We start from the raw sequence: 56,732 nt of genomic DNA on the forward strand, positions 1-56,732 counted from the left end.
GACAGCACCACCGCGTTGCGCGCGTGCGGCAACCGGTGGACCAGGTCGTCCAGCAAAAAACCCAGGTCGGATGAAGAACCGGTCTTCTGCGTCACTGACCTTCCTCGCCTTCCGCTGCTTGATTGCCGAGGGCCTCGGCCGCGTCCGACCGTCCCTGCCGGGTGCCGCGCTGGTAGGAGCCCATGATCCGCTGGATCTCCTCGGGCGAGCGGCCCGGGTCGTCCGGTTCGTCCTGCTCGTCGGCGACGAGCGGTTCGTCCGTGCGCAGCGGTTCGGCGAGGTTCGCCTGCGGCACGCGGACCGGCAGGCCGGACGGTGTGGTGGAGATGTCGGGCACGGGTGGCAGGTCCTCCGGCTGGGTCGGTTCGGGATGCCCGCCGCCGGCACCGGTGAGGCCGGATGAGGTGGACGGGGCGCCGTCGGGGGAGCTCGCCTCGTCCGCGGGGGGCTCGTCCTGCCGTCGGGGCAGGCCGTGTTCGGTGAAGCCGTCCGGGCCGGCCCCGGACGGCGGGACCGGCACGCCGGCCGGCTCGGGTGCGCTGGCCGGGTCGTTCGCGCCGGCGGGCTCGGCCGGTTCCGGCGCGGGCGGCGGCACCGCGACCAGCGCGGGCGCGGCCGGCGCCGGCTGCGGCCCGGTGCCGCCGGTGGTGAGCGCCGCGGCGCCGCCGGAACGGCCCGCGCCGACCGCGGTCGGCTGGCGCACCTCCAGGCCGTTCTGCGTGGTCGTGGTGGAGGTCGACGCCGCCCGGACCCGGTCGCCCTCCTCGACGACCAGTCCCTTGGGGATCACGACGACCGCGGTGGTGCCGCCGTAGGCGGACCGCTTCAGCTGGACGCGCAGCCCGTACCGCTCGGCGAGCTTGCTGACCACGAACAGGCCGAGCTGCACCGAGCTCTGCAGGTTGAAGTCCGGCGGGTCCTCGATCCGCTCGTTGATCTCGGCGAGCTTCTCGTCGGTCATGCCGAGCCCGCGGTCCTCGATGTCGATCGCGAAGCCGTTGGCGACCAGGTGCCCGCCGACCTGCACGACCGTGTCCGGCGGGGAGAACGACACCGCGTTCTCGATCAGCTCGGCGAGCAGGTGGGTGACGTCGCCGACCGCGCGTCCGGCCAGCTCGACCGGCCCGAACGGCAGCACGGTGACGCGGGTGTAGTCCTCGACCTCGCCGACCGCGGCGCGCACGACGTCGACCATCGGCACCGAGCTGCGCCAGCCGCGGGCGGGCAGCGCGCCCGACAGCACGATGAGGTTCTCGGCGTTGCGCCGCATCCGGGTGGCGAGGTGGTCGAGCCGGAACAGCTCCTCCAGCTCCTTGACCTCGATGTCGCGGCGGCGCTCCATCGTGTCCAGCATGGTCAGCTGCCGGTGCACGAGGGTCTGCGTGCGGCGGGCCAGGCTGAGCAGGACGTCGCGGATGCCGCGGCGCAGCTCCGCCTGCTCGACCGCGGTGCGGATCGCGGTCTCCTGGACGGCGTTGAACGCGCGTCCCACCTGCCCGATCTCGTCGGTGCCGAACTGCAGCGGCGGCGCCTCCACCGACACGTCGACCTTCTCGCCGTGCCCGAGCCGCTCGACGACGCCGGGCAGCCGCTGCTCGGCCAGCTCCCACGCGGCGACGCGCAGCCGTTCGAGCTGCCGCACGAGGGCGCGCGCCGTGGTGATCGACACGACGATGGACGCGATGACCGCGAGGAGCCCGAGCCCACCGGCGAGCACGAGCCGGACGACCACGCCGATCGCGATCGGCTTGGCGCGGTCGACGAGCCGGTCGCCGCCCGCCTGGATGCTCTCGCGCACCTGGCTCAGCGCGGGCGCCGCCGCGCCCGACCACTGGTCGAGCGTGACCGCGGGCCGGGTGACGGTGTGCGGCGGCTTCCCGGAGGTGATCCGCCGGTTCTGCATGATCTGGTCTTCGAGCGACTGGACCTGGGCGAGCTTGGCGTTCTTCGTCAGCGCGTCGTAAAGGGCGCCGTCCGAATCCTGAATGGCGATGAGCGCCGCGGAGATGTTGTGCCGGCGCGTGCCCACCGTCTGGGTGAAGGTGATGAGCTCGGACTGGCTGAACCGGCCGGCCGTGAGCGAGCCCGCGACCAACGCGTCCTCCTGCGAAAGCAGTTCCCACGTGCGGTTGAGCTCGACTTCGGTGCGGGTGTCGCTGGCGAAGTCCTTGTCGTCCAGGGTGGCCAGGGAATCGTAGACCCGGAAAATGGACTCGATGACCTCGGAATACCCGGCGGCGATTCGCGTCCGGTCCGCGCCGTGCGCGTCGACCGTGCGGCGGATCGCGTCCACCCCGCGCAACCTGCCGACCATCTCGTCGATGCGGTGCTCGAGCAGGTCGCCCGCGAACCATTTCACCTTTCCGTCCCGGGCCTTCTTGATCGCCTCGGCGCTCGCGTCGTCGGTGCGGGACCGCTGCGCGGCGAGCGCGCTGCGGACCGACGCGCTCGGCCGGGAGAACTCGATCATGGACAGCCGGCGCTCCTTCTGGAGTTCGGCCAGCAGCGGGTCGGTCGGCTGGGCGATCGCGCTGTCCAGGGTCGTGACGCCGAGCAGATTGACGCCTTCTCGCAGGGTCACCCAGGCCGCGAAAATCCAGAGTGCGGTCAGGGAGAGCAACAGCGCCGTGATCTTGGTTCGCAGGCGCGAGTTGCGGAAGCGCATTACAATCGCCCCAACAATATGTGAATTGGCTCGCAACCGCGTGGCACATCGTGTTTCGCGGAAGCGAGCCTGCTGGTGTCGTGGTCCGCAGGGGCGGCGGCTAGTCGCCGTTCCATACGGCGTAGAAGACTAGCAACAGGGCCATACCCCCTCAAGGTGAATCGTCAACACACACGGTTTTGTCGCATTTGAGGGCGGTGCGCGGCGGAACCGGTGTGGCGAAATTCACCTCACCGAAACACGCCGGACCCGCGGCCGAGATGAAGCGCCGCCACGACTGCGGCCATGACGATCGCGCCGGGCCTGTAGAGGTCCTTGTCATGCCACAGCGCCGGCTCCCCGTCCGCGTGATCATCCGCGCTGGTCAGCCCACGCAGCAGGTGCGGCCTGGCCCGCGCGGCGGCCTCGGCGGCGGCCGGATCGGCGCCGCGTCCCGTCAGCAGCAGCAGTTGGACCGCGTACGCCGTCTCCTCCGCCGTTCCCTCCCACCGGCCCCAGGAGCCGTCCGCGCGCTGCGTGCCGAGGACCCAGCGGCGCGCCGCCGCGACGGCCGCCGCGGACGCCTCGCCGCCGAACGCCGCCAGGGCGACGGCCGCGCACGCCGTCGCGTAGTAGGGGGAGGCGTGCCAGCGGTCCTCCCAGCTGCCGTCCTGCCGCTGCTGCCCGCACAGCCAGGACGCCGCCTTCGCCGCCGCGGCCGCGTACCGCTCCGCCGAGGCCGCGCCGACGCGGTCCCGCATGGTGGCGAGGTACTGGCCGAACGCCTCCAGGACGTGCGCGTTCGTCGTGATGGACGCCCCGTCCTCGCCCTGCCAGGTGCAGAAGTGCGTGTCCGTCTCGTAGGGGAGGAGGGAGTCGGGGCGGCAGGGCGCGTCGAGCAGGGCCAGCGCGTACAGCGCGCCGGCGGTGGTGTCGGCGTCCGACGGGAGCCCCGCCGCGGCGGCGGTCCCCGCCGGGCCGAGCGGCGCCGTCAGGCTGAGGACGAGCTCGGGCGGCACGGTGAACGGGACGCCCGCCCGCGCCAGCCACGCCAGCACCCAGCCGCGCTCGAACACGGTGAGCGGGATGCCGCACGGGACCGGGCCGCCGTGCCGCGCGACCACCGTCTCCAGGTACCAGCGGGCCGGATCGCCCGGCTCGGGCGGCGCCTCCGCGCCCAGCCAGGCGGCCGTGGCGGCGGGGGACGCGCCGATCGTCCCGGTCGGCTCGGGGCGGGTGTGCGGCAGTCCGGCGGCCGCCGGCCCGGCGACCTCCAGGGCGTGCATGAGCTTCTGCGGAGCGGGGGCACCGGAGCCGAGCAGCGAGCGCACGAGGCCGAGCTTGGCGACGTCCATGCCGTCCGGCGGGGTGAGTTCGCGCCCGGCCCATGCGCCGAGACCGGGGACGGGCGCCTCCCGCAGCCGATCCAGCGACGCGTTGATCCCCTCGAGGAGCGCCGGCGTGATCAGCTCGATGGCGGGCAGGTCGGGCAGCGCGAACGCGGGGGCGGACGGGCCGCACAGGCGGGCCGCGGCGGCGCCGAGCCCCAGGTCCGCGGAGCGGACGAGGCGGTCGCGGTCGGTTCCGGCGACCCCGCCCTCGCGGGTGAGCACCTTCAGCAGGGCCTCGATCGCGCTCAGCGTCGGGACGAGCGCATAGCCGGGTTCCGGGGCGCCCCACAGACCGTCCGGCCGCTGCTGCTCCAGCAGGTAGGAGACGCGCCGCGCGTGCCCGCTGAGCCAGGGCGCGAGCGTCACCAGCCGGCCCGTCTCGTAGACCGACGGCGACGTCCGGCCCCAGGGGTGCTCGGTCAGCCCGGCGATGAGCCGGGCGACCGCGCGGGGGAGGTCGGCGTCCGGCTCATGAGGGGGGTGGGCGGTTTCCTGCCGGGGTGAAGGGACGGTGGTCGCCGCTATAGGGCGGTCGTCGATGCTCACAGGGAACCCCAGAAGTCCGTGACCCCGTAGAAGCCGGCGCAGAAGTCCATCTGCCGTTCCATGTAGTCGGCGAGGCGGGGGGCGCCGTCTCGCGCGCGCGCAATGAGCACGCGTGCCTCGGCGGTCAGCGCCGAGATCCGTTCCTGGACCTCCGCGCGCGGGCGGCCGAGCAGGAGCGCGTTGAGGTCGCCCCATTCGAGGTCGCGCTCGTAGGTTCCGAGGTCGTTGAGCAGCCGGATGACCCGCTGCACGGCCCAGCCCGCCTCGCGGACGGCCGTCACGTCCCCGCCGCCGCCGGAGGCGATCCAATGCGAGACGAACACGAAGGCGAAGCCCAGATTGTCGGCGTTCGCGAGGTACTCGTCGAACGAGGGGGCGTCGCCTCCGGCGTCCCGCGCGGCCTTCCAGTCCCATTCGAGGGCCATGGCGTCGAGCATGCGCTGCAGCTCCTCCCGCCAGACGTCGCCGAGCCCGGGGAACGCCGGCTCGGCCCGCAGCTCGTCCCGGATGCCGGCGAGGAACCGCGAGAGCTCGTCCTCGGCGGGCGTCCCCGGCGCGGGCTCCTCGCCGTCGGCCACGGCGGCGCACCTGCGGACCAGGCCGGCGACCTCGTCCCGGGACGATGCGGCGTAGTCGATCAGCCAGTCCAGGCCGAAGCACCACAGGCAGACCTTGTTGGCGACCGCGAGACGGTCCGCACCGAGGTCCGGCCCGCTGAACGCGGCGGCGAGCGCGAGCGTGCTGAACAGGGCGGGGTCGAACGCCTTCGCGTCGTAGAGCGCGGGATGGTCGGCCGCCCACGCCCGCATCTGCCGCTGCGCCTGCCCGGCGACGGCGCAGATCGTCCCGGCCTGCAGAGCGGATGTTGGGGAGGTGAGGGCAGGCGTGGAGGACTGAAGGGCGGACGTGGGGGCAGGCGTGGAGGACTGAGGGGCGGCCGTGTCGCCGCCGATGCCGTCCATCAGCGCTGGACCGGGTGCAGCAGGAGGTGGAGCGGCTGGTTGGGGCGGAGCGTCGCGCCGATCCGCGCCTGTACCGGACCCTCCGTCGGCGCCATCTCCGGACGGTACCGGCTGAGGATGGCGGTGAGGATCAACTCGGCCTCCATGTTGAACACATGCCGTCCGATGCACTGGTGCGGGCCGCCGCCGAAGGGGAAGTAGGCGTAGCGGTGACGCGCGCGCGCACGCTCGGGCGTGAAGCGTTCAGGGTCGAACTCCAGCGGCCGCTCCCACACCGACTCGAGGCGGTGCGTGAGGAACGGGCTGATCAGAACCGTCTGCCCCGCCTCGACCGGCACACCGCCGATGACGGTGTCCTTCAGCGCGATGCGCGGGAAGATCCAGCCCACCGGGTACAGCCGCAGCAGCTCCTGGACGACCTGCTTCACGTAGGGGAGCCGGTGCAGGTGCTCGGGCCGCACCGCCTCGTCGCCCACCACCGCCTCGATCTCGGCGCGCAGCCGCGCGGTGACGTCCGGATGCGCGGCGAGCATCGGCCAGATCCAGGTCAGCGCGACCGTCGTCGTCTCGGTGCTGGTGGCCCACATGGCGAGCAGGTTGTCGCGGACCCAGTTGTCGTCGAGGCCGCTGCCCTCCGTCATGCGGGCCTTGCAGAGCGCCGTGAAGATGTCGTAGCCCTCGCCCGGGTCGTACCGGAACCGGTCGACGAGCTCGTAGAGCGTCTCGTCCATGACCCGGAGGCCCGCGGAGAACGCGCGGTCGCCCGGCAGCGGGATGGAGCGCGGGACGAACGGCAGCAGGAAACGGAACGCGATCGACGTGGCCAGGCGCTCCATCGCGGGGATCAGCCGGTCCGCCTCGGCCTTCCTTATCTTGTCCCCGAAGAGCACCTTGATGACGGTGTCGTGGACGATGCGGCCCATCTCCGGCAGCACCTCGATGGACCGTCCCTCACGCGCCGGTTCGTCGAGCTTCGCGACGGCCTCGTTGATGGCACGTGCCATATGGTCGCTCAGCGACCGGATCGTGCGGGTGGAGAAGACCGGCTGCAGGATCCGCTTGCTCAGCTCCCACTCGGCGTACTCGGACATGATGCTGTCGCCGAACAGGCTGTGCAGGGGGCGCCAGAACGTCCCGTCCCGGACGAAGTTCTCCGACTCCTTGCGCAGCACCTGCTGGACGTGGTCGGGGTGCGTCACCACGTAGGGGTGCGAGGCGCCGAGGTCCAGCCGCGCTATCTCACCTCCCGCCGCGGTACTGATCCGCTCGATCTCCCTCAGGGGGTCGCGGACGAAGCGGGAAACCGTGCGGTAAAGGGGGAAGTTTCTCGGTTTCCGGGACCGTGGCGGGCCGGCGGTGACGGTCATCGTGACGTGCCCCTCAGACTGGACGTCTCTCGCGCGAAGGACGGTGTTCGACGAATCGTGCGGGAAATCTTGCGGCGGAACGCCCCTCTCGCGGCAAAAAGGGCATCCCGGAAGGGTTGGTATAAGTTTGCCGAAACCTGGTCAATACCGTGGAAGTATCACATCGACCTAGATGTGGATCAAGATCGAATGTGTCCGATACATGCATCTGACGAGTGACATGAGTCACTCAGTCAAAGGACTTGCCATTCGTCGGTCTTGATGGCATATGTAGATGGATGTCTTGGTCGGTGTACTTCTCACGCACCGTTCGTGCGGGACACCGAATCCGTCACCAGAGTTGAGGCGCCGCCGCGCCTACAGGCCGTCACGCCTCCGAGCCGCTCGCGGCTACAGGCCGTCGCGGTTGCCCGGGAGCAGGGTCGGCCAGACGAGCCGCCCCGCCACGCGCACCTTCCCGGTCGCCGTGTGCGACCCGCAGTGCACCCGCACCGTGTACGTCCCGGGCTTCGCGTCGTCCTTGAGCACCGCTGTGCCGTTCTGGCCGTCCAGCCGGGCCCGCCCGTCGAACACGTCCGATGACGCCCAGTGCCGTCCCGGGCCGCACCCGGGGACCGACAGATCCACCTTCTCCCCGGCCCGGGTCGTGCCCGGCCGCACCGTCAGCCCGTCGTGCCCCGAGGTGGTCGCCTCGCCCGCCGCCGGTGCCATCAGACCCGCCGCGACGAGTGCGGACCCCAACACGGTGACGCTCAGCAAACGCAACAGGACTCCTCGGATGCGGCGTGTGACGTCCGGCACTTTAGTGGCTCGGCCGGGCGCCTTCAATGCGCCGTTTCCGGCACGGCATCCGTTTCCGGAACCCGCGTCCGCCGCCCGGCCCGCACCCCGTCCCAGGTCAGCGCCACCAGCGCGAGCCACACGAGCAGGAAACCGGCCCACCGGCTCGGCGGCATCTCCTCGCCCTGCACCAGCAGCCCGATGAGGAACTGCAGGACGGGCGCGAGATACTGCAGCATCCCGATCGCGCTCATCGGCAACCGGATCGCCGCCGCGTTGAACAGCATCAGCGGGATCGCCGTCACGATCCCCGCGCCGGCCAGCAGCGCGGCGTGGCCCGCTCCGTGATGCCCGAACGCCGCGTCGCCCCGTCCCGCCAGCACCAGCACGGACACCAGCGCCGGCACGAACATCACCGCCGTCTCCACGGCCAGGCTCTCCGCCGACGGCATGCTCGCGAACTTCTTCAGCAGCCCGTACGTCCCGAACGAGAAGGCCAGCACCAGCGCGATCCACGGCAGCCGCCCGTAGTCCGCCGTCAGCACCACGACCGCAGCCGCGCCCAGTCCCACCGCGGCCCACTGCCCCGCCCGCAGCCGCTCCCGGAAGATCACCACACCGAACACCACGCTGATCAGCGGATTGATGAAGTAGCCCAGCGCCGCCTCGATCGTGTGCCCGCTGTTGACCGCGTAGATGTAGGTGCCCCAGTTCGCGGTGATCACCAGCGCGGCCGCCGCCAGCAGCCCCGCCTTGCGGACCGTCAGCGCCCTGATCCAGCCCCAGTTCCGCGCCGCCGCGAGCACCACCGCGACCGCCACCAGCGACCACATGATCCGATGCGCGAGGATCTCCAGCGCCCCGGCCGGCTTCAGCAGCGGCCAGTACAGCGGGAACAGCCCCCACAGGACGTACGCCGCGACCCCGTACGCCATCCCGCGATTCACCACGCCCGCACCCTACCAACCCGTAATCACCCAACCCCACCCACACTAATGACCACCGCCGGCCACCGGGTCGGAGGTCAGGCGGGGCGGTCTGCGCGTTGGAGGATGAGGAGGGCGGCGTCGTCGGCCAGGTGGTCGACGGTATGGGCGAGCAGGTCGCGGTGGATGTGGTCCAGCAGCGTGGCGGGGTCGGTGGCGGGGAAGGTCGCGACGCGTTCGGCGAGCGGGTAGAAGTCCCCGGACGGCGAGCGGGCTTCGATGACGCCGTCGGTGTAGAGGACGAGCATGTCGCCGGGCGCGAAGGTGAAACGCTCGACGTTGAGCGGGACGGGGTTCGGCACGCCCAGCGGTGGTGCGGGGGCGTGCGGCTCGAGGGTTGTGGTGCGGCGGTCGTGCAGGAGCAGGGGAGGCGGGTGACCGCAGCTGATCATCTCGACTTCCTGGTGGTCGTCGGCGACGTCGAGGACGAGCGCGGTGATGAAGTGTTCGCCCAGGTCGTGCTCGGTGTCGGCGACTTCTTCGAGGTCGCGGTCGACGCTTTCCTGGAGGGCGGCGGTGAGGGCGGGCAGGGCGTAGCGGCGGGCGCCCTCCCGGAATGCGCCTAGGACCACCGATGCCTCGGCTATGGCGTCCAGGCCCTTGCCTCGGACGTCGCCTATCAGCACCCGGCTCGCGGGCCCGGACGCGCGTGTGACCGCGAACAGATCGCCGCCGATCTGGCTCTCGTCCTGGGCCGTCAGGTAGAGCCAGGCCACCCGCAGGGGCCCGATCCGCTCGGGCGGCGGCCTCAGCAGGGCGCGCTGCGCCGTCTCGGCCACGGATCGCGCCTGGCCCAGCGCGTGCTCGCGGCGCTCCCGGACCAGGCGCAGGAAGACGATCAGCAGGGAGAGCAGGGTCAGCGCGATGATCTGCGCCAGGTGGTTCGTCGTGGTCAGCCCGCCGTGGAAGATCGCGATGATCACCTGGTCCGCCACCGCCAGGGCGGCGACGACGGCGGTCAGCCGCACCGTCGCCATGGAGGCGGCGAGCGCGGGCGCGATGACCAGGAACGGTCCAAGGTGGACGGTCGTCCCGAGGACGAGGTCCGTCACGGTGATCGCCACCATGAACGCGAGCGCGACCACCACGACGCCGTGAGCCAGCAGCGGCCGCTTGATGCGGTCCGCCCATGAACGTCGACCCCCCATGGCCCTCCCATGCCCCCGGCTCGGAGGTCCATGTTCCTGGTAGACGGTCACTGACCAGGTCATATGGCTTCGAGGCCGGGGTCTGTCGTCGGAGGCCCCTGGCATCATCGTGTTGCGTGCGGGACGCGAGGACCGAGCGCGAGGGGGCGTTGATGAGCGAGGGACGGGAACGCGAGCCTGCCCGGCACCCGGACGACTTGAGCCGGTTCGTCCTGGAGCGGCTGAACGCGGGCGACGTGGACGGGCTGGTGGCGTTGTACGAGCCCGATGCCGTCCTGGCGTTGCCGGACGGCCGGGTCGCGACGGGCGGCGAGGAGATCCGGGAGGCCTACGAGCGGCTCGTCGCCGGCAGGCCGTCCTTCGCACCGGGACGGCGGCTGCCGACGCTCCGCAACGGCGATCTGGCGCTGACCTCGACGCATCTGGTCGACGGCGGCGTCACGGTCGAAGTGGCTCGCCGCCAGGCGGACGGCACGTGGTTGTGGGTGATCGACCAGCCGAGCCTGCTCCGATAGCTCCGGTGGGCCGGCTTCTAGCTCCGGTAGGGCTGCTTCTGGGCAGCTATCTGCGGCCGCCGAAAGTCCAGAGGTGGACTTCGATGTCGGCGTACCGGTCTGCGGGCAGGACGGTGCGGGCCGTTTCCGGGTTCGGTGCCTGCACTAGTGCCGCTGTGCCCAGCCATGTGCTCCCGTCGTCGGACAGTAGGGGGCCGTAGGCGATCAGCGCGTGATTGCCGGGCGGCAGATCGCGGTCGGCGGAGTGGCCTTCGCCTAGGCCGAGCACTAGGTAGTGGTCGCCCTCGTCGCGGTCGCCGGGGAACTCCCACATCGTGCGCCCGAGCGCGTTGTGCCAGCGGCGCAGCATGACGTCGCGGTAGGCGCCGGCCTGGTAGCCGGGCTCGTCGAAGGCGAACGCGCGGGCGGCGGCGGAATCGGGGAGGTCGACGATGTGCACGCTTCCGGTGAGCGTTTCGCCGTCGCTCAAGAAGGTCGGGCCACGGGCGATCATCTCCGCCGCGTAGCGGTCCATATAGGACCAGTGCTCTTCTACGAGTTCGTGGCGCAGCGGCATAGAGCCGCGCCGATCACGGTGGTAGCAGAAGAACTCCATGCGGACAGTCTTCACCACCCTGGGAGGCAACCCTCCACGGTGTCCGCGCCCAGGGTCAGGTGGGGTTTCGTACGGGCGTGGTGATGCCTTCCCGGACGAGGCGGAGGAGGCGGTCGGTTTGCGGGGTGCCGGCTCCTGCGGTGGCTATCCCACCTGCCAACGCCAGGAGGTCCGGGCCGTCGAGGTCGGGACGAACGGCACCGGCCTCCTGGGCCCTCGCCAGTAGGGGCGCCACGGCTGCGTGCATGGCAGCATGCCATTCGTCGAAGAGGGGGGAACGTCCATCTTCCGGAATGGCGCGGGCGAGGTCGCCCTTGTCGGCGACATGGGCGATGAATGCCCGCAGCCACGCGAAGAGGGCGTCGGCGGGCGGGTCATGGTGCAGGAGTTCCTGGCTCTTGACGGTCAGGTCGGCGACCTCGTCCGCGTACACGGCGATGAGCAGGTCGCGTCGTGTAGGGAAGTGCCTGTACAGGGTGGCGTTGCCCACGCCCGCGTTACGGGCGATGTCGTCGAGCGGCGCGTCCGGTCCGCGCTCGGAGAAGACGTTTCTGGCCGTCGTGAGGATGAGGTCGCGGTTGCGTTGCGCGTCCGCCCTGGGCATGGCTCTCCTCACGGTGAATTTCCTGGTCAGTGTACGGCGCTGCCCTGTCCGGGAGGGGGCGTGGACGTCGCGGGGGATGCCTCGGGAAGGATGGAGTGTGTAGATCCCATGGTGGAGAGGCGGAGCGGTGCGGGAGATCCGGCGGGCGCGGTTGGAAGACCACGAGGCGGTCCTGCGGGTGATGCCGGAGTGGTGGGCCGATTCCCGTACGCCGGAACAGGCACGCCAGTTGACGCTTCTGCTGCCCCGCCTGTTCTTCGAGCACTTCACCGGGACGAGCCTCGTCATGGACGGTGACGGCGGCATGCACGGCTTCCTTGTGGGATTCCATTCGCCGGACCACCCGGACGAGGCGTACATCCATTTCGTTGGCGTCGATCCCAAGCGCCGTAAGGACGGCGTGGCGCGGGCCCTGTACGAGCGGTTCTTCGAGGAGGCCGCAGCGGCGGGCCGTACGAAGGTCAAGGCCATCACGTCGCCCGCCAATACGGGGTCCATCGCCTTCCACAGGGCCATGGGCTTCGCCGTACACGAGCCGAAGTCCGGATACGACGGCCCTGGGCAGGACCGCGTGCGCTTCGAGAAGACGCTCTAGGCGGCTCAGGCGGCTCAGGCGGCGGCGCGGCTGCGGAGGTAGGTCAGGACGGCGAGGACGCGGCGGTTCTTGTCGTCCGTCAACGGCAGGTCCAGCTTGGTGAGGATGTTGCCGACGTGCTTGCCGACCGTCACTTCGGCGACGGTGAGGATCTGCGCTATCGCCGTGTTGGAGTGCCCTTCCGCGATGAGGGCGAGCACCTCGCGTTCGCGCGCGGACAGCCGCGACAGTGGGTCCTTGCTGCGGCGAAGGAGCTGCCGGATGACCGTGGGGTCGACGACCGTACCGCCGTCCACGACCCGTCGTAGCGCGGCGACGAACTCCTCGACGTCGACGACCCGGTCCTTGAGCAGGTAGCCGACGCGCATACCGCCGTTGGAGTCGAGCAGGTCGGCGGAGTAGCTCAGCTCCACGTACTGGCTGAGCGCGACGACGGCCAGGCCAGGATGCGCCTTGCGAAGGTCTACAGCGGCGCGGAGGCCTTCGTCGCTGAACCCGGGCGGCATGCGGATGTCCGTCACCACGAGGTCGGGGGAGTGTTCCTCCACCGCGGCCCTGAGGGCGTCGGCGTCCTCCACGGCGGCGACCACGTCGAAGCCGAACTTGCCGAGCAACCCGACGAGCCCTTCCCGCAGGAGCACGCCGTCTTCGGCGAGGACTACTCGGACGGTCGGCTGCAAGGGAACTCCACACGTAGGACGGTCGGCCCACCGGCCGGGCTGGACAGGAGCATTCTTCCGTCGATCACCGCCACACGGTCGGCCAGACCGGTGAGCCCGCTTCCCAGGGACGGGTCCGCGCCGCCCTTGCCGTCGTCCTCGATCTCCAAGGCCAGGGTTCCGCCGCGGAGGTGCACGCTCATCCGGCCTCTTCGGGCGTCACTGTGCTTGGCGATGTTCGACAGGGCCTCGGCGGCGACGAAGTAGGCGGTGCCTTCTTCGTGCGGGTGCAGACGCTCAGGCAGGTCCGCTTCGACCGTCACCGGTATGGGGGAGCGGTCGGCGAGTTCGCGCAGCGCCGAGGGGAGGCCCCTGTCGGCCAGCACGCGCGGATGGATGCCCCGGATGAGTTCGCGCAACTCGTCCATGAGGAGCTTGGCCTGTTCGTGGGCCTCTGCCACGCTGCGACCGGCATCGGAGTCAGCGGGCAGTTCCACGCGCGCCATGCCGAGCTTGAGCGTGAGCCCGATCAGGCGTTGCTGCGCGCCGTCGTGCAGGTCGCGTTCTATGCGCCGCCGCTCGGCCTCGAACGCGTCCACCAGCCTGGCCCTGGACCGCGACACCTCCACCAGTTCTGCGCGGAGTTGCTCACCAGAGCCCCGTCCGAGCAGGGTTCTGGCCATCGCCCCGTGCGCGCCCGCGAGGACCGCCGCCAAGTAGGGGATGGTGGGCAGCAAGGCGAGCCCGGCTATGGCGTACGGCACGGCGTCCGCGGGAGTCGCCACCTTGACCAGGCCGAGAGCCACCGGTTCGCCGTCGCCCATGGCGAGAAGCGGGCTGAACACGAGCCCGGCCACCGCGAACACGTACATCAGCAACGCCCCGTACAGGACGGGCACCAAGGTCACCAGCAGGGACGCGTAGGCCATCTCGCGCCAGATGGCCGCCTCGCCGTAACGGACCAGCGACCACGTGTGAGGCTCGGAACCGTTCACGCGCGAATGGCCGGACACGATGGGGCGGACGTCCACCAGGCGAAGCCGGCGGCGTTCCACCTCGGCGACCGGGAGCGCCACCAGCGGCCCAAGACCCGCGACGAACAGGACGCCCAGCGCCACGAGCAGCAGGCGCGCGCCGACCCCGTGCCGGGACGACAGCGCCGCTGCCCACGGCAGTACCAGCAGCGCGAACGGGACGGCGGCCGCGAGCATCGGAATCGGCGTCGACAGCAGGTATCCCGCGCAGCGCCAGGGCCAGCCGGAGATCAGGAACCGCCGTCCGGCCGCCGCCTCCAGGGCGGTGCGAGGGGCGGTGTCGGTCATGAAGCCAAAGGTAGCCACGCTTCCGCGGTCTGACGGTATGGCTAGCCATACTTAAAAGATCCTGGTCAGCCGTCATGCGGAGCCCGGGACGCGGATGGTTCCGTGGACGCATGACCAGCACACCGACCTCCGGCACCCCGATCGCGGCCCTCCCGGCACCCGGACGGCCCGCCCCCGGCCCGGCGGCGCCCCCGGCCGCCGAGCTGCGGGACGTCGCCCGCGAGTACGGCGGCGGCAACGCGCTGGTCCGCGCCCTCGACGGCGTCTCCATCGCCTTCCCCGCCGGATCGTGGACGGCGGTGATGGGCCCGTCCGGCTCCGGCAAGTCCACCCTGCTGCACTGCGCCGCCGGGCTCGACCGGGTCACCCGGGGCCGCGTCCTGCTCGCCGGGCAGGAGATCACCGGCGCCCCCGACGCGGTGCTGACCGGGCTGCGGCGCCGCACGATGGGCTTCGTCTTCCAGAGCTTCAACCTCATCGGCTCGCTCACCGCCGAGCAGAACGTCGCGCTCCCGCTCAAGCTCGCCGGCGCCCGCGTCCGCCGCGCCGAGGTGCGCGCCGTGCTGGCCGCGGTCGGGCTCGGCGACCGGCTGCGGCACCGGCCGCGCGAGCTGTCCGGCGGGCAGCAGCAGCGGGTGGCGATCGCCCGCGCCATGGTCACCCGCCCGGCCGTCCTGTTCGCCGACGAGCCGACCGGCGCGCTCGACTCCGCGTCCGCCCGCACCGTGCTCGGCCTGCTGCGCACCATGGTCGACCGGGACGGGCAGAGCATCGCCATGGTCACCCACGACCCGGTCGCGGCGGCGCACGCCGACGCCGTCGTGTTCATGTCCGACGGGCGGCTCGTCGACCGGCTCGCCCGCCCCACCGCCCGCGAGGTGGCCGACCGGCTCGCCCGGCTGGAGGCCGCCCCGTGCTGACCCTCGCCCTGAACACCTTCCGGGAACGCTGGCGGCTCTTCGCCGGCGCCATGACCGCCGTCGCGCTCGGTGTGGCGCTCGTCCAATCGTCCCTGCTGGTCATGGTGGCCACCGACCGGGCGCCGATCCCGCCCGGCGTCACCGGCCGCGCCAGGGAAGACCTCCGCGAGGGCTACGCCGGGGCGGCCACGCTGCTCGGCATGACGGTGATGCTGTCGGCCTTCCTCACCGTCTTCATCGTCAGCTCGACGTTCGCCTTCACCGTCGCCCAGCGCCGCCGCGACCTCGCCCTGCTGCGCCTCGTCGGCGGCGGCCGCGGCCAGCTCGTCCTCCTGCTGCTCGGTGAGGCGCTGCTGCTCGGCCTCACCGGCACGGCGGCCGGCGTGCTCATCGGCCTCCCCGCGACCTGGCTGCAGGCCCGGCTGCTGATCGCGCTCGGCTTCCTGCCGGACGGGTTCCCGCTGGTCTGGGACGGCGGCGTCCTCGTCGCCTCCGGCTGCGTCGGGATCACGGTCGCCCTCATCGGCGTCCTCGCCGCCGCACGCCGCGCCACGAAGGTCCGCCCGCTGGACGCGCTCCGCGACACCGGAGGCGCCGCCCGCGTCATGACCCCGGCGCGCTGGCTGGCCGGCCTGTCCTCCCTCGCGTTCACGATCTGGATGGTGACGCTCGCCCAGTCCGCCGACCTGCTCGGCGCCATGATGATGGGGCTCGGCATCTCCATCATGGGAGCCGTCTCGCTCAGCGCGCTGAGCCCCCTCGTCGTCCCCCTCGCCGGACGCGTCCTCGGCACCGTCCTCCGGGCCGGCCCCCTCGGCGAACTGGCCCAGGCCAACCTCCGCGACGGCGTGCGCCGCAGCGCGTCCACCGCCGCCCCGCTGATCGTCCTGGTCGCCCTGCTCCTCGGCCTGACCGGCACCCTCGGCTCGCTGGCGCTGATGTCCGGCGAGGAGCAACGCCACCTCGTCCGCGGCGACCTGGTGGTGACCTCGCAGGGCGCCGACCTGGACCGCCTCGCCGCCGTCCCCGGCGTCGCCGCCGCATCACCGCAGGTCTCCCTCTCCATGAGCGTGACCGCTCGGCACCACGAGGCGAACCGAACATGGCGCCAGACGCACTACGCGGGCATCGTCGCGATCGACGCCCCCGCCTACGCACGCACCCACGACCTTCACCTCCGCGCCGGCTCGCTCACCCGGCTCCACGGCCGGACGATCGCCCTGGGCCCCGGCATGGCCGAGTCGGGAATCCGCGTCGGCTCCACCGTGATCGCCACCATCAACGGCCACAAGACGCGGCTGAAGGTCGTGGCCGCCCTCCGCGCCACCCTCGAGAACTACTCCGAGACCTTCCTCGTACCGCGCGAACTGATCCCCGCCTCGACCCTCGCCACAGCGAAGGCCGAGACCGTGATCCGCCTCACTCCCGGCACGAGCCGCTCGACGGCCCGGACGGCGCTCCATGCCGCGGGCGCGGACAAGGTCCAGACCGTCCCGCAGTGGGCGGACGACCGGACCGCCGCGCAGCAGCGCGGCAACATGGGGATCCTCGCCGTCCTCATGGGCATGGCCGGCGGCTACGCGGTGGTCGCGGTCATCAACGCCGTCATGATCGCCGGAGCCGAACGCCGGGCCGAGTTCGCCGCCGCCCGCGTCACGGGCCTGACCCGCCCCCAGGTGATCCGCGCCGCGCTGATCGAGTCATGGGCGGTCACCGCCATCGGCCTCGTCCTCGGCTGCACGGTCGCCGCCGGCGCCCTCGCCGGCATGCTCGCCGCCTCCCTCCGCGCCGCAGGCCGCCCCCTGGTCGACGTCCCCTGGACCCTCCTCGGCATCACCGCACTCGCCGCCTTCGCCATCACCGGAGCCGCCAGCACCTGGACAACCTTCACCGCAACCAAACAACCCCCCGCATCCCTCCTAACTACCCCCAACTAACCACCCAGCCCCCACCCCCACCGCCCCCACCCCCAACCTCCACATCACTCCGGCCCGCACACCACGCCAGCCCTCCGCAGCCCCAGCCCGCCCTGCCCACATCCTCCGCCCCCAAGCCCCACGCCCGCCCGCCAAGCGCCCCGTCCCCGATGCGCTGGCGTGACGCGTTGCTGTCCGCTCGTTCTCGCCCTCCCCGCCGCGCTGTCGTTCGCGCCCGGCCGTGCCGTTCGCGCCCGACCGCCATCGGTTGTGTGCTGCCGTGTGATGCGCGTTGCGGTCCGTGGTGAGGTGCGCCGCTGCAGTGGGGCCCTGCCGCTCGTCGTCATGCGCAGCCCGCCGTCATGCGTCGCTCGTCGTCATGCGTCGCTCGTCGTCATGCGCGGGCCGCCGTCGTGTGTCGTCTGATGTGCGCTGCCGTCCGGGCGCGTGACATCGTTCGGCGCGTGCTGCGGTGTGCCGTCGTTTGCCGCGTGTCGTTGCGGAACGCGCAGGCCAGGCCGCCGTTCGGCGACCCGCGCAGGCCGGGCCGCTGGACTCGCGCCAGTACGCGGGCATGTGCGTCGCCGCGACGTCTCCAGAGCGCCGAGTCGCACCACCTGGGAGTCCGCGGGCGACCTCTCGGCGGGCTTGCTCGGCCGTCTCAGCCCTTGGCCGCGGAGGGGTGGCGCGGAGGGGTGGGGGCCTGGTGGGTAGCCCAGGAGGTCTGGCGGGTGGGCCAGGCGGGTCAGGGTGGTTGCGGGCTTGTCGCGCGGGGGTGGCCCGGTGGGGTGCGTCGGGCTGGTTGGTGGATGGCCGGAGGTGGCGCGGGTGTGGTGCGCTGCTGAGGTGTGGCGTTGGTGGTGGACGCGGGGTGGGGCTGGGTTTGGCGGTGGTGGTGCGGGGTCAGGTGGTGGGGTCAGTACGGCAGGAGGCGGCCTGAGGGGGTCCTCAGGTCCGGCGGGCTCGGTTGACGTGGGGGCTTGGGGCGCTTGATGAGCTGCTGCCGTGCCATGTTGATCATCTCCCCCGTCGGGCCGGGTTTAACCCGTCGATCGAGCCGATGTCACCTGCACTTCCTACGACGCGGGCGCCGAAGGCGAGGTTCAGCGAGCTTATGCGACATCCTCTGCCGGTTCGACCGTTTTTCGGGAAGGGAGGTCGACCTGACGTGGTCATGCGATCACGGTCGGTGGCGGCCGAAAGTGGTCGGGAGAGATCGTTTCGCGTGCGGTAACGGCGGGTCAGGACACGATGTCGCGGGTCTGGAAGCGGCGGAACGCGAGGGCGAGGAGGACGGCGGCGTAGGCGACGGAGATGGCCGCGCCCTTGGCCATGCCGGTCCACTGGATCTGCGGCTGGAGGGCGTCCATCCACGAGTACATCCAGTGCGTCGGCAGGAAGTCGCGCCAGGAGCCGAGGGCGGTGACGGCGTCCAGGATGTTGCTCACGATGACGAGGCCGACGGCGCCGCCGACCGCGCCGAGCGGGGAGTCGGTGACGACCGACAGGAGGAACGCCAGGGCGGCGACGACGAGCTGGGCGACGAGCGAGTAGCCGACGACGATCGCCATGCGGGCGAGGGCGGTCGAGGTGGGGACGGTGCCGCCCGTGGGGAGTTCGACGTCGGCCCAGCCGAAGGCGGCGGTGCCCGCGACCAGCGACATGAGCGGGAGCGTCAGGACCGCGGCGACCGAGTAGGCGAGGGCGACGATCAGTTTCTGGCGGAGGAGGCGGGCGCGCGGGACGGGGGCGGCGAGCAGGTAGCGCAGCGACGACCAGCCGGCCTCGCTCGCCACCGTGTCGCCGCAGAACAGCGCGACGGCGACGACGAGGAGGAAGCCCGTCGAGACGAACAGGGCGAACAGCGTGAAGTTCAGGGCGCCGGCGGTGGCGACGTCCACCAGGCCCGGGACGCCGTCGCCGGACGGCGAGCCGCCGATCATGAACGCGCCGACCAGCACCCAGGGCAGGACGAGGAGGATGCCGAAGGCGATGAGCGTGCGGCGCCGGCGGAACTGGCGGATCGCCTCGACGCGCAGCGGGAGGGTGCGCCGGACGCGGTATCCGCCTTCGGCCGCCGGTCGGCCGCCGGAGGCGGGCCCGGCCGCGGGCGCTTCGCCTGCCTTCGGCTCTTTGGACGTGGTCATGTCGTGGTCTCGCGGGCCGTCATGGGGCTCTCTCCGATGATCTCCAGGAAGGCGTCCTCGAGGCGGCGGCCGGAGCCGACGATGTCGGCGACGGGTCCGGCGGCGACGCGGCGGCCGCCGGCCATGACGACGGCGTGCGTGCAGGTCTGCTCGACCTCGGCGAGCAGGTGGCTGGAGACGATCACGGTGCGGCCGGCGGCGGCGTACCGGACGAGGACCTCGCGCATCTCGCGGATCTGCGGCGGGTCGAGCCCGTTGGTGGGTTCGTCGAGGACGAGCAGGTCGGGCATGCCGAGCATCGCCTGCGCGATGGCGAGGCGCTGCCGCATGCCCTGCGAGTAGGTGCGGACGGCGCGGTCGAGGGCGGGTCCGAGGCCGGCGATCGCGAGGGCCTCGTCCATGTGCGCCTCGTCGGCGGGCCGTCCGGTGGCGCGCCAGTACAGGTCGAGGTTGTCGCGTCCGGACAGGTGCGGCAGGAACCCGGGGCCCTCGACGAAGGAGCCGAGGCGGGCGAGGACGGGGGCGCCCGGGGTGACGCGGTGGCCGAAGATGCGGATCTCGCCGGCGTCGGGGTGGATGAGGCCCATCAGCATGCGGAGGGTGGTGGTCTTGCCCGCGCCGTTCGGGCCGAGGAGGCCGAGCACCTGGCCCTTCTCGACGCGGAACGACAGGTCGGCGACCGCGAGGTGGCCGTTCCTGTACGCCTTGGTGAGCCCGGTGATCTCCAGCGGGACGTCCGTGTCGCGTTCGCGGGGACGGGCGCGGCGGACGCCGAGGAGCAGCGCGGCGGCGACCGCGAGGCCGGCCAGCGGCAGGATCCACACCCAGGTGGGGATGGGGGCGGGCGCCGTGACCAAGGACGGGTCGGTCGGGACGGTCAGCCCGGACACGGCGCGCACCTGGTAGGCGGCGGGCTGCGGCGGTGTCGCGAAGCCCATGTCGGTGGTGGCGATGACGAGCCGGAGGCGGTGGCCGCGGTCGAACCGGTGGTCCATCGCGGGCAGGGTGACGGTGACCTCGCCGCCGGTCACCCGGAACGGCGCGGCGATGCGCCGAGCGGGGGCGGCGGGGCCGTCCGGCGGCACGTCGTAGAGCTTGGCGAAGAGCGGTCCGCTCTCGCCTGCGGTGCCGTTCTCCGCCACGTGGAGCCGGACGGTGGCGGCGCCGGTGATGCGGAGGGAGTGGCCGAGCGGGCGGGTGTCGAACGTGGCGGTCTGTCCGGGCATGTCGGTGGGGAGCCCGCCGCCCGCGGCGCCGAGCGAGCCGAGCGAGCCCAGCGCGCCGAGCCCGGGGAGCGCGGAGACGGCCGCGGGGGAACCGCCGGCGGGGTTGTGGATCGTCTGCTCCGCCCCGTCCAGCGGAAGGTGCTGCGGGTCGCCGGACAGGCCCGGATACGTGCGGGCCTTCGCCTCCTGGACGACGACCTGCTGGGTGGAGGAGTCGAGGCCGCCCGCGCGGGTCACCGTGAAGCGGGTGCCGGACGCGGCGCCGTGCCGGAGCCGCGCGTCGAAGAAGTCGCGGACGAGCCCGCGCACGCGGCCGGTCTCCGGGTCGCCGCCGTCGTGCCCGCCCTGGTACCAGACGACGGAGACGGGCGCGCCGTTGCGGGCGATGGCGCGCGCGTTCGCGTCGGCCTGGTCGAGCGGGAACAGCGAGTCGGACTGTCCCTGGACGAGCAGGGTCGGCACCTTGATCCGGTCGGCGACGGAGGCGGGGCTCGACCGTTGCAGCGTCGCGATGGCGTCCTCGGTGGGCGCGCCCTGCTCGGCGACCTTCTGGTACATCGCGCAGAGGGACGGCAGGAACCGTCCGCAGCCGGCGCCGCGGGAGCCGCTGGTGAAGAAGACCCCGGCCCACAGCTTCTTGAACACGCCCTTGCCGGGGCCCGCGCCGGCGGCGTTGGGGAACAGGACGTCCGGCAGGCTGTTCCAGGTGATCTCCGGTGCGATGGCGTCGACGCGCCGGTCGTAGGCGGCGGTCATCAGCGCGATCGCGCCGCCGTAGGACTCGCCGGTCATGCCGACGCGCGGGTCGCCGGGCCCGTCGAGCCGCACGTCCGGCCGTTTCGCCAGCCAGTCGATGAGCTGCCGGGCGTCCTTGACCTCGTAGTCGGGGGAGTCGAGGGCGATCTGCCCGGTGGACGCGCCGAACCCGCGGGCCGTCCAGGTCAGGACGGCGTAGCCGGCGCGGGCCAGCGCGCGCGCGTCGCCCGCGACGTCGTGCTTGTCGCCGCCGAACCCGTGCCCCAGCATGATCGCCGGTGCCTTCGCGCGCCCGACGGGCTTGTAGAAGGTGGTGTCGAGCGTCACATGCTGGTCGTCGTGCGGGCCGTCGACGACCTGGACGCGCTGGTCGACGGTGCGCACGCGGGGCGGCTCGCCGGCGGCGGCTCCCCAGACGGCGGCGCCGGCGGCCAGCGCCGCGGCGGACCCGGCGGCGGTCCAGCGCGCCGCACGGCCCGTCCTGCCCCATCGCGCCCGGATCGCGCCGCCCACCGTCATGCCAGCAGCCTATGTGCGGGCCCGCCGCGGGCCGCTCCACCCTCGCGCCGATCTTCCCTGCGCCCGCCGCCGTACGAGCCGCGCCGCCGTTACATCCTCCGGCGTACCGGACGTATCGGCGCTGGGGCGTGGGCGGCACCGGGTCGCGCGCCGGGGTTCGGGCGTGTCTAGGCGGAGCCGGGCCGGTCCGGGGAGCAGGGGGAGAGGGCCGCGGTGAACATGGCGGTGAGGCGGTCGGCGAGTTCCGCCGGGTCGGCGCTGCGCAGGTCGTTGAGGCCGAGCAGGCGGCGGACGGGCCCGCCGCCCATGATGATCGTGGACGCGAGCAGCGCGCGGGCGCGCGGGTTCGGGCCGTCGAGCTGCGCGACGAGCGGCTCGACGATCACCTCTTCGAGGTAGCCGAGCAGGGCCTGCCTGACCTCGGGGCTGCCGGCGGAGCGGTCGATCATCCGGGTCATCGGGGTCGGCGGGTGCTGCGCGATCTGCCGGACGAAGTGCTCGGCGAGCCGGCGGGGCAGCCCGGCGGGGTCGCCGGCGATGACGCCGCGCAGCGCGGACTCGCCGGCGAGGACCTCGCCGAACAGCGCGGCCTTGGAGCCGAAGTACCGGTTGACCAGGGCGGTGTTGGCGTCGGCGGCGGAGGCGATCATGCGGACGGTGACGCCGTCGTAGCCGTGCTCGCCGAACAGGTCGCGCGCGGCGTCCAGGATGCGGCGCCGGGTCGCCTCCCGGTCGCGTTTGCGGTGTTCGCGCTGCTCGGCCTGCTCGACGCCCGTCATCGAATCCCGACCCGTCCCCGTGTGGATCACCGAATCGCCCCAGTATCCCCCGAGTTGCAAGTAAACAAGCGTGTACATAGCATATATGCAAAACACAGGTAATTACGTTCCATGGGGGCATGGTGGCTCAAGCGAGCGTGGCGCCGTCGGCCGGGCCGGTGGCGCCAGAGCAAGCGAGACCGCAGTACACGCACCGCCAGATCCTGGAGATCCTCTCCGGCCTGATGATGGCGCTGCTGACGTCGATGATCTCGTCCACGGTGGTCAGCACGGCCCTGCCGACCATCGTCGGGGACCTCGGCGGCCAGGACCAGCTGTCCTGGGTGGCCAGCGCCACGCTGCTGACGATGACGGCCTCGACCCCGCTGTGGGGCAAGATCTCCGACATCATCGGCCGCAAGCTCTCCTTCCAGACCGCGCTCCTGATCTTCGTGGTCGCGTCCGTGGCGGGCGGGCTGTCCCAGAACATCGGCATGCTGATCGCGGCCCGCGCCGTCCAGGGCCTCGGCGCCGGCGGGCTGTCCGCGCTGGCGCAGGTCATCCTCGGCGACATCGTCGAGCCCCGCCAGCGCGGCCGCTACTCCGGGTACATCGGCGCCGTGTTCGGCGTCGCCACCGTCGCCGGCCCCCTGCTCGGCGGGTTCATCGTCGACGCCGACGGGCTCGGCTGGCGCTGGTGCTTCTACGTCTGCGTCCCGCTCGCCGTCATCGCCTTCGCGGTGATCCAGAAGGTGCTCAAGCTGCCGAAGGTGAAGCGCGACACCCGGATCGACATCATGGGCGCGTTCACCATCACCGGCGCCGCGACCGCGCTGATGCTGCTGCTGTCCATGGGCGGCAACCAGTTCGAGTGGGCCTCCGACTGGACGTACGCGCTCGGCGGGATCACGGTCCTGCTCGTGGTCGCGGCCGTGTTCGCCGAGCGCGCCGCGCGGCAGCCGATCCTGCCGCCGCGGCTGTTCCGCAACCCGACGTTCGTGCTGTCCTCGCTCGGCTCGCTCTGCGTCGGCATGGCGATGTTCGGCGTCATGATCTACATGCCGCAGTACCTGCAGATCGTCAAGGGACTGAGCCCCACCGCGTCCGGCCTGATGACGCTGCCGCTGGTGGTCGGCATGCTGATCGCCTCCATCGGGTCCGGCCAGCTCGTCACCCGGACCGGCAAGTACAAGATCTACCCGGTGATCGGCCTGATCTGCGTGGGCGGCGGGCTGTACCTGCTGTCCCGGCTGCACGTCGACTCGTCCAAGGTCGAGATCGGCGGGGACGTCGCGCTGCTCGGCGTCGGGCTCGGCCTCACCATGCAGATCCTGATCCTCGCCGCGCAGAACGCCGCGAAGATGGAGGACCTGGCGTCCACCACGTCCGGTGTCTCGTTCTTCCGCAACCTCGGCGGCGCGATCGGCGTCGCCGCGTTCGGCGCGATCCTCAACAACCAGCTGCCCGGCGAGATCGCCAAGGGGCTGCGCAAGGCGCACATCGCGATGCCGAAGGGCGGCGGCTCGCTCGGCACCCCCGACCAGGTGCACCATCTGCCGGAGCCGTTCAAGTCGATCGTGCTGACGGCGTTCACCGAGTCGCTGGAGAAGGTGTTCCTGTTCGGCGTGCCGGTGGCGGTCATCGGCCTCGTTACGGTGATCGCGATGAAGGAGCTGCCGCTGCGCGGCAAGGCCGGCACGGGGCGGAACGCCCGGCAGGGCACCACGCCGCCGGACGCACCGCCGTCCGCGCCGGTGGCCCCCAACGGCGCCACGGCCGTCGGCAGGCACGCCCGCGGATTCGAGCAGGCCGCCGCGGAGCAGCAGCTGGCGTCGGTCGGGGCAGGTGCGGTTCCCAAGGAGATGTCGATGAACGAAATGCCCGCGAACGGCCTGCCGTCCAACGGCGCGGCCGCGGCTCCCGGCGGGTCCCCGGCGGCCGACCCGGCCGCGCAGGCCCGGCTCCTCGCGCAGCAGAACGCGTTCGCGCAGGACGGCCTCATGCAGCAGGGCCGGGGCGGCGTCCCCGTCCGCGGCGTGGTCCGCGCCGGCGACGGCGCGCCCGTCCCGTCCGCCGCGCTGACGCTGATCGGCGTGGACGGGCACCAGCTCGGCCGCGCGATCACGCAGGACGACGGCCGGTACGCGCTGCCGACCCCCGGCCCCGGCACCTACGTGCTGATCGCCGCGACCGGCGAGCACGAGCCGCAGGCCGCGACCCTCGTCGTCGGCGACCGGCCGGTCGACTTCGACCTGATGCTGGCCGGCAACGGCGGCCTCGGCGGGACGGTCCGCAGCGCCGACGGCAGCCCGATCGCGAACGCGATGGTCGTCGTCACCGACGTGCGCGGCGAGGTCGTCGGCACCGGCCGCACCGACGCGTCCGGCCAGTACGCCTTCAAGGACGTCGTCACCGGCGCGTACACGCTCGCCGTCAGCGCCGCGGCGCACCGCCCGGTCGCGCTGCCGGTCGAGGTCGCGGGCGGCGGGCAGACCCGGCTGGACGTCGAGATGCCGGCGGGCGCCCGGGTCCGCGGAACGGTCCGCAACGAGGCCGGCGAGCCGGTCGGCGACGCCCGCGTCACGCTGGTCGACGCGGCCGGCAACGTCGTCGCGATGGCGATCACCGGCCCGGACGGGGAGTACGCGTTCACCGACCTGACCGGCGGCCAGTACACCGTGATCGCGTCCGGCTACCCGCCGGTCGCGACCGGGCTGTCGCTGGCCGGCGGCGGCCTGGACGACCACGACCTGAAGCTCGGCTACCCCGACGAGTAGGGCCGATCCCGGGGCCGCCCGACCGGGCGGCCCCGGCCGACGCAATCACACGAGCCACGGAACGGAAGTGCGGGTCGTTGATGGATGACAGGCGCGGTCTGCGCGGATCGGTGCGGACCAAGGACGGCTGGGCGGTGCGGCACGCCATCGTCACGGTCACGGACCTGGCGGGCCGGCAGGTCGCGCGGGAGCAGACCGGGGAGGACGGCGTGCTCGCCGCCGGTCCGCTGCCCGCCGGCACCTACACGGTGATCGTCACGGCGATGGGGTTCCAGCCGGCGGCGTCGACGCTGATCGTGCACGGCTCCGGCACCGCGGACCTCGGCACGCTGGTGCTGGCCCGCGCGGGCGGCACCGAGCTGCCGCCGCCCGGCCCGTGGACGATCGACCCGGCGCACTCCAACGTCGGCGCGGTCGCGCAGCACCTCGGGCTGTCCAGCGTGCGCGGCCGGTTCGCCGCGTTCGAGGGCAGCATCGAGATCGCCGAGCCGGTGGAGGCGTCCCGGGTGACGGCCCGGATCGAGGCGGCGTCCATCGAGACCGGCAACAAGCTCCGCGACGACCACCTGCGCTCGGCGGACTTCCTGAACGTCGACGAGAACCCGGTGATCACCTACGAGGGCGAGGGCCTGACCGCGGCCGGCCCGGACCGCTGGACCGTCCACGGCCAGCTCACCCTCAACGGGATCACCCAGCCCGTCGACCTCGACATGCTGTTCCTCGGCAGCGGCGGCGACCCGTGGGGCGGGACGCGCGCCGCGTTCCGCGCGACCGCGGAGCTGCGCCGCACCGACTTCGCGATCCGCTACAACCAGATCCTGGAGGCGGGGATCGCGATGGTCGGCGAGAGCCTCAAGGTCGAACTGGAGATCCAGGCCGTCCAGGGGACCGAGCTCCCGCAGGCCTAACCCGGGCGGGGAACGGGGCGGGCGTCCAGCTCGGTGGCCGGGAGCCAGTGCACGGCGGGGTCGTACTCCAGCCAGCCGTGCTCCCGCGCCGCCGCCGCGAACTCCGCGAGCAGCGACCGCAGCACCGGATGCTGCTCGCGGGCCCGCCAGATCAGCGACCACGAGTACAGCGGGACGGGGTCGGTCAGCGGCACCGACCGGACGTCCGCGGGCACCGCCACGTCCGCCGGGAGCAGCGACACGTGCCCGGGCTCCTCGCGCAGATGGTCGAGGAAGTAGTCCAGCCCCAGGTTGACCCCGCCGAACTCGCCGGACAGCCCGAACTCGGCGAGGAACCGGTCGAGGAAGTCGAGTTTCCCGATCTCGGCGGGGAACCACACCGTCGTCCCGGCGAGGTCGGCGGGGCGCAGCGCCTCCGCGCCCGCCAGCGGATGCGCCTCGCCCATCACCGCCGCCATCGGCGCCAGCCGCACCAGCCGGTGCGCGAGGCCGTCCGGCAGCGGCTCGTCCAAGGCGTGGACGCGGCCGAAGCCCGCATCGCCGTCACCGCGCCGCAGCGCTGTCACGACCTCGGACAGGCCGCGCTTCAGGTTCGGCTCGATCGGCAGGTCGGGGCGGCGCGCCACGACCCGGCGGATCGTCCGCATCGGGTCGAACAGGTGGCCCCACACGTCCAGGCGCAGCGGCCGGTCGTCGCGGCGCGCCGCCATGATCGCGTCGTCCGCCGCCGCGAGCGCGCGCCGCGCCGGCTCCAGGAACCGCTCGCCCGCCGCCGTCAGCCGCACCGAATGCCCGGTGCGGTCGAACAGCCGCACGCCGAGGACGTCCTCCAGCCGCGCGACCCGCTTCGACAGCGCCTGCTGGGTGAGGAACAGCTCGCCCGCCGCGCGCCCGAAATGCAGGTGTTCGGCGGTCGCGACGAACGCCCGCACCTGCGCGAGATCCAGGTCCACGCCGTCCAGCCTGCCCGACGACCGCCGGACGGGCCAAAGCGCGGGCCGGTCAGCGCCCCTTGAGCTCACGGACGAGGGTCTTCGCGGCGGCCCGGGTCGGCGAGCCGGTCACCACGACCTTCCCGTCCCGGATCGGCATGTCGACGCGCGGCAGGGTGACCAGCCGGTCGCGCACCACGAACGCCAGGTCGCGGCCCACGGTCGCGCCGGTCAGCCGCGCGAACGCGTGCCGGTCCACGGGCCGCAGCGTGAGCGCCACGTCGTAGCCGGTGGACGTCCCGCGCGACTTCTGCACCCGCAGGTCGGCGACCTTGTGGATCGCGATGCCCTGCGCGAGCCGGTAGCACGTCACGCCGGTGGCGGCCTGCCCGGTGATCCCCGGCGTCCCGGCCGGGCACTGCCCCGGCATCGCCTGCGTCACCGGGTACACGTGCAGCGGCGCGGCCAGCGTCACCGGCTGCGTCCGCATCGACGACGCGATCATGCCGCCGGTCACCGCGACCGCGGCGATCAGCAGCCCGAGCGTCAGCACCATGATGACCAGCGCGGACCGGTGCTGGTCGGCGGCGCGGACCGGCTCCGGGACGGGCCGTTCCCGGTACTCCAGGCCCTGGCGGCGCGCGGCGCGGCTGCGCTTGGTCTCGGCCGCCGCGCGGCGCCGCTGCTCGGCGCGGGCCCGGCGCCGCCGGTCCGCCTCCGGGACCTCGGGCGTCTGGAGCAGGGCCGTCGTCCGTTCCGGACCGCGCACCGGCGCCGTTTCGGCCCGTCCGTGCAGCGAGAACCCCACCGCCCGCGCCGGGCCGGGCGGCTGCGCCTCCGGCTCCGCCTCCGGCTCAGGGATCAGCGTGGGACCGGGCACCGGCTCGGTCGGCGTCCGCCCCAGGTCGTCCTGCCCCAGCGCATGAGCAGGCGACGGCACCGCCTCGCCCCGCCCGAACGGCATAGGCTCGCCCGGTCCTGGTGCGCCCGGCCCCGGCGGCTGGCCCTGCTCTGGTGAGACCGACGGCATCGGTGCCGTGGCGGGCTCAGGCCGCGTGGCCTGCTCGGCTGCGGCGGCTTGCCCCAGCGGCGTGGTCTGTTCCGCAGATGCGCCTCGCTGAGGCTGCTCGCGCGGCGTGGCCTGCTCGGGTGCGGCGGCTTGCTCTAGCGGCGCGGTCCGCTCAGGGGACGTGGCGTCCTGCGTCTGTGTCGCCTCGTCTGACGCGTTCTGCGGGGCGGAGCGCTCGGACGGGGCGAGGAGCGGGGCGGGCGGGGGCGGCCAGGTGAGCGGGCGGTCCGGGGCGGCGGCCGGGGGCGGAGCGGGCGGGGCGGTGTCCTCGGCCTGCCGACGACCCTTGTTGCGGCGCGGAACGACCCGCATCGTCACCTCCCCGGGCTGACAAGATCTCCGACAGTCTTTCAGGATGAGACGGTGTCCCGCATCGTGTCGCGGCCGAACCCGGCCAACGATCGCCGAATGCTCATCCCGTGATGAACACTGCCCCGTCCGCGCGGTTCCAAAGCGCGGAAAGCCCGTCCCCGCGAGCATGCGGGGACGGGCTTTCCGGAACGCGGACGGCGCCTTAGCCGATGCGCCAGGTGTCGCCGCCGGCGAGGAGCGCGGCGAGGTCGCCCGCGCCCTGCTTCTCGACGGCCTCCTCGACCTGGGCGCGCATCAGCTCGTCGTACGACGGGCGGTCGACGTTGCGGAAGATGCCGATCGGCGTGTGCTCGAACGCCGGCTGGTCGAGCCGCGACAGCGCGAACGCCATCGACGGGTCGGGGTTGTGAGCGTCGTGCACCGCGATGTCCGACGCGGGGACGTCGGCCACGTTCACCACCTCGAACGAGCCCGACGGCGTCCGGCGCAGGGCCTTCTGCCGGTCGGCGCCGAAGACGATCGGCTCGCCGTGCTCGAGGCGGATCGTGATGTCGTCGCGGACGGCGGCGTCCTTCAGCGGGTCGAACGCGCCGTCGTTGAAGATGTTGCAGTTCTGGTAGATCTCGACCAGCGCGGTGCCGCGGTGCTCGGCGGCGGCGCGCAGCACCGACTGCAGGTGCTTGCGGTCGGAGTCGATGGTGCGGGCGACGAAGCTGCCCTCCGCGCCGATCGCCAGCGACAGCGGGTTGAACGGCGCGTCCAGCGAGCCCATCGGCGTCGACTTGGTGATCTTGCCGGTCTCGGAGGTGGGCGAGTACTGGCCCTTGGTCAGCCCGTAGATCCGGTTGTTGAACAGCAGGATCTTCAGGTTGACGTTGCGGCGCAGCGCGTGGATCAGGTGGTTGCCGCCGATGGACAGCGAGTCGCCGTCACCGGTGACGACCCACACCGACAGGTCGGGGCGGGACGTGGCGAGGCCCGTCGCGATCGCGGGCGCGCGGCCGTGGATCGAGTGGAACCCGTAGGTGTTCATGTAGTACGGGAACCGGGACGAGCAGCCGATGCCGGAGATGAACGTGATGTTCTCGCGGCGCAGCCCGAGCTCGGGCAGGAAGGACTGGACGGCCGCGAGGATCGCGTAGTCACCGCACCCGGGGCACCAGCGCACCTCCTGGTCGGTCTTGAAGTCCTTCATCGTCTGCTTCGCGTCGGCCTTGGGGACCAGCGACAGCAGGCTCTTCCCGTTCCCGTTCCCGTTCACGGCGCCGTTTCCGTTGGTGTCACTCACTGTCGATCACTTCCTGGATGACGTCCTGCAGCTCCTCCGCCTTGAACGGCAGGCCCCGGACCTGGTTGTAGCCGATCACGTCGATCAGCAGCCGGCCGCGCAGCAGCATCGACAGCTGGCCGAGGTTGATCTCCGGGACGACGACCTTGTCGTAGGAGCGCAGCACCTCCGGCAGGTTCGCGGGGAACGGGTTGAGGTGCCGCAGGTGCGCCTGCGCCACGTCGCGGCCCTCCGCCCGGACGCGCCGGACCGCCGCGGAGATCGCGCCGTAGGTGCCGCCCCAGCCCATGACCAGGACGCGTGCCTTGCCGGACGGGTCGTCGACCGCGAGCGGCGCGATGTCGTTCGCGATGCCGTCGACCTTGGCCTGGCGGAGCCGGACCATCGTGTCGTGGTTCGCCGGGTCGTAGGAGATGTTGCCGGTGACGTCGGCCTTCTCCAGGCCGCCGATCCGGTGCTCCAGCCCGGCGGTGCCCGGCACCGCCCACGGGCGGGCCAGGGTCTCCGGGTCGCGCCGGAACGGCTCGAACGCCTCCTCGGACGGGGCCGCGAAGTTCGGCTCGATCTTCGGCAGCGCCGCCACGTCCGGCAGCTTCCACGGCTCGGAGCCGTTGGCGAGGTAGCCGTCGGACAGCAGGATGACGGGGGTCCGGTACTTCACCGCGATGCGGGCCGCCTCCAGCGCCGCGTCGAAGCAGTCCGAGGGGGACTGCGGCGCGATGACCGGGACCGGCGCCTCGCCGTTGCGGCCGTACATGGCCTGCATCAGGTCGGCCTGCTCGGTCTTGGTCGGCATGCCGGTGGACGGCCCGGCCCGCTGCACGTCGATGACCAGCAGCGGCAGCTCCGTCGCGACGGCCAGGCCGATCGTCTCGCTCTTCAGCGCGATGCCCGGCCCCGACGTGGTGGTGACGCCGAGCGACCCGCCGAACGAGGCGCCGAGCGCCGCGCCGACCGCGGCGATCTCGTCCTCGGCCTGGAACGTCCGGACGCCGAACCGCTTGTGCTTGGACAGCTCGTGCAGGATGTCGGACGCCGGGGTGATCGGGTACGAGCCGAGGTAGACGGGCAGGCCGCTCTGCACGCCCGCGGCGACGATGCCGAGGGACAGCGCGGCGTTGCCGGTGATGTTGCGGTAGAGGCCGGCGTCGTGCTCGGCCGGCTTGACCTCGTACTGCACCGAGAACGCCTCGGTGGTCTCGCCGTAGCTCCAGCCCGCCTGGAACGCGGCGATGTTCGCCTTCATGATCTCGGGCTTCTTGGCGAACTTGCGCTCGAGGAAGCCGACCGTCCCCTCGGTGGGCCGGTGGTAGAGCCACGACAGGAGCCCGAGCGCGAACATGTTCTTCGCGCGCTCGGCGTCCTTCTTGGAGATGTCGTAGCCCTCCAGGGCCGTCACCGTCATCGAGGTGAGCGGCAGCGCGTGCACCCGGTACTCGTCGAGCGAGCCGTCCTCGACGGGGCTGGCGGCGTAGCCGACCTTGGCGAGGTTGCGCTTGGTGAACTCGTCGGTGTTGACGATCAGGTCCGCCCCGCGGGGCAGGTCCCCGAGGTTGGCCTTGAGGGCGGCCGGGTTCATCGCGACCAGCACGTCGGGCGCGTCGCCCGGCGTGAGGATGTCGTGGTCGGCGAAGTGCAACTGGAAACTGGACACGCCGGGGAGGGTCCCGGCGGGGGCGCGGATCTCGGCCGGGAAGTTCGGCAGGGTCGACAAGTCGTTGCCGAACGCCGCCGTCTCCTGGGTGAAGCGGTCGCCGGTCAACTGCATCCCGTCACCGGAGTCCCCGGCGAAGCGGATGATGACGCGGTCGAGCTGCTGGACCTGTTTGGTCACAGAGGAAGACCTCCTCGACGCGCAGCACCCGTCCTGGGGGAGGCACCCAGGATCGTGATGCTACTAAGGCTTACCTTCATGGTATGTCCGGGATGGAATGCTGGTCTCGGGGATCGGGCCGCTCAGCGGTACGGCGGCGCCCGGCGTGCGGCCCGGTGCCGTCCGCCGTTCGCTCTCCGCTGGTGGTGGCCGTGGTCTGAGAGGCGCAGACCGCGGCCGTCGCTCCGCCCGTCATGTGCGACATCCCGCCGTCAGGGAGGTCATGACCCCGTACATCAAGGGTTATCACCTCGGGTGGGAGATCACGCGTCCCGGCCGGATTCGGGCAGGTCCTAACCGGTGCTACGAGCCGGACGGGTCCCCGGGTTCACCGCTGAACACAGGGCGCTGGCCAGCCGGCACAGGTCGACGTGCAGCCGCCTGACCAGCCTGGCGGGATGGGCCGGGGAGCCGTCGCTCCCCGAGGGCACGGAGTTCACAGCCCGCAGTGTAGACAGGCTGAATTTCGTTCTGTTCAACCGGCCCCCGCGCCCTCGGCAGGGGGTTCACGGCCGGGCGGTGCCGCCCGTCCCGGCCGCGCGGGGCCCGGTGGGGGCGCCGGTCTGCGCCGGCGCGCCGCTCGCGCCGGTGCCCGGGGTGCCGGTCGCGCCGCCGGGGGCGCCGGACAGTGTGCTCTTCACCACGGCGCTCCGCTCCTTGTCGAGCTTGGCGAGCAGCGACCGGACGTCCGCGGCGGTGAGCGCCTCGCCGATCACCCGGGCCTGCGCCGAGTACGGGTAGGAGCCGGGGTGGTCGAGCGCCGACTTCACCCACGTCCGCCAGGCCCGCCCGGCGACGGTGCAGGTCAGCACGAACGACCGGTCGGACGGCACCGGCGCGGACGAGGTGCAGGAGCCGAGCGCCGTGCCGCGGGTGGTGATCGACGCGCGCAGCGCGGCGCGCGCGCCGTCCGGCACCGTGTCCGGCGACGACAGGGTCGCCGGGACGCGCACCGTGCATCCCGCCGTGTTCTGGTCGCAGTTGACGAAGGTGAGCTTGCCCGGGTCGAAGTGCAGGTTCGGGTCGGCGGCGCCCGCGAGCGCCTTCACCCGCGGCCGCAGCCGGGCGAACAGCGCGGCGGGGTTCGGCAGGTCGGCGACGCTGAACCGGGCGGCGTCGGCCCCGGCCGCCTGCACGGCGAGCAGCCGGTACGGCGCCGCGGCCGACACCAGGTAGTTCGCCCCCGACGTCCTGATCTTGTAGGCGCGGACGCCGTTCACGGTCTCGATGGGCGGCTTCGCCGGCGCCTTGGTGAGCAGCTTCGCGATCGCCTGCGCGCCGAGCACGTCCGGGACGTCGAAGCCGGGGACGGACGCGGGCGCCTTCGACCAGCGGCCCGCGTAGTTGTCGGGGTGGGCGCTCTCGCCCGCGTACTCGCGCCAGAACTGCAGGCCGGCCCTGACGTAGGTGTCGCCGCCGACCGCGACGACCTCGGCGCTCAGCGGACCCGCCGCGAGCGTGCCGATCGCCGATCCCGCCGTCGTGACCTGCAGGTCGGCCTGGACGGGGCGGCCGTTCGCGGCGGTGAGCGTGCCCTGGTAGCGGAAGCCGGGCCCGGACGTGAGCTGCCGTCCCGCCTCCAGCGCCCACGCCGAGGGCGCCGTGGCCGACGGCTTCGGGCGCGCCTTGCCGGCCCCGTCGTCGTCGGAGATGAACACCACGGCGACGGTCGCGGCGGCCGCCACGACCACGGCGACGCCCGCGCCGGTCACCAGCCGCTTCCTGAACCGCCCGCCGCGCGGCGGCGGCCCCCCGATTCCGGGCGGCAGCGGCATCCCGGGCGGCAGCGGCATTCCGGGGGCGCCGGGCGGGCCGGGCGTCCCCGGGAACCCGGGCATGCCGGGCGTTCCCGGGTCCTGTGCGGGCATGCCGGCGCCCGGGCCGTGGTGCGGGAGGCCGTCCGGCGCGGTGGCGCCGGGCGCCTGCGGCGACGCGGCCGGCGAGGGCGGCGGCGTGGCGGGTGCGGTCCGGGGCGGGCCGCCGGCGACGAGGACGTCGTCCGGTGCGGGCCGGGCAGGTTCGGACTCCGGAGAAGGGTCGTCCTGATCAGCGCTCACAAGCCATAAGGATGCCCGACGATGCGAGCGGCCGGACCGGAAACCGTGCATCGCCGGGCATAACGCCACATCGGCCGGGGCGGCCGGCCTCCGCGCCGCCCGCCCCGACCTGCGGGCTCACTCGCTGTCGAGCCCGCTCTGCAGCGAGGCGACCTCCGACGGAGTGGCGCCGATCACCTTGTACTGCGCGTGCTTGTAGAAGGTGCCGCCGGTGGACTTGGCCCAGCTCTGCCACGCCGCGGTCGCGATCCGGCAGCTGGCCCACACCGAGCTCGTGTCGTTCATCGTGATCGTGTCGGTGCAGTTGCCGAGGTCCTTGCCGGTCAGCGTGCCGGCCGTGATGTTGAACCGGACGTCGACCGTCACCGGGGTGGACGCCCCGTACGGCGGGCGGATCTTGGCCTCGACGGTGCAGCCGGAGTTGCTGTTGCAGCCGCCCTTCTTCCACTCGTCGACCGAGGGGCGCGCCGACGCGTCGAACGAGTTCTTCAGGTCGCCCATGCTGGTCCGCATGGTGGAGATCACCGTGGACGCCTCGGACGAGGACTTCGGCGTCACGTCCAGCGCCACCCGCGGCGTCGTCGCCTCGTAGCGCAGCAGCTGCGCGTCGTCGGCGTCGGTGATGTAGAGCGTCGAGGTGAAGGTGGTGAACTTCAGCGCCTTCTTGCCGGCCCAGGTCGTCTTCAGCGGCTTGACCTTGGCGGTCGCCGCGGCGCGCAGCTTGGCCGCGAGCGCGGTCGGCGACAGCTCCTGCTTGAAGTCGATGTCGAGCTTGTCGGCGCTCAGCCGGCCCCACTGCTGCCCGCTGCCGAGGTAGTACGGCGTGCCCTCGGTGCTCTCGATCTGGTCGCGCCAGTACGAGGCGTCGGCCTTCAGGAACAGCTTGCCGTCGGCCGACAGCAGCGTGACGCTGTCGCTGTTCCAGGTGACCGGGCCGGTCGCGCGGCCGCCCTTGGTCACGTCGAGCTGGCCCTCGATGTTGTCGGCGCCGCCGCCGAAGTCGCCCTTCAGCCCGACGACGCGCTCGGCGGCCATGGAGTCGGCCGCGGCCTTCAGCTTCTCCTCGGGCGACTTGCCGCCGCCGTTGGCCGCCACCACGAACACGACGACGCCGATGAGGAGGATCACCACGACGGCGCCGCCGACGAGCGCCGCGATCAGCGGGCCGCTGCTGCGCTTGGGCGGCGGCATGCCGGGACCCATCGGCCCGGTGGGGCCGGGGGGCGGCGGGAAGAACGGCGGCGGGGTACCCGGGCCGCCGGGGCCGCCGTACCCGCCGGGGGGCGGCGGCGCGCCGGGACCGCCCGGAGCGCCAGGAACGCCCTGGCCACCCGGGTAGCCGGGGCCGCCCGGACCAGGGGAACCGCCGGGCCCCGCAGGCGGCGGCGGAGGCGGCCAGGAGGCACCACCCGGGTTCTCCCAGCCCGGGTTCGGCGGAGGGTTGCTCATCCGGTCACGTCCTTCCAGGTCAACTGACCCCAATGCATTCCCTAGTGTGCAGCAAAACGATGGCATTGTGATCCACCGAGGTGGAGGTACGACGCCACACTCCGCACGCCCCTTTCGGGGATACTTGCTTGGACGCGGATGGGAGGGTGGCGGTGCATAACTATTTCGACTCATATGTCGCGCTTGCCGCGCTGGTGATCGCCGGCGGCGGCATCGTCGGCGGCGGCCTCGCCGCGAACCGGATGCTCCGCCCGCACCGCCCGACTGTGGAGAAGCTCACCACCTACGAGTGCGGCGTCGACCCGGTCGGCGACGGCTGGGCGCACTCCTACATCCGCTACTACGTCTTCGCCTACCTGTACGTCGTCTTCGCGGTGGACGCCGTGTTCCTCTTCCCCTGGGCGACGGTCTTCTCCGCCCCCGGCTACGGCGCCACCACGCTCGGCGAGATGTTCGTCTTCCTGGGCTTCCTCGCCGTCGGGCTCCTCTACGCGGGCCGCAAGGGCGTCCTGTCCTGGCTCTGAGCCGCGGGCTCGGAGCCCGAGGCCTCCGGCGGGTGCCGTCCGGGCTGTAACAATGCATGCGTGGGCACCATCGATCTCCCGCCGCCGAGCGTCGGACCGCTGTCGCGGCTCGCCCCCAAGCCGGTCAAGTTCGTGCTCAACTGGGGCCGCCGCTACTCGCTGTGGGTCTTCAACTTCGGCCTGGCCTGCTGCGCGATCGAGTTCATCGCCACCTCGATGAGCAGGCACGACTTCATCCGGCTCGGCGTCATCCCGTTCGCGCCCGGCCCCCGCCAGGCCGACCTGATGGTCGTGTCCGGCACCGTCAGCGACAAGATGGCGCCCGCCGTCCGCCGGCTGTACGAGCAGATGCCCGAGCCGAAGTACGTGATCTCGTTCGGCGCCTGCTCCAACTGCGGCGGCCCGTACTGGGACTCCTACTGCGTCACCAAGGGCGTCGACCAGATCATCCCGGTGGACGTGTACGTGCCGGGCTGCCCGCCGCGTCCCGAGGCGCTGCTGCAGGGCATCGTCCACCTCCAGGAGAAGATCGCCGCCGAGTCGCTCGGCGACCGCTACGACGGCGGCGACCCGATGAGCCCGCCGCCCGCGCCGCGGCCGTTCTCGGCCACCGTTCTGCGCCGCCCCCTCCAGCCGCCGCCCGCCGAGCCCCCCGCCTCCGAAGAGCCGTCTGCGCCGGACGAGCCGTCCGCTTCGGACACGACGCGTCCCGTGCCGCCGCCGGTCGACGCGCCCGAACCGGAGGCCGCCGGCGAGACCCGCCCGCTTCCACCCGCCGAGCCGCCGACCGTCCCGGCGCCCGAGACCGAGGCCGAGGCCGAGGCGGTGCGTCCGGACGACGAGACGCGCCCCGTGCCGCCCGTCGAACCGCAGGCCGAGGCGCCCGGCGACGCGCCGGCCGCCGAGGGCGACACCAGGCCGCTGCCCGCCGCCGAACCGGAACCGGAGCCCGGCGCGGCCCGGCCCGATGACGAGACGCGGCCGATCCCGGCCACCGAGGACGAGCCCGCCGCCGGACCGCAGCGGCGGCGCCGGGACGAGCACGACCCGTCGATCATCCCGGGGCTCGCCGACGACGGGAACGACGACGAGATCGGGCGGGACCGGTGAGCGCCCCCGCGGAACTCGCCGCCGCCTGGACGGACCGGTTCGGCGACGGCGTGACGACCGAGGAGACGGCCGGCGGGCTGTCCGTCGGCGTGCCGGCCGACCGCTGGGTGGAGGCGCTCACCTTCGCCCGCGACGACCTGGCCTGCGGTTTCTTCGACTGGCTGACCGGCGTGGACGAGCTCGACGAGGGCTTCGCGGTCGTCGCCCACGTGTACTCGCTGGAGCGGCGCCACCACCTCCTCGTCCGCACGCGGGTGCCGCGGGACGCCCCGTCGCTGCCGACCGCCACCGGCGTGTACCGGGGCGCGGCGTGGCACGAGCGGGAGACGGCCGAGATGTTCGGCATCGGGTTCGAGGGGCACCCGAACCTCGTCCCGCTGCTGCTGCCGGACGGGTTCGAAGGGCATCCGCTGCGCAAGGACTTCGTGCTGGCGGCGCGGGTCGCGAAGCCGTGGCCGGGTGCGAAGGAGCCCGGCGAGTCCGGGCACGGCGCGCCGAGCCGCCGCCGCGTCCGCCCGCCCGGCGTGCCCGACGAGGGCCCGTGGGCGGAGGTGGCCGAGCGCCGCCGGACCGCGGGCCGCCCGCCGCGGGAGCCGGACGAGCCGGACGCGCGGCGGCCGCCGCGGGAGCGGGGCCCGGATGCTTGAGATCATCGGGAAGCTGGTGCTGGTCGCGGCGGCGTTCGCGCTGCTGCCGCTGCTGGTCGGGCAGGCCGAGCACAAGGTGATGGCGCACATGCAGGGCCGCCTCGGCCCCATGTACGCGGGCGGTTTCCACGGCTGGGCGCAGCTCGTCGCGGACGGCGTGAAGTTCGCGCAGAAGGAGGACGTGGTCCCGCGCGACGCCGACCGGTGGGTGTTCAAGCTGGCGCCGGGCGTCGCGCTCGTCCCGTACCTGCTGGTGCTGATCGTGGTGCCGGTCGGGCCGGGCGGGCAGGTCGCGCTGGACCTCGGCGTCGGGGTGTTCTTCGCGCTCGCGGTGATGGGCATCGGCGTGATCGGCGCGATCATGGCGGGCTGGGCGAGCGCGAACAAGTACGCGCTGCTCGGCGGGATCCGGGTCGCCGCGCAGCTGATGTCCTACGAGCTGCCGATGGTGTTCGCGGCGTCGTCGGTGGCGATGGCGGCGGGCACGCTGTCGCTGCAGGGCATCGTCGGCGAGTGGCGCTGGTGGTGGCTGCCGTGGCAGGCGATCGGCGCGGTGGTGTTCTTCGTCGCGGGCCTCGCCGAGCTGCGCCGCCCGCCGTTCGACATGCCGGTCGCCGACTCGGAGATCATCTTCGGCCCGTACACCGAGTACGGCGGGCTGCGGTTCGCGCTGTTCATCCTGGCGGAGTACGCCGGGATCGTGGTGCTGTGCGCGCTGACGGCCGTGCTGTTCCTCGGCGGCTGGAAGGGCCCGTTCCTGGACACCGAGCTGGGCTGGCTCTGGACGCTGCTCAAGGTCGCGGTGCTGGCGTTCTGCGTGATCTGGCTGCGGGTCAGCTACCCGCGGATGCGCGAGGACCAGCTGCAGAAGCTCGCGTGGGCGTGGCTCGTGCCGCTGTCGCTGGCGCAGCTCGCGCTGACCGGCGTCCTCAAGGTCGCCTTCGCCTGACCCCTTTCCGCCGAGCCACGCGACGCGCGGGCCACGCGCCGTCGGACCGCCAGCCCGCCGGCCCGCGCGGGTCACGCGCCGCCGGGCCAGCGGTCTGCGCGGGCCGTCAGTCGCCGTTCTCCAGGTCGTTCGCTCCGAGGTGGAGGGGCTCGACCCATTCCTCGCCCCAGGGGTTGAGGTAGGTGTCCGGTTCCATGAGGTCGTCGGAGGCCCAGCGGACGCGGACCCATTCGGTCTCCAGCAGGGGCTGCCGGAGGGGCGGCGCGGCGGCGGCGACGGCGTCCCAGTCGAGGTCGAGCCGCTCGACCGTCACCCCGTCGTAGGACGCCGGCGCCTTCTCCGCGTCGGCGTCCTCCAGGATCCGGTCGAGGCGCGATCCGGCGTCGGCGTCCCCGTCCTCGCTCCGTTCGTACAGGTCGAGGACGTGCGCCAGCAGCGGCAGAGCGCGCGCCTTGGCGAAGTCGTAGGGTTCCATGACCTGGTCGAGGACGTCCCACAGGTCGTCGTCCCGACGCTGCGCGGCGATGGTCTCGGCGAGCGCCTCGTCGCACCGCGCGTCGCCCGTCCGCAGGTACGGGTGCAGGTCGACGCCCTCGACGATCACGCCCTCCTGGACGACCCACAGGTGCAGCAGCGCGCCGTACCACATCACCAGGTAGGAGTCGGCGCCGTGGCCGTGGTAGTGGCCGGCGAAGGCGGCGGCGAGGTCGGCGACGGACGTGCCGACGAAGACGTCGCCCTGGCGGGCGCCGCCGGAGCCCACCGAGAACTCCAGCAGGTAGCAGCTGTGGGCCGTGCTCTCCTCCTCGTCCAGGTCGAGGGCGTCGGGCGCGGCGGGAGCGGGATCGGGCACGGTGGCCTCCGGAGGCGGGGAGCGGCAGCCGTCCCTTTCTAGCGCACGGGGCCGACAGCGGATCGGGATCTGCGGAAGATCAGGGAAGGAAGATCGTGTACTCGGAGAGCTGCGGCATGATCGCGGGCGGCAGGTCGCAGTCCACGGCCATCTCCTCGACGGACACGAACGTGCCGTGCTCGTCCCGGTGCGCGACGACCCGCTCGGCCAGCTCCTCCGTCATCCCGGGCAGCGCCGCGATGATCTCCACCGGGGCGTGGTTGGCGTCGACGAGGCCGCCGTCGTCGTAGGCGCGCGGGACGTCGGGGCGGCCGATCCGCAGCTCGTGCGCGAGGGCCGGGTCGTCGGCGGCGATCGCGCGGGCGTCGGCGCGCAGGTTCCGCCGGTACTTGGCGTACTCGACGGCGTTCTCGTTGTGGTGGCTGCGCGGGACCTCGCGGGGGTACACCTGCCGCCGGACGGCGAACGCGTGCGCCGTGCCCGCGGGCCACAGCGTCAGCAGCAGGATCGTGCCGAGCGCGATCAGCAGGATGTTCCCGCTGCTCAGCGCGGCGAGGACCGCCACCAGGCCGACCCCGTACCCGGCCGCGGCGGCCCCGTGGTTCCACGAGCCGCGCTTGACGGCGGCGTAGAGGAACGTCACGGGCGTCGCGAACCCGAGCGTGAGGAACGGCATGATCGCCCACAGCACGCCGTTGGGCTCCGCGGGCGGCGGTGGAAGCGGCGGCACCGGACGCAGCGGCGGCAGCGGATACCCCCCGGAACCCCAGGTCGGGGACGCGTCCGGCCGTCCTGCCGGCGGGACGGGACGCACCGGCGGGACGGGACGCGCCGGCGGCACCGGGCGCGGTGCGGAAGGTGGGTGGGGCGCGGAAGGCGGGCGCGGTGCGGAGGGACGCGGCGGCTCGGCAGGAAGGGGCGGGACTGCGGCCGGGCGCGGCGGAACGGGCGGACGCGGCGGCAGCGAGGAGCCGCGCGGCGGCGTGAAACCGTCCGGCTTGGTGGTGCGGTGCACCGGCATACCGCCCGGCGGTGTCCCCTGGACGGGCGTCCCGCCCGGCGGTGTGGCGCCCGAAGGCGTGGAGGACTGCGGGCGGGCGTGGTCGGCTCCGTGGTCGTACTGTCCGTCCGCATGGTGGCTCACATGTCCTCCTTGCCCGCAGGCGTACAGGAGCGCGGGCCGCGGGTGCCCGCGTATCGTCCGACGAACGCCGAACCCGCCGCGTTCCACCGCGGCGTTTCGTACGCAATCATGTTGCGCGTGGGACGGTTGCCAGGAGGTGGGCTGGCCAAGGGGCTGGCCGTCACGTTGCGGACTATGACGCGGCGCTCCATCACGCGTCAATACCCCGAGGTACAGCCCGATCTGCCCCCGCGCAGCCGGGGGGTGATCGCGCTCTTCGAGGAGAACTGCACCGTGTGCATGCTCTGCGCGCGCGAGTGTCCCGACTGGTGCATCTATATCGACTCGCACAAGGAGACCGTCCCCGCCGAGGGCGGTGGGCGGCCCCGCGTCCACAACGTCCTCGACCGGTTCGCGATCGACTTCGCCCTCTGCATGTACTGCGGGATCTGCATCGAGGTGTGCCCGTTCGACGCGCTGTTCTGGTCGCCGGAGTTCGAGTACTCCGAGTACGACATCGCGGAGCTGACCCACGAGAAGGAGCGGCTGCGGGAGTGGATGTGGACGGTCCCGCCGCCGCAGGCCCACGACCCGGCCGCCGAGCCGCCGAAGGAGGTCGCGGCGGCGGAGAAGGCGGCGGCGCGGGCCGCGCGGCGCCCGCCGCCCGGCCGTCCGGGAGGCGGGCCGTGAGCGGCCAGGAGATCGTCTTCACGCTGCTCGGGGTGGTGGCCGTCGGCGCCGGGATCATGGTGGTGACGACGCGGCGGCTCGTCCACGCGGCGCTGTGGCTGGTGCTGTCGTTCGGCGCGCTCGCGGGCGGCTACCTGGTGCTGACCGCGGAGTTCGTCGCGTGGGTGCAGGTCCTGATCTACGTCGGCGCGGTCGTCGTGCTGCTGCTGTTCGGGATCATGCTGACCCGCGCGCCGATCGGCGACTCCGCCGACCTCGACTCCGGCAACCGGTGGGCCGCCGCCGCGGTCGCCGTCGCCACCGCCGCGGTCCTGGTCACCGTCATGATCATGGGGTTCCGGGACGAGAAGATGCCGTTGCGCGCGGGCGGCGGGTCGGCGAGCGAGCTCGGCGCGAGCGTGTTCCGCACGTGGGTGCTGCCGTTCGAGGTGCTGTCGGTGCTGCTGCTGGCCTCGCTGGTCGGCGCGATCGTCCTGTCCCGCACCGACATCGGGCCCCGGCTGCCCGGCCGGCGGAAGGGGCGCGGCTGATGCATCTGGCCTACCCGACCGTCGTCGCGGCGCTGCTGTTCTCCGTCGGCGTCTACGGGGTGCTCGCGCGGCGCAACGCCATCCTCGTCCTGATGTCGGTCGAGCTGATGCTGAACGCGGTGAACCTGAACCTCGTCACGTTCGACATGCGGTTCCGCGACCGGCTGCACGGCGGGCAGGTGCTCACCCTGTTCACGATCGTGATCGCGGCGGCGGAGGTCGGGCTCGGCCTCGCGATCGTCCTGCTGGTGTACCGGAACCGGCGGATGGTCGACGTCGACCGGCTCCGGGAGCTGGCCGAATCCGACGAGGAGCCCGAGTCCGAGCCCGGCACCGAGCCCGGCGCCGAGCCGGTCGAGGAGGCGGCGCCGTGATCTGGCTCGCGTCCCTGGCGATCCTGCTGCCGTTCCTCGCCGCGTTCGGCGGGATGCTGGCCGGCCCGTCCCTCGGGCGGCTGCTCGGGCGGCTTCCCGGCCAACGGTCGGCGCTGCGCGACGGCCCCGCGCTGATCGCCTGCGCGCCGGTCGCCGTCTCGCTGGTCCTGGCGGCGATCGTCGCGTTCGTCGTCTGGCAGGACCCCGGCGAGCGGACCGGCACGCTGACGGTGATCGACACCGGGTCCGTGCCGATCCGGGTCGGGCTGCAGGTGGACGGCCTGTCCGCGGTCGTGGCGCTGATGGTCTGCTGCGTCGCGCTCGCCGTCCAGGTGTACTCGGTCGGCTACATGGACGGCGACCGGCGCTACTCGTCCTACGCCGCGTTCATCTCGCTGTTCACCGCCGCGATGCTGCTGGTCGTGTTCGCCGGCGACCTCCTCGTCCTGTACGTGGGCTGGGAGGTCATGGGCATCTGCTCGTACTTCCTGATCGGCCACCACTGGGAGGAGCGGGCGAACTCCCGCGCGGCCGTCAAGGCGTTCCTGGTGACGCGGCTGGGCGACGTCGGGTTCCTCATCGGGATCATCGTGCTCGGGCTCGGCGCGCGGACGTTCGAGATCCACGGCGTCCTGGCCCGGGTCTGGACGATGCCGGACGCGACGCTCACCGCCGCCGCGCTGCTGCTGCTCGCCGGGGTCGCGGGCAAGAGCGCCCAGTTCCCGCTGCACACCTGGCTCCCGGACGCGATGGCGGGCCCCACGCCGATCAGCGCGCTGATCCACGCCGCGACCATGGTCGCGGCCGGCATGTACGTCGTCGCGCGGCTGTACGGGGCGTTCGCCGCCGCGCCGGGCGCTCTCGCCGTCCTCGGCGTCATCGCGGTGGTCTCGATGGTCGGCGCGGCGCTCGCGGCCCTCGCCCAGGACGACCTGAAACGCGTCCTCGCCTACTCGACGATCAGCCAGCTCGCCGTGATGGGGGCCGCGCTCGCGGTCGGCGCGAAGTCCGCGGCGATCTTCCACCTGCTGACGCACGGGGCGTTCAAGGCGCTGCTGTTCCTCGCCGCCGGCTGCGTGATCGCGACCACCGGGTCCGCGCTGCTCGCGAACCACGGGGGGCTCCGGCGCGGCATGCCGGTCACGTTCTGGTCGATGACGGCGGGGTTCGCGGCCCTTGCGGGCGTCCCGCCGTTCAGCGGCTGGTTCAGCAAGGACTCCGTCATCGAGGCCGCCCAGCACGCCGCCCTGCACGGCGGCGAGACGACCGACGCGGGCTGGTTCGCCTACGCCCCGCTGAACAGCGGTCCCGTGGCCGGTGAGGTCACCATGATCCATTCCTTCGGCCTCTACCAGGACCAGCCTCATTGGACGACGCTGCCGTCCGGGGTGGCGTGGCTGGTCTATCTCGGGTTGCTGCTGACGGTCGCGCTGACGGCGGCGTACGCGATGCGGGCCTGGCTGATGGCGTTCTTCGGGGAGCCGCGCGGGACGTACGAGATCCGCGAGCCGTCGAGGATCATGTCGTGGACGGTCGCGGCGCTGGCCGTCCCGGCGGCGGTCCTCGGGTTCTTCGGGCTCGGGGCGGGCGAGCTGCGCCCGCACATCGGCCCGGCGCTGCTCGGCATCGCGCTCCTGCTCATCGGCGGGGGCGCGGTGTTCCTCCTGTGGAACCGGGACCCGGCGTCCGACCCGTCGGGGGCCCTCGGGCCGGCGCGCAAGGTGTTCGCGCGGGGCTTCTACGTCGACGAGCTGTACGCGATCGCGGTCGTCCGGCCCGTCCAGGCCCTCGCGCGCGGGGTCGTGCGGTTCGACCGGCGCGGCGTCGACGCGGCCGTCGTCGGAGCCGGGCGGGGCGCGCGGCGGCTCGGAGGGCTGCTGCGGATCCCGCAGAACGGCAACCCGCAGACGTACCTGACGGGCCTGCTCGCGGGCGTCGTCGTCATCACGGCCCTGGTGGTGATCTTCCGGTGATCTTCCTGTGGATGATGGCGATCCCGCTGTTCGGGGCGCTCGCGATGCTCGTCCCGGCGGACCGGTTCCTGCGCACCGGGTTCGCCGTCCGGGCGTTCGGGACGGGCGTGTCCGCCGCGACGCTGCTCGTCGCGGTGTCCGCGATGACCGCGTTCGACTTCGGCGACACGTCCCGGACGCAGCTCCAGGCGGACTGGGCGTGGGCGCCCGCGATCGGGCTGCGGTTCCACCTCGGCGCCGACGGGATCTCGCTGCCGCTGGTCGTGCTGACCGCGCTGCTGACGTTCCTGTGCTTCCTGTACACGCTGCGGCATCCCCCGGCGGGCGGGCGGATCCGGCTGCTGACCGCGCTGCTGCTCGTCCTCGAGATCGGGCTGATCGGCACGTTCACCGCCCTCGACCTCGTGCTGTTCTTCGTGTTCTTCGAGACCGTGCTGATCCCCATGTACGTGGTGATCATGCTGTGGGGCGGGGACGGGCGGCGCGCCGCCGCGGCCAAGTTCATCCTGTACACGCTCCTCGGATCGGGGCTGCTGCTGGCCGGGATGCTGCTGGTCGCCGTCAACGCGGGCACGCTCGACATGGTCCAGCTGGCCGCGCGGCACGGCTCCGGCGTCTCCCGCGGCGTCCAGATCACCGCGTTCGCGCTGATGGCGATCGGGCTCGCGGTGAAGGCGCCGATGTGGCCGCTGCACACCTGGCTGCCGGACGCGCACACCGAGGCGCCGACCGTCGGGTCCGTGCTGCTGGCCGGGGTGCTGCTGAAGATGGGCACCTACGGGCTCGTCCGCGTGGCGCTGCCGCTCGCCCCGGACGGCGCGCAGGTGTGGGCGCCGTGGCTCGGGCTCCTCGCCGTCATCGGGATCGTCTACGGCGCGCTCGCCTGCCTCGCCCAGCGCGACCTCAAACGGATGATCGCCTACTCGTCCGTCGGGCACATGGGGTTCGTGCTGCTCGGCATCGCGACGCTCACCCCCGTCGGGATCAACGCGGCGCTGTTCGGCAACATCGCGCACGGCCTGATCACCGGGCTGCTGTTCTTCCTGGCCGGAGCGGTGAAGGACCGCTGGGGCACCACCGACATGGACGCGATCGGCGGCGGCATGCTCGGCACCTCGCCGCGGCTGGCGTCCGTGCTGACGTTCGCGTCCGTCGCCTCGCTCGGGCTGCCTGGCCTCGCCGGGTTCTGGGGCGAGATGCTCGCGATGGTCGGCGCGTACCGCCCGCACGCCGACCTCCCGCGCGCCGCGTTCGTCACGTTCATGGCGGTCGCCGGGATCGGCGCGCTGCTCACCGCCGGCTACTTCCTGCGCATGCTCGCCAAGATCACGCACGGGACGCGGCCGGCCGCCGCGGCGGACCCGGGCGCCGTGGTGTCCGCCCAGGAGTACGCCGCCTGGGTCCCGCTGATCGCGCTCACCCTGCTCGTCGGGCTGTGGCCGAAGACCCTGCTGGACGTGACCGCCGCGCCGGTCCGCGCGCTGTTCGGAGGCGGCTGATGATTCAGGGCATCGACTACGCGGCGATCGCGCCGCCGCTGATCGTCGCCGCCGCCGCGCTCGCGCTGCTGCTCGCCGACGCGTTCGACGCCCCGCGCCGCGTCCTCGGCCTGGCCTGCGGCGGGTCCCTCGGCGCCGCGCTGGTCGCGGTGATCGCGCTGGCGCCCGGTGACCGGCGCGCCACCTTCTGCGTGCCCGCCTCGCTGCGCGGCGGCGGCCCCCGCTCCTGCTCCTACGTCACCGACGACTTCACGCTGCTGTTCCAGGGCATCGTGCTCGCCGCGGCCCTCGTCGTCGTGCTGCTGTCCCTCCAGGAGATCACCGACGCGGAGATCCCGGCGGGCGAGTACCACTTCCTGCTGCTGTGCGCCGTGATCGGCGCCCTGACGCTCGTCGCCGCCCGCGACCTCGTCCTGCTGCTGGTCGCGCTGGAGACGCTGTCGCTGCCGGTGTTCGCCCTCGTCGGCCTCCGCCGCTACGACGGGCGGGCGTCCGAGGCCGCGCTCAAGCTGTTCCTCGTCTCCGTCGTCTCCACCGCGATCATGCTGTTCGGCATCTCGCTGGTCTACGGGACGACCGGCGCCATGCACCTCGACCGGATCGCGCCCGCCCTCGACCGGCTCCCGTCCGACCTGGACCCGGTCGCCGCCGTCGGCGCCGTCCTCGTCCTCGCCGGGTTCGCGTTCAAGGTCGCCGCCGTCCCGTTCCACTTCTGGGCCCCGGACGTGTACAACGGCGCGCCGCTGCCCGTCGCCGCGTTCCTGTCCGTCGTGTCGAAGGCCGCCGGATTCGCCGGTCTCGCGATCGTCCTCGCCCTCGGCCTGCCCGCGTACGGGCACGTGTGGGGCCCGGTGATCGGCGTCCTCGCGGCGCTCACCATGACGCTCGGCAACCTCGTCGCGCTCCGCCAGCGGACCGCGATCCGGCTGCTGGCCTGGTCGTCCGTCGCCCAGTCCGGCTACATGCTCGCGCCCCTGTCGGTCGGGTCCCACCGCCTGCCCGAGGCCGTCGCCGCGACCACCGCGTACGTCGCCCTTTACGCCGTCATGAACCTCGGCGCGTTCACCGTCGTCATCGGCTTCGCGCGGCGCGGCCTCCGCGGCGCCCGCCCCTACCGCGACACCCTGGACGGCTTCCGCGGCCTCGCCCACCGCAGCCCCGCCACCGCGACCGCCCTCGCGTTCTTCCTCATCTGCCTCGCCGGCCTCCCGCCCGGCGTCATGGGGCTGTTCGCGAAGGTCGTGGTGTTCCGCTCCACCGTCGCCGGCGGCGTCACCTGGCTCGCCGTGATCATGGCGATCAACACCGTCATCGGCCTGTACTACTACCTCGCCTGGGCCGTCCGGCTGTTCACCCCGCCCGTCCGCCCCTTCACCGACCCGCTGCCCGGATGGCCCGTCCGCGCCGCCCTCGCCGCCACCGCCGCCGGCGCGGTCGTGCTCTCGATCGCCCCCCAGATCGTCCTCCAGACCGTCTCCGCCGCGACCTAGCCTGGAAGGGGACGCGCCGGCCCCGGGAACGTTGGGGCTGGTCACACCGTTGTCGTTCATGTCGGGCCTGGACGGGGAGGCGGCGAAGAGTGCGGTTCAACGGCGTCAAGACGGCGGCACTGATCGCTGCGCTGTCGGCATTGATGCTCGCGATCGGCTGGGCGTTCGGCGGCACCGCCGGCCTCACCATCGCGCTGGTCATCGCCCTCGGCACCAACGGCGTCGCCTACGTCTTCTCCGACCGGATCGCGCTGCGCTCCATGCGCGCCCACCCCGTCGGCGAGGTCGAGGCGCCCGTGCTCTACCGGCTCGTCCGCGAGCTGTCCACCACCGCCCGCCAGCCCATGCCCCGGCTGTACGTCTCCGAGACCCGCCAGCCGAACGCGTTCGCCACCGGCCGCAACCCGCGCAACGCCGCCGTCTGCTGCACCCGCGGCATCCTCCGCATGCTGGACGAGCGCGAACTACGCGCCGTCCTCGGCCACGAGCTCTCGCACGTCTACAACCGCGACATCCTGATCTCCTCCGTCGCCGCCGCCATCGCCACCGTGATCACCTACCTGTCGCACCTGGCGATCTTCCTGCCGATCGGCCGGGCGGACGACGACGACGGGCCCGGCGTCCTCGGCGCCCTGCTCATGCTGGTGCTCGGCCCCGTCGCCGCCGCCGTCGTGCAGATGGCGATCAGCCGCACCCGCGAGTTCGCCGCCGACTCCGCCGGCGCCCGCCTCACCGGCGACCCGCTCGCCCTCGCCGCCGCCCTCCGCAAGATCGAGGCGGGCACCCAGGCGATGCCGCTGCCGCAGGACCCCGAGCTCGCCACCACCAGCGCCCTGATGATCGCCAACCCGTTCCGCGGCGCCGGCATCGGCAAGCTGTTCTCCACCCACCCGCCGACCGCCGAGCGCATCGCCCGCCTCGAACGGATGGCGGACCGCCCCTAGAGTGCCGTCAGGATCACCGGGCCGTCCCCGGTGATCGCGATCGTGTGCTCGAAGTGCGCGGCCCGGCTGCCGTCCGCCGTCGCGATCGACCAGCCGTCCGCCAGCGTCCGCGCCTCGTCCGACCCGCCCTCGTGGAGCATCGGCTCGATCGCGATCGTCAGGCCCTCGCGCAGCGGCATCCCCTTGCCCGCCCGGCCCACGTTCGGCACCGGCGGGTCCTCGTGCATCTCCGTGCCGATCCCGTGCCCGCCGCAGCCCTGCATGATCCCGTAACCGGCCTCGCGCGCCGTCCGCTCGACCGCGTTCGCGATGTCGCCCATCCGGTTCCCCGGCACGGCCGCCGCGATCGCCCGCTCCAGCGCCGTCCGCGTCACGTCCAGGAGCCGCTGCCCGGACTCGTCCCCGGACCCCACGAAGAACGACACGGCCGCGTCCCCGCAGTACCCGCCGAGCGTCGCCCCGCAGTCCACCGAGACCAGGTCCCCGTCCTTCAGCACCCGCCCGCCCGGAATGCCGTGCACGACCACGTCATTGACCGACACGCAGATGTTCGCCGGATACGGCACGGGCGCCCAGCTCGGCTTGTAGTGCAGGAACGGCGACGTCGCGCCGTTCTCCTTCAAGATCCGCCCGGCCACCGCGTCCAGCTCCGCCACCGGCAGGCCGGGCTCCGCCGCCTCCCGCGTCCCCGCCAGGATCCGGGCCACGACCTGTCCGGCCTCGCGCATGCGCTCCCACTCCCGTGGGCTTCGGTACGTCACCATGGCGAAGATAGTAATACCAGTATTAGAATGCTTCCATGGTCCGCACGCCACTCACCGACGAGCAGCGCGACCGGGGCCGCGCCCTCGGCCAGGTCCTCCGCGCCGCCCGCGGCCCCCGCAGCGCCGCCGCCGTCGCCCACGACGCCGGCATCTCCCTCGACACCCTCCGCAAGATCGAGCGCGGCGCCATCGCCGCCCCCGCCTTCTTCACCGTCGCGTCCCTGGCCCGCGTCCTGGACCTCGACCTGACCGCCCTCGCCGCCCGCCTCGAACCGTTCTGCGAATCGGAGCGAACCGACGAGCCCGCCGCCGCGTCATAAACCACGAGAGCGCGCCGGCCGCCTCTGCGGGGGAGGCGGCCGGCGCGCTCTCGCCGCGTCTACCGGTAGTTGACGAACTGGAGGGCGACGTCCAGGTCCTTGCCCTTCAGCAACGCGATGACCTGCTGCAGATCGTCCTTCTTCTTCGAGCTCACCCGCAGCTCGTCCCCCTGGACCTGGGCCTTGATCCCCTTCGGCCCCTCGTCCCGGACGATCTTGCCGATCTTCTTCGCGTCCTCCTGGGAGATGCCCTCCTTCAGCCCGACGCCCAGCTTGTAGAGCTTCCCCGACAGCCTGGGCTCGCCCGGGTCGATCGCCTTCAGCGAGATGCCCCGCTTGACCAGCTTGTCCTTCAGCACGTCGAGCACGGCGTTCGCCCGCTCCTCGGTGTTCGCCTGGATCTCGATGCTCTCCCCGGACCACTTGATCCCCGCGTCCACGTTCCGGAAGTCGAACCGGTTGGCCACCTCCTTGGCGGCCTGGTTCAGAGCGTTGTCGACCTCCTGCCGGTCGAGCTTCGAGACGATGTCAAACGAGCTGTCGGCCATCGCGCACACTTCCCCTCAGCAGCACCTTCGCGGTCCTGAGAGCGTATCGACTCCCGCCCCGCCCCCGCCGCTCCGCACCGCCCGCCTCCGATGTCACGACCACTCGCCGCGTCCGCTATTCTTTCCAGTGCCGTCGCGAGAGCGACGCCACGGCGGGTTGCCCGAGTGGCCAATGGGAGCGGACTGTAAATCCGTCGGCTTAGCCTACGCAGGTTCGAACCCTGCACCCGCCACACCACGCGAAACGGCCTCTGACCAGCCCCAACGGTCAGAGGCCGTTCGCACATCCAAGCTCCAGCGCGCGCCAGAGCCCCACGGCGTAGGCGTGATCAGCCGTCACGAGGCAGCTGCGCTCGGGCTGCTGCGCGGCTCCACGCCTGGCCGCCTGGAGCGTGTGGCGTGGGCGTCGGCTCACCGGGTGGCCGCGCCGGGGCGTACATCGCGAGGCCTTGCGATCATGTCACGTTGCGTCGGCTGGACTGGCAGGGCGCGGGCTCCATCGACGCCGAGCCGTCGAGGATGGCGGGGGAGGAACAGCGGCTGCGCCGTGTGGACTGGGCGCTACGCGGCACCGGGGCAGCACCTTCCGGACGTTGGTCTTCGCGGCGGACGAGCTGTGGCTTGGTGGTCTGAGGAACCCCATCGTTCGGGGGATGGGTGCCCGCTTACACTCGGTTTGTGGATCAGCATGCCGCTGATGGAAGCGGAATCCGGACTACACGCACCATGTCAAGCGCTACGAAGTCCAGGCGCCCCTCGATCGGCGAGCGTATCGGCTCGGTGGTCAAAGCATCGTTGTCCCTTCTCATCATCGGTTGTTTCCTGACCTTCTCGCTTCTCGACATCGGTTCGGCCTGGTCGGCGAAGCTCAATCGCGGAACCCGCGGAATCTTCGTCGCCGAAGAATGCTGGCGCACGAATTCGGGATGTCACTGGATAGGAAACTTTGTTTCCTACGACGGGAAGGTTCAACGCGCCGACGTCGAGTTCGAGGGCAAGGTCGCCCACGCCGGTCAGCAGGTGCCGGCGAGGGACACCGGTGACCGCGTCGACGTTTACCCGATGGGCGGTGGTTGGGATTGGCTCTGGACGACGATCATCCTTGTGCTGTCACTCGCCGCACTCGCCCTCTGGACGCTGGTATGGCTGGTATGGCCGAGAAGAGAGTCGCATGCCTCTCGCTCGTGAGGGCGATCTCTACATGGCAGCTGGTATTGCGTGCGGACGGGCTCGCAAGCGAGCTGATCAGGATTTCAGCCCGGCGTTCTTTGGAGGACGGTCCGCAGGGTCACGGATACGCGTCGGCCGCGGGGAATGCGGCCGTTGGGGCCAGGGTCGGTCTTGCGTGCGGGGATGGCGTGTCGCCAGGTGAATCGTGCTGGGCCGGTCATCACGCACAGGCTGCCGGGTTCGAGGCGTACCGGCACGCGCGTCTTGACCTCGGAGTTGGTGAACTCCATGACGCACGCGGACAGCAGGCTGACCGAGGCGACGACCGGTCCGAAGCTGGGGACGTGGTCGACGTGGGCGCTGATGCCCTGACCGGGAAGGTATTCGTTCACGATCACCTGGTCGGGTCGTCGGTCGAAGTGGCCGTCGTCGTGCAGGCGCCGGGCCAGTGCCACCGCCCAGCCGGGTAGTGGTGGGGCCGGTGCGTCGTCCACGCCGCGACTGCCATAGTCGTAGCGGTGCCCGTAGTGCTGGACACGGCGCCGCAGCTGCGACGACCAAGGTGCACCGTCAATGTTCGCAGCTAGTTGCCGCTGGCTGTCGTCGTCCAGCCAGCGGTGGACCCACAGAAGGCCTGGAACCATGATCGAAAACCTATCGATCGGTCTCTGTCCGGTCCACGGTTCGCTTGGGCTTGCAAGTTCAGGCCCACAGCGCCTGACCTCGGTCGATGGGGAAGCCGATGGTGCCGGGCCGTCACGGACGCCTTCACGCGGTGGCCTTGTGCTCCCCGCTGCCTGCTGAGAGTGTTTGTAAGGTGGCGCGTGAAGATCGCCGAAGCCGAGTGCAGAAGCAGCGCGAGGCCGGGGGAGAGACGTTCACCGACGTTCTCCGGCGCGTGGTCCGGCACATGCCTGTGGCGATCCCGGTCCTTCGTATACAGCGATCATCGCTGTTCCTCTGATCGCGCTTGGGTGATCCGCCGAGGGAAGACGCCCAGGTGAATGTGTGAGCCAAGGGGTGCGCACCTCCCCCGCCCGTTGTCGGTGGTCGGCTGGAGCCTGTGAAGGGTGCCCTTCGGGCGTCACTGTGTGATGGCTCCGCTAGTGAACGTCGCGACGTTCCTCGTTTATCGGGTCGGGGTTTTTGGCAAGCGGTGGTGAGGCGGTGTATCGCGGGCGTATGGAAAAGCGGATACGCCGTGGCAACGGGCGTCCGTCTTCAGTGGGGGCATGGACCACAGGCCATCACTGTCAGCACGCAGGCGCGGGATCGCGCTCGTCGGGCGGTTTCTCGCTGAGTCAGGCCCTCGTCATGGGCTGTCTCTTCGGTGGTAGTCGTGGCGGTCAAGGTGCGCGTTCTTGCGTTCGTCACCCGGGTCGTCGCGGTGATGCTGGTGCCGGTCGCGTTCTGTCGCGGGCCGGGGCGTGCTCGCTTTCTCGCGTGCCAATGGGCGTTGAGCCTGCGCTTTCCCGCTGAGGATCTTCGGGGGCTGGCGCCGGAGACGCTGGCGGCGTTCACGCAGGCGCGGGCCGAGGCGTTCTGGCGGGACGGGCAGCTGATCGGCCTCACCTCGGGATACCGCGACGCGAGGGAGCAGTACCGGATCTTCGCCGAGGAGGTGTGGCGGACCGGGTCGGTGCGGGCGGCGCGGCGCCGGGTGCTGCCGCCGGAGGAGTCCAGTCACGTGCGGGGGTTCGGGCTCGACGTCCGGCCGACCGAGGGCGCGCGGTGGCTCGAACGCCATGGTTGGCGGTACGGGCTCTACCGCGTCTACGACAACGAGTGGTGGCACTTCGAGTACCGGACGGCGGCGCCGATCCGGCTGCCGCACCCGGACGCCGCGCCGCGGAGGCGGCCGTGAACGGGCCGACCTTGCGGACCCTGCCCGAGGCGGTGGCCGCGAACGTGGCGGAGGTCCGGGCGCGGACGCGGAGCAGGATCATGGCCGTGGTCAAGGCCGACGGCTACGGCCATGGCGCGGTCACGGTCGCCGAGGCCGCCGTCGCCGCGGGTGCCGGGTGGCTCGGGACGACGAGCGTCGCGGAGGCGTGTGCGCTGCGCGCGGCAGGGCTGGCGGTGCCGATCCTCACCTGGCTGCATCCGTCCGGGATCGACGCGGAAGCGGCGGCGACGGCCGGGGTCGATGTCGCGGTCGGGTCCGTGGACGAGCTCGCCGCGCTCATCGTGCAGGCCGCGTCCCCGGTGCGGGTCCACCTCCATGTGGACACCGGGATGTCCCGTGGCGGCTGCCCGCGCGGGCGGTGGGACGAGCTGATCGGTCTCGCTCAGCGCGGCCAGAAGGCCCGGAGGGTCCGCGTCGTGGGCGTCATGGGGCATCTTCCCCGCGCTGACCTGGCTGAGCCGGCGGCGAACGCGCCGGCGGTCGCCGGCATGTACGAGGCGGTGAAGGCGGTTCGGACGGCGGGGCTGGGTTCGCCGCTCGCCCACCTGGCGGCCACGTCGGGGACGTTGACCGATCCGGCGACGCATTTCGGCATGGTCCGGGTCGGGGCGGGGCTGGTCGGTATCGATCCGTCCGGGACGGTGGAGCTGCACGGCGCGTCCCGTCTCACGGCGCCGATCGTCCACACGACGGCGGCTCGGGCCGGTACGCCGGTCGGTTACGGCGGTGCGTACGTCACCTATCGCGACACCCACCTGAGCGTCCTGCCCGTCGGGTACGCCGACGGGATCCCGCGCGAGCTGTCGCCCGGGGCCGGCGTCGAGATCCGCGGGCGCCGTTTCCCGGTCGCCGGACGGGTCTCGATGGACCAGATCGTGATCGACACCGGCGACCGGTGCTTCCCGGCCGGCACGTCCGCCACCGTGTTCGGCCCGGACGGGGGAGCGACCCCGAGCGTCCACGACTGGGCCCGCTGGGCCGGGACCATCCCGCACACCATCGTCACCGGCATTGGGCCGCGTGTGAGAAGGAGCATCGCATGACACGGAGCATCGTGGTGATCGGCGGCGGAGAGAGCGCCGAGCACGACGTCTCCCTGGCCACGGCCGCGGCGGTCGCGAAGGCGCTGCGGTCCGGCGGGTTCGGCGTCGAGGAGCTGACCATCGACCGCGACGGGACGTGGCGGCGGGGCGCGGATGCGCTCGGGAAGCGGGCGATCGGTTCGCTGGCGGAGGCGCTGGGCGTCATCGAACGGGCCGACGTCGTGTTCCCCGCGGTCCACGGCCCGACCGGCGAGGACGGGACGCTCGCGGCGCTGTGCGCCCTCACGCACACGCCGATGGTCGGCTCGGGCCTGCGCGCCGGGGCGCTCGGCATGGACAAGTGGGCGACCAAGCTCGTGGCGGAGGCCGTCGGGATCCGCACCGCGCCCGGACGGCTGGTCACGGCCGCGGAGATCGCCGGTGTGGGGTTCGAGACGGACGTGGTCGTGAAGCCCGCGTCGGCCGGGTCGAGCTTCGGTGTCGCCCTGGCGCGCGACGCGTCCGAGCTGCGCGAGGCGCTGCGGTGCGCCGCGCGGTTCGACGACCGGATCCTGATCGAGGAGGTGGTCGAGGGCCGGGAGATCGATGTGGCGGTCCTGCGCGAGGCGGACGGCCGCCGATGGGCGTCGCCGCCGCTGGAGATCCACACCGACGGCCTGTTCGACACCCGGTCCAAGTACGACGGGTCGGCGCGGTTCACCGTGCCCGCCCGCATCGACGGCGCGGACCGGGCGGCCCTGACCGGGGCGGCGCTGCGGATGTTCGACGCGCTCGGCTGCGCGGGCGTCGCCCGCGTCGACTTCTTCCTGACCGGCGACGGACCCGTCCTGAACGAGGTCAACACCATGCCGGGGATGACCGAAGAGTCCCAAGTGCCGAGGATGTTCGCCGCGACCGGGCTGCCTTACGAGCAGTTGGTCGCGCGCCTGGTCGACGCCGCCACCGTCCCCGGCCCCGAGTGATTCGCGTCACCCCGGTTCGGGCCGTGCGGCGTGTCGGTTTGCATACGTCGGCGATATGCGAGGCCGCATAGCCTTGAGGCGTGCGTGTGCTGATCGTGGAAGACGAGCCCTACCTGGCCGAGGCCGTCCGGGACGGCCTCCGGCTGGAGGCGATCGCCGCCGACATCGCCGGCGACGGCGACTCCGCGCTGGAGATGCTCGCCGTGAACTCCTACGACCTGGCGGTCCTGGACCGCGACATCCCCGGCCCGTCCGGCGACGAGATCGCCCGGCGGATCGTCGCGTCCGGCAGCGGCCTGCCGATCCTCATGCTCACCGCGGCCGACCGGATCGACGACAAGGCCTCGGGGTTCGAGCTCGGCGCCGACGACTACCTCACCAAGCCGTTCGAGCTGAGGGAGCTGGTCATGCGGCTGCGGGCGCTGGACCGCAGGCGCGGGCGCGCACGGCCCCCGGTCAGCGAGATCGCGGGCCTGCGGGTGGACCCGTTCCGCCGGGAGGTCTTCCGCGACGGGCGCTACGTCGCGCTCACCCGCAAGCAGTTCGCCGTGCTCGACGTCCTCGTCGCCGCCGAAGGCGGGGTGGTCAGCGCCGAAGAGCTGCTGGAACGGGCCTGGGACGCCAACGCCGACCCGTTCACCAACGCCGTCCGCATCACCGTCTCCGCGCTGCGCAAACGGCTCGGCGAGCCATGGCTGATCGCCACGGTGCCCGGCGTCGGCTACCGGATCGACACGACGCGGCCCGGCGACGCACATGCGTAGGCGTCCGGGGCTGAGCGCGCGGCTGAAGCTCACCATCAGCTACGCCGGGGTGATCGTCCTCTCCGGCGCCCTCCTGCTCGCCGTGGTCTGGGTGTTCCTGCTGCGCTACGTCCCCGACGGGGTGATCACGACCGGGCCGCAGTTCTTCCGGCACACGGGGCCGGCGCCGCGCTTCGTCCCCAACCGCACCGACCTCTGGCGGGCCTTCGCCCCCCGCGCCGCCCAGGCACTGGGCTTCCTCCTGCTGTTCGGGCTCGTCGGCGGATGGCTCCTCGCCGGCCGGATGCTCGCGCCGCTCACCCGGATCGCGGACGCGGCGCGGCTGGCCGCGGACGGGTCGCTGTCCCACCGGATCCGCCTGGAAGGCCCGCGCGACGAGTTCCGCGAGCTCGCCGACGTGTTCGACACCATGCTCGAACGGCTCGAATCGCACATCACCGAGCAGCAGCGGTTCGCCGCGAACGCCTCCCACGAGCTGCGCACCCCGCTGGCGATCTCGCAGACGCTCCTCGACGTCGCCCGCAACGACCCCGCGTGGGACCGGGGCGAACTCCTCGAACGCCTGCAGACCGTCAACACGCGCGCGATCAACCTCACCGAGGCCCTCCTGCTGCTCAGCCGCAGCGACCGCAGGAGCTTCACGCGCGAGCCCGTCGACCTGTCCCTCATCGCGGAGGAGGCCGCCGAGACGCTGCTTCCCCTCGCCGAGAAGCGGCAGATCACGCTGGAGGTCACCGGCGAGAGGGCCCAGACGGTCGGCTCCGCGGAGCTGATCCTGCGGATGGTGACGAACCTCGTCCAGAACGCCATCGTCCACAACCTCCCCGCAGGCGGGACCGTGACCGTCCACACGGCGTCTCACGACGACGCGAGCGTCGTGCGGGTCGAGAACACGGGCCATCCGCTCCCCTGGGACCTGGTGCCGACGCTCACCGAACCCTTCCAGCGCGGGACGCGCCGCATCCGCACCGACGAGCACGCCGGCGTCGGCCTCGGGCTGGCGATCGTGCACAGCATCGTCCGAGCTCACGACGGCACCCTGGACCTCACGCCCCGTCCCGCCGGCGGCCTCGTCGTCACGATCCGGCTGCCCAGGACGCGCCAGGAGCCGTCCCCGGCCGGACCCCACCAGACGGCGGACGAGCCGTCACCGGCGGCGGTCGCGGAAAGCGCGCATGAACCGCTGCGGTTCACCGGTGGCGAACGCTTCACCGAAGGCGGTGACGCTCTCGTCCATGGCCTGGGGCAGAGGGACGTCCTCCCATGAGCGCAAGAGTCTCTTCTGCTGCCGCACGGCCAGCGGGCCGAGCGCGGCCAACCCACGAGCGGTACCGTCCACAGCCGCGTCCAGTTCCCCTGGCCCGGCCAGTTTCTGGATGAGCCCCCAGTCCAGCGCGGTGGCGGCGTCGACGTCCTCGCCGGTCAGCAGCAGCCAGGTGGCGCGCGAGGCGCCGATGAGCCGGGGGAGCAGCGCCGCGTGGATCACCGAGGGGATGCCGAGCCTCACCTCCGGCATCCCGTAGCGGGA

General features: G+C 72.5%; 51 protein-coding genes, 1 tRNA gene and 1 pseudogene (2 of these 53 cut by a window edge). 25 read left to right on the plus strand and 28 right to left on the minus strand.

The genetic code is table 11. The features are described from left to right. The 8 genes from AB0C78_RS02500 to AB0C78_RS02535 form a co-directional block, all read right to left on the minus strand. On the minus strand, positions 1 to 95 hold the beginning of the coding sequence (locus AB0C78_RS02500; protein WP_360740827.1) for a roadblock/LC7 domain-containing protein. 331 nt of this gene lie to the left of the window's left edge; only the first 95 of its 426 coding nucleotides appear in the window; it begins with the start codon at positions 93 to 95; its stop codon lies beyond the left edge, outside the window. Continuing rightward, positions 92 to 2,581, minus strand: coding sequence for a nitrate- and nitrite sensing domain-containing protein (locus AB0C78_RS02505; protein WP_360740829.1), 2,490 nt, complete (start codon positions 2,579 to 2,581; stop codon positions 92 to 94). The genes AB0C78_RS02500 and AB0C78_RS02505 overlap by 4 nt, the downstream gene beginning before the upstream one ends. Before the next feature lie 314 nt (positions 2,582 to 2,895). Then, on the minus strand, positions 2,896 to 4,581 hold the full coding sequence (locus AB0C78_RS02510; protein WP_360740831.1) for a prenyltransferase/squalene oxidase repeat-containing protein: 1,686 nt from the start codon (positions 4,579 to 4,581) through the stop codon (positions 2,896 to 2,898). Further along, entirely contained in the window at positions 4,578 to 5,543 is a 966-nt protein-coding gene (locus AB0C78_RS02515) for a terpene synthase family protein (RefSeq protein WP_360740833.1), read from the minus strand. The genes AB0C78_RS02510 and AB0C78_RS02515 overlap by 4 nt, the downstream gene beginning before the upstream one ends. Continuing rightward, entirely contained in the window at positions 5,543 to 6,910 is a 1,368-nt protein-coding gene (locus AB0C78_RS02520; RefSeq protein WP_360740835.1) for a cytochrome P450, read from the minus strand. The genes AB0C78_RS02515 and AB0C78_RS02520 overlap by 1 nt, the downstream gene beginning before the upstream one ends. Before the next feature lie 390 nt (positions 6,911 to 7,300). Further along, positions 7,301 to 7,675 carry a hypothetical protein gene (locus AB0C78_RS02525; RefSeq protein WP_360740837.1) on the minus strand — a complete coding sequence of 125 codons (375 nt, stop codon included), beginning with the start codon at positions 7,673 to 7,675 and terminating at the stop codon, positions 7,301 to 7,303. Positions 7,676 to 7,734: 59 nt separating this feature from the next. Further along, positions 7,735 to 8,640: an EamA family transporter RarD gene (rarD, locus tag AB0C78_RS02530; RefSeq protein ID WP_360740839.1), complete on the minus strand. Its 906-nt coding sequence runs from the start codon at positions 8,638 to 8,640 to the stop codon at positions 7,735 to 7,737. Positions 8,641 to 8,714: 74 nt separating this feature from the next. Further along, positions 8,715 to 9,824 carry a PP2C family protein-serine/threonine phosphatase gene (locus tag AB0C78_RS02535; RefSeq protein WP_360740841.1) on the minus strand — a complete coding sequence of 370 codons (1,110 nt, stop codon included), beginning with the start codon at positions 9,822 to 9,824 and terminating at the stop codon, positions 8,715 to 8,717. Positions 9,825 to 9,976: 152 nt separating this feature from the next. Here AB0C78_RS02535 and AB0C78_RS02540 point away from each other — a divergent pair, with 152 nt between their 5' ends. After that, on the plus strand, positions 9,977 to 10,339 hold the full coding sequence (locus AB0C78_RS02540; protein ID WP_360740843.1) for a nuclear transport factor 2 family protein: 363 nt from the start codon (positions 9,977 to 9,979) through the stop codon (positions 10,337 to 10,339). 46 nt (positions 10,340 to 10,385) lie between these two features. Here the strand turns inward: AB0C78_RS02540 and AB0C78_RS02545 are convergent, their stop codons facing one another. Then, positions 10,386 to 10,934 (minus strand): YciI family protein, encoded by a 549-nt coding sequence (locus tag AB0C78_RS02545; RefSeq protein WP_360740845.1) that lies wholly within the window; start codon positions 10,932 to 10,934, stop codon positions 10,386 to 10,388. Between the two features lie 55 nt (positions 10,935 to 10,989). Then, entirely contained in the window at positions 10,990 to 11,538 is a 549-nt protein-coding gene (locus AB0C78_RS02550; protein ID WP_360740847.1) for a TetR/AcrR family transcriptional regulator, read from the minus strand. 127 nt (positions 11,539 to 11,665) lie between these two features. Here AB0C78_RS02550 and AB0C78_RS02555 point away from each other — a divergent pair, with 127 nt between their 5' ends. Continuing rightward, entirely contained in the window at positions 11,666 to 12,133 is a 468-nt protein-coding gene (locus AB0C78_RS02555; RefSeq protein WP_360740849.1) for a GNAT family N-acetyltransferase, read from the plus strand. A 14-nt stretch (positions 12,134 to 12,147) separates the two neighbouring features. Here AB0C78_RS02555 and AB0C78_RS02560 read toward each other — a convergent pair whose 3' ends face one another. Next, a complete protein-coding gene (locus tag AB0C78_RS02560; RefSeq protein ID WP_360740851.1) occupies positions 12,148 to 12,813 on the minus strand; it encodes a response regulator transcription factor in 666 nt (221 codons plus the stop codon). Beyond that, entirely contained in the window at positions 12,792 to 14,114 is a 1,323-nt protein-coding gene (locus AB0C78_RS02565; RefSeq protein ID WP_360740853.1) for a sensor domain-containing protein, read from the minus strand. Before AB0C78_RS02565 ends, AB0C78_RS02560 begins: the two co-directional genes overlap by 22 nt. A gap of 110 nt (positions 14,115 to 14,224) precedes the next feature. Here AB0C78_RS02565 and AB0C78_RS02570 point away from each other — a divergent pair, with 110 nt between their 5' ends. Further along, positions 14,225 to 15,034: an ABC transporter ATP-binding protein gene (locus tag AB0C78_RS02570; RefSeq protein ID WP_360740855.1), complete on the plus strand. Its 810-nt coding sequence runs from the start codon at positions 14,225 to 14,227 to the stop codon at positions 15,032 to 15,034. Continuing rightward, complete coding sequence (locus tag AB0C78_RS02575; protein ID WP_360740857.1) at positions 15,028 to 16,971, plus strand: FtsX-like permease family protein; 1,944 nt, start codon at positions 15,028 to 15,030, stop codon at positions 16,969 to 16,971. The genes AB0C78_RS02570 and AB0C78_RS02575 overlap by 7 nt, the downstream gene beginning before the upstream one ends. A gap of 1,220 nt (positions 16,972 to 18,191) precedes the next feature. Here AB0C78_RS02575 and AB0C78_RS02580 read toward each other — a convergent pair. The 3 genes from AB0C78_RS02580 to AB0C78_RS02590 all read right to left on the minus strand — a co-directional run bounded on the left by AB0C78_RS02580 (position 18,192) and on the right by AB0C78_RS02590 (position 22,377). Continuing rightward, the gene (locus AB0C78_RS02580; RefSeq protein WP_360740859.1) at positions 18,192 to 19,097 is read right to left on the minus strand and encodes an ABC transporter permease subunit; all 906 of its coding nucleotides are present in this window, start codon (positions 19,095 to 19,097) and stop codon (positions 18,192 to 18,194) included. Further along, positions 19,094 to 21,598 carry an alpha/beta fold hydrolase gene (locus tag AB0C78_RS02585; RefSeq protein WP_360740861.1) on the minus strand — a complete coding sequence of 835 codons (2,505 nt, stop codon included), beginning with the start codon at positions 21,596 to 21,598 and terminating at the stop codon, positions 19,094 to 19,096. The genes AB0C78_RS02580 and AB0C78_RS02585 overlap by 4 nt, the downstream gene beginning before the upstream one ends. A 167-nt stretch (positions 21,599 to 21,765) precedes the next feature. Further along, complete coding sequence (locus AB0C78_RS02590; protein WP_360740863.1) at positions 21,766 to 22,377, minus strand: TetR family transcriptional regulator; 612 nt, start codon at positions 22,375 to 22,377, stop codon at positions 21,766 to 21,768. A gap of 119 nt (positions 22,378 to 22,496) precedes the next feature. Here AB0C78_RS02590 and AB0C78_RS02595 point away from each other — a divergent pair, with 119 nt between their 5' ends. Both AB0C78_RS02595 and AB0C78_RS02600 read left to right on the plus strand, forming a co-directional pair. Continuing rightward, on the plus strand, positions 22,497 to 25,133 hold the full coding sequence (locus AB0C78_RS02595; RefSeq protein ID WP_360740865.1) for an MFS transporter: 2,637 nt from the start codon (positions 22,497 to 22,499) through the stop codon (positions 25,131 to 25,133). Positions 25,134 to 25,213: 80 nt separating this feature from the next. Next, entirely contained in the window at positions 25,214 to 26,041 is an 828-nt protein-coding gene (locus AB0C78_RS02600; protein WP_360740867.1) for a YceI family protein, read from the plus strand. Here the strand turns inward: AB0C78_RS02600 and AB0C78_RS02605 are convergent. The 7 genes from AB0C78_RS02605 to AB0C78_RS02635 all read right to left on the minus strand — a co-directional run bounded on the left by AB0C78_RS02605 (position 26,038) and on the right by AB0C78_RS02635 (position 34,763). Beyond that, positions 26,038 to 26,994 carry a LysR family transcriptional regulator gene (locus AB0C78_RS02605; protein ID WP_360740869.1) on the minus strand — a complete coding sequence of 319 codons (957 nt, stop codon included), beginning with the start codon at positions 26,992 to 26,994 and terminating at the stop codon, positions 26,038 to 26,040. The genes AB0C78_RS02600 and AB0C78_RS02605 overlap by 4 nt on opposite strands. A gap of 49 nt (positions 26,995 to 27,043) precedes the next feature. Further along, entirely contained in the window at positions 27,044 to 27,937 is an 894-nt protein-coding gene (locus tag AB0C78_RS02610) for a hypothetical protein (protein ID WP_360740871.1), read from the minus strand. A gap of 619 nt (positions 27,938 to 28,556) precedes the next feature. Beyond that, positions 28,557 to 29,642 (minus strand): 2-oxoacid:ferredoxin oxidoreductase subunit beta, encoded by a 1,086-nt coding sequence (locus tag AB0C78_RS02615; RefSeq protein ID WP_360740873.1) that lies wholly within the window; start codon positions 29,640 to 29,642, stop codon positions 28,557 to 28,559. Then, positions 29,635 to 31,476 carry a 2-oxoacid:acceptor oxidoreductase subunit alpha gene (locus tag AB0C78_RS02620; RefSeq protein WP_360740875.1) on the minus strand — a complete coding sequence of 614 codons (1,842 nt, stop codon included), beginning with the start codon at positions 31,474 to 31,476 and terminating at the stop codon, positions 29,635 to 29,637. Before AB0C78_RS02620 ends, AB0C78_RS02615 begins: the two co-directional genes overlap by 8 nt. Positions 31,477 to 31,808: 332 nt before the next feature. After that, positions 31,809 to 31,955, minus strand: a complete 147-nt coding sequence (locus tag AB0C78_RS02625) for a putative leader peptide (protein WP_360740877.1) — start codon at positions 31,953 to 31,955, stop codon at positions 31,809 to 31,811. A gap of 66 nt (positions 31,956 to 32,021) precedes the next feature. Continuing rightward, positions 32,022 to 33,572: a hypothetical protein gene (locus AB0C78_RS02630; RefSeq protein WP_360740879.1), complete on the minus strand. Its 1,551-nt coding sequence runs from the start codon at positions 33,570 to 33,572 to the stop codon at positions 32,022 to 32,024. Positions 33,573 to 33,689: 117 nt separating this feature from the next. Then, entirely contained in the window at positions 33,690 to 34,763 is a 1,074-nt protein-coding gene (locus AB0C78_RS02635; RefSeq protein WP_360740881.1) for a hypothetical protein, read from the minus strand. A gap of 410 nt (positions 34,764 to 35,173) precedes the next feature. On the opposite strand from AB0C78_RS02635, the gene AB0C78_RS02640 reads away from it, so the two are divergent. The 4 genes and pseudogenes from AB0C78_RS02640 to AB0C78_RS02655 all read left to right on the plus strand — a co-directional run bounded on the left by AB0C78_RS02640 (position 35,174) and on the right by AB0C78_RS02655 (position 38,251). Beyond that, the gene (locus tag AB0C78_RS02640) at positions 35,174 to 35,545 is read left to right on the plus strand and encodes an NADH-quinone oxidoreductase subunit A (RefSeq protein WP_225991408.1); all 372 of its coding nucleotides are present in this window, start codon (positions 35,174 to 35,176) and stop codon (positions 35,543 to 35,545) included. Between the two features lie 99 nt (positions 35,546 to 35,644). Beyond that, positions 35,645 to 36,088, plus strand: a pseudogene (locus AB0C78_RS02645) (NADH-quinone oxidoreductase subunit B family protein); the annotation flags it as partial. A 563-nt stretch (positions 36,089 to 36,651) separates the two neighbouring features. Further along, the gene (locus AB0C78_RS02650) at positions 36,652 to 37,302 is read left to right on the plus strand and encodes an NADH-quinone oxidoreductase subunit C (RefSeq protein WP_360740883.1); all 651 of its coding nucleotides are present in this window, start codon (positions 36,652 to 36,654) and stop codon (positions 37,300 to 37,302) included. Further along, positions 37,295 to 38,251 carry a complex I subunit 1 family protein gene (locus AB0C78_RS02655; RefSeq protein ID WP_151538951.1) on the plus strand — a complete coding sequence of 319 codons (957 nt, stop codon included), beginning with the start codon at positions 37,295 to 37,297 and terminating at the stop codon, positions 38,249 to 38,251. The genes AB0C78_RS02650 and AB0C78_RS02655 overlap by 8 nt, the downstream gene beginning before the upstream one ends. Positions 38,252 to 38,357: 106 nt before the next feature. Here the strand turns inward: AB0C78_RS02655 and AB0C78_RS02660 are convergent, their stop codons facing one another. Beyond that, the gene (locus AB0C78_RS02660) at positions 38,358 to 39,104 is read right to left on the minus strand and encodes a hypothetical protein (RefSeq protein ID WP_360740885.1); all 747 of its coding nucleotides are present in this window, start codon (positions 39,102 to 39,104) and stop codon (positions 38,358 to 38,360) included. A 79-nt stretch (positions 39,105 to 39,183) separates the two neighbouring features. Then, entirely contained in the window at positions 39,184 to 39,918 is a 735-nt protein-coding gene (locus tag AB0C78_RS02665; protein WP_360740887.1) for a helix-hairpin-helix domain-containing protein, read from the minus strand. 504 nt (positions 39,919 to 40,422) lie between these two features. Between AB0C78_RS02665 and AB0C78_RS02670 the strand changes: the two genes are divergently transcribed. From AB0C78_RS02670 to htpX, 7 genes are all read left to right on the plus strand, one after another. Beyond that, positions 40,423 to 40,917 carry a 4Fe-4S binding protein gene (locus AB0C78_RS02670; protein ID WP_360740889.1) on the plus strand — a complete coding sequence of 165 codons (495 nt, stop codon included), beginning with the start codon at positions 40,423 to 40,425 and terminating at the stop codon, positions 40,915 to 40,917. Continuing rightward, a complete protein-coding gene (locus AB0C78_RS02675; protein WP_360740891.1) occupies positions 40,914 to 41,447 on the plus strand; it encodes an NADH-quinone oxidoreductase subunit J in 534 nt (177 codons plus the stop codon). Before AB0C78_RS02670 ends, AB0C78_RS02675 begins: the two co-directional genes overlap by 4 nt. Further along, the gene (gene nuoK, locus AB0C78_RS02680; protein ID WP_360740893.1) at positions 41,447 to 41,821 is read left to right on the plus strand and encodes an NADH-quinone oxidoreductase subunit NuoK; all 375 of its coding nucleotides are present in this window, start codon (positions 41,447 to 41,449) and stop codon (positions 41,819 to 41,821) included. The genes AB0C78_RS02675 and nuoK overlap by 1 nt, the downstream gene beginning before the upstream one ends. Then, positions 41,818 to 43,794: an NADH-quinone oxidoreductase subunit L gene (locus AB0C78_RS02685; protein WP_360740895.1), complete on the plus strand. Its 1,977-nt coding sequence runs from the start codon at positions 41,818 to 41,820 to the stop codon at positions 43,792 to 43,794. The genes nuoK and AB0C78_RS02685 overlap by 4 nt, the downstream gene beginning before the upstream one ends. Beyond that, positions 43,791 to 45,293: an NADH-quinone oxidoreductase subunit M gene (locus tag AB0C78_RS02690; protein WP_360740897.1), complete on the plus strand. Its 1,503-nt coding sequence runs from the start codon at positions 43,791 to 43,793 to the stop codon at positions 45,291 to 45,293. The genes AB0C78_RS02685 and AB0C78_RS02690 overlap by 4 nt, the downstream gene beginning before the upstream one ends. Further along, positions 45,293 to 46,783 (plus strand): NADH-quinone oxidoreductase subunit N, encoded by a 1,491-nt coding sequence (locus AB0C78_RS02695; protein ID WP_360740899.1) that lies wholly within the window; start codon positions 45,293 to 45,295, stop codon positions 46,781 to 46,783. Before AB0C78_RS02690 ends, AB0C78_RS02695 begins: the two co-directional genes overlap by 1 nt. 89 nt (positions 46,784 to 46,872) lie before the next feature. Next, positions 46,873 to 47,727 (plus strand): zinc metalloprotease HtpX, encoded by an 855-nt coding sequence (gene htpX / locus AB0C78_RS02700; RefSeq protein WP_360740901.1) that lies wholly within the window; start codon positions 46,873 to 46,875, stop codon positions 47,725 to 47,727. Here htpX and map read toward each other — a convergent pair. Then, complete coding sequence (map, locus tag AB0C78_RS02705) at positions 47,724 to 48,491, minus strand: type I methionyl aminopeptidase (RefSeq protein WP_360740903.1); 768 nt, start codon at positions 48,489 to 48,491, stop codon at positions 47,724 to 47,726. The two genes, htpX and map, sit on opposite strands and share 4 nt — an antisense overlap. 35 nt (positions 48,492 to 48,526) lie before the next feature. Between map and AB0C78_RS02710 the strand changes: the two genes are divergently transcribed. Further along, positions 48,527 to 48,811, plus strand: coding sequence for a helix-turn-helix transcriptional regulator (locus AB0C78_RS02710; protein ID WP_360740905.1), 285 nt, complete (start codon positions 48,527 to 48,529; stop codon positions 48,809 to 48,811). A 59-nt stretch (positions 48,812 to 48,870) separates the two neighbouring features. On the opposite strand, the gene AB0C78_RS02715 is transcribed toward AB0C78_RS02710, so the two are convergent. Next, positions 48,871 to 49,359 (minus strand): YajQ family cyclic di-GMP-binding protein, encoded by a 489-nt coding sequence (locus tag AB0C78_RS02715; RefSeq protein ID WP_360740907.1) that lies wholly within the window; start codon positions 49,357 to 49,359, stop codon positions 48,871 to 48,873. 151 nt (positions 49,360 to 49,510) lie between these two features. Here AB0C78_RS02715 and AB0C78_RS02720 point away from each other — a divergent pair. Together AB0C78_RS02720 and AB0C78_RS02725 are read left to right on the plus strand one after the other, a co-directional pair. Then, a tRNA-Tyr gene (locus tag AB0C78_RS02720) sits at positions 49,511 to 49,592 on the plus strand. Between the two features lie 445 nt (positions 49,593 to 50,037). Next, positions 50,038 to 50,547, plus strand: a complete 510-nt coding sequence (locus AB0C78_RS02725; RefSeq protein ID WP_360740909.1) for a hypothetical protein — start codon at positions 50,038 to 50,040, stop codon at positions 50,545 to 50,547. Positions 50,548 to 50,612: 65 nt separating this feature from the next. On the opposite strand, the gene AB0C78_RS02730 is transcribed toward AB0C78_RS02725, so the two are convergent. Then, positions 50,613 to 51,173 carry an alpha-ketoglutarate-dependent dioxygenase AlkB gene (locus AB0C78_RS02730; protein WP_360740911.1) on the minus strand — a complete coding sequence of 187 codons (561 nt, stop codon included), beginning with the start codon at positions 51,171 to 51,173 and terminating at the stop codon, positions 50,613 to 50,615. A 695-nt stretch (positions 51,174 to 51,868) separates the two neighbouring features. On the opposite strand from AB0C78_RS02730, the gene AB0C78_RS02735 reads away from it, so the two are divergent. From AB0C78_RS02735 to AB0C78_RS02755, 5 genes are all read left to right on the plus strand, one after another. After that, a complete protein-coding gene (locus AB0C78_RS02735) occupies positions 51,869 to 52,393 on the plus strand; it encodes a M15 family metallopeptidase (protein WP_360740913.1) in 525 nt (174 codons plus the stop codon). After that, positions 52,390 to 53,478: an alanine racemase gene (gene alr / locus AB0C78_RS02740; RefSeq protein WP_360740915.1), complete on the plus strand. Its 1,089-nt coding sequence runs from the start codon at positions 52,390 to 52,392 to the stop codon at positions 53,476 to 53,478. Before AB0C78_RS02735 ends, alr begins: the two co-directional genes overlap by 4 nt. Then, positions 53,475 to 54,440 (plus strand): D-alanine--D-alanine ligase, encoded by a 966-nt coding sequence (locus AB0C78_RS02745; protein WP_360740917.1) that lies wholly within the window; start codon positions 53,475 to 53,477, stop codon positions 54,438 to 54,440. The genes alr and AB0C78_RS02745 overlap by 4 nt, the downstream gene beginning before the upstream one ends. An 80-nt stretch (positions 54,441 to 54,520) precedes the next feature. Next, a complete protein-coding gene (locus AB0C78_RS02750; protein ID WP_360740919.1) occupies positions 54,521 to 55,204 on the plus strand; it encodes a response regulator transcription factor in 684 nt (227 codons plus the stop codon). Continuing rightward, positions 55,197 to 56,471 carry a HAMP domain-containing sensor histidine kinase gene (locus AB0C78_RS02755; protein WP_360740921.1) on the plus strand — a complete coding sequence of 425 codons (1,275 nt, stop codon included), beginning with the start codon at positions 55,197 to 55,199 and terminating at the stop codon, positions 56,469 to 56,471. Before AB0C78_RS02750 ends, AB0C78_RS02755 begins: the two co-directional genes overlap by 8 nt. Here the strand turns inward: AB0C78_RS02755 and AB0C78_RS02760 are convergent. After that, positions 56,352 to 56,732: the 3' end of an enoyl-CoA hydratase gene (locus tag AB0C78_RS02760; RefSeq protein WP_360740923.1), read on the minus strand. The gene runs 414 nt beyond the window's last position; 381 of the gene's 795 nt are visible here — the last part of the coding sequence; its start codon lies beyond the right edge, outside the window; it ends in the stop codon at positions 56,352 to 56,354. The genes AB0C78_RS02755 and AB0C78_RS02760 overlap by 120 nt on opposite strands.

This window comes from Actinomadura sp. NPDC048394 (assembly GCF_040651755.1).
Classification (GTDB): Bacteria; Actinomycetota; Actinomycetes; order Streptosporangiales; family Streptosporangiaceae; genus Spirillospora; species Spirillospora montaniterrae.

Excerpts from the sequence above, each read along its gene's own strand:
- AB0C78_RS02515 (WP_360740833.1), bottom strand. The coding sequence starts at position 5,543 with ATGGACGGCATCGGCGGCGACACGGCCGCCCCTCAGTCCTCCACGCCT.
- AB0C78_RS02520 (WP_360740835.1), bottom strand. The coding sequence starts at position 6,910 with ATGACCGTCACCGCCGGCCCGCCACGGTCCCGGAAACCGAGAAACTTC.
- AB0C78_RS02535 (WP_360740841.1), bottom strand. The coding sequence starts at position 9,824 with ATGGGGGGTCGACGTTCATGGGCGGACCGCATCAAGCGGCCGCTGCTG.
- AB0C78_RS02540 (WP_360740843.1), top strand. The coding sequence starts at position 9,977 with ATGAGCGAGGGACGGGAACGCGAGCCTGCCCGGCACCCGGACGACTTG.
- AB0C78_RS02545 (WP_360740845.1), bottom strand. The coding sequence starts at position 10,934 with ATGGAGTTCTTCTGCTACCACCGTGATCGGCGCGGCTCTATGCCGCTG.
- AB0C78_RS02550 (WP_360740847.1), bottom strand. The coding sequence starts at position 11,538 with ATGCCCAGGGCGGACGCGCAACGCAACCGCGACCTCATCCTCACGACG.
- AB0C78_RS02565 (WP_360740853.1), bottom strand. The coding sequence starts at position 14,114 with ATGACCGACACCGCCCCTCGCACCGCCCTGGAGGCGGCGGCCGGACGG.
- AB0C78_RS02570 (WP_360740855.1), top strand. The coding sequence starts at position 14,225 with ATGACCAGCACACCGACCTCCGGCACCCCGATCGCGGCCCTCCCGGCA.
- AB0C78_RS02580 (WP_360740859.1), bottom strand. The coding sequence starts at position 19,097 with ATGACCACGTCCAAAGAGCCGAAGGCAGGCGAAGCGCCCGCGGCCGGG.
- AB0C78_RS02585 (WP_360740861.1), bottom strand. The coding sequence starts at position 21,598 with ATGACGGTGGGCGGCGCGATCCGGGCGCGATGGGGCAGGACGGGCCGT.
- AB0C78_RS02590 (WP_360740863.1), bottom strand. The coding sequence starts at position 22,377 with ATGACGGGCGTCGAGCAGGCCGAGCAGCGCGAACACCGCAAACGCGAC.
- AB0C78_RS02595 (WP_360740865.1), top strand. The coding sequence starts at position 22,497 with ATGGTGGCTCAAGCGAGCGTGGCGCCGTCGGCCGGGCCGGTGGCGCCA.
- AB0C78_RS02600 (WP_360740867.1), top strand. The coding sequence starts at position 25,214 with ATGGATGACAGGCGCGGTCTGCGCGGATCGGTGCGGACCAAGGACGGC.
- AB0C78_RS02610 (WP_360740871.1), bottom strand. The coding sequence starts at position 27,937 with ATGCCGTTCGGGCGGGGCGAGGCGGTGCCGTCGCCTGCTCATGCGCTG.
- AB0C78_RS02635 (WP_360740881.1), bottom strand. The coding sequence starts at position 34,763 with ATGCCGCCGCCCAAGCGCAGCAGCGGCCCGCTGATCGCGGCGCTCGTC.
- AB0C78_RS02655 (WP_151538951.1), top strand. The coding sequence starts at position 37,295 with ATGCTTGAGATCATCGGGAAGCTGGTGCTGGTCGCGGCGGCGTTCGCG.
- AB0C78_RS02670 (WP_360740889.1), top strand. The coding sequence starts at position 40,423 with ATGACGCGGCGCTCCATCACGCGTCAATACCCCGAGGTACAGCCCGAT.
- nuoK (WP_360740893.1), top strand. The coding sequence starts at position 41,447 with ATGCATCTGGCCTACCCGACCGTCGTCGCGGCGCTGCTGTTCTCCGTC.
- AB0C78_RS02695 (WP_360740899.1), top strand. The coding sequence starts at position 45,293 with ATGATTCAGGGCATCGACTACGCGGCGATCGCGCCGCCGCTGATCGTC.
- map (WP_360740903.1), bottom strand. The coding sequence starts at position 48,491 with ATGGTGACGTACCGAAGCCCACGGGAGTGGGAGCGCATGCGCGAGGCC.
- AB0C78_RS02710 (WP_360740905.1), top strand. The coding sequence starts at position 48,527 with ATGGTCCGCACGCCACTCACCGACGAGCAGCGCGACCGGGGCCGCGCC.
- AB0C78_RS02715 (WP_360740907.1), bottom strand. The coding sequence starts at position 49,359 with ATGGCCGACAGCTCGTTTGACATCGTCTCGAAGCTCGACCGGCAGGAG.
- AB0C78_RS02730 (WP_360740911.1), bottom strand. The coding sequence starts at position 51,173 with ATGGTTCCAGGCCTTCTGTGGGTCCACCGCTGGCTGGACGACGACAGC.
- AB0C78_RS02745 (WP_360740917.1), top strand. The coding sequence starts at position 53,475 with ATGACACGGAGCATCGTGGTGATCGGCGGCGGAGAGAGCGCCGAGCAC.
- AB0C78_RS02755 (WP_360740921.1), top strand. The coding sequence starts at position 55,197 with ATGCGTAGGCGTCCGGGGCTGAGCGCGCGGCTGAAGCTCACCATCAGC.